50 protein-coding genes, 1 pseudogene and 2 riboswitches (1 of these 53 running past the window's edge) are annotated in these 56367 nt (G+C 71.1%); of the genes and pseudogenes, 15 read left to right on the top strand and 36 right to left on the bottom strand.

Going from position 1 to position 56367, the window contains the following annotated elements:
- Positions 1 to 109: 109 nt before the first annotated feature.
- Genes ligA through ACFYZB_RS35860 form a run of 4 tightly spaced genes read right to left on the bottom strand, consistent with a single transcriptional unit; the run spans position 110 to position 4602 of the window.
- Positions 110 to 2302 (bottom strand): NAD-dependent DNA ligase LigA, encoded by a 2193-nt coding sequence (gene ligA, locus ACFYZB_RS35845; RefSeq protein ID WP_388765637.1) that lies wholly within the window; start codon positions 2300 to 2302, stop codon positions 110 to 112.
- Positions 2303 to 2317: 15 nt separating this feature from the next.
- Positions 2318 to 3325, bottom strand: a complete 1008-nt coding sequence (locus ACFYZB_RS35850; RefSeq protein ID WP_388765639.1) for a methionine synthase — start codon at positions 3323 to 3325, stop codon at positions 2318 to 2320.
- 31 nt (positions 3326 to 3356) lie between these two features.
- Entirely contained in the window at positions 3357 to 4055 is a 699-nt protein-coding gene (locus ACFYZB_RS35855) for an SDR family oxidoreductase (RefSeq protein WP_388765641.1), read from the bottom strand.
- 7 nt (positions 4056 to 4062) lie between these two features.
- Positions 4063 to 4602: a TIGR00730 family Rossman fold protein gene (locus ACFYZB_RS35860; RefSeq protein WP_388765643.1), complete on the bottom strand. Its 540-nt coding sequence runs from the start codon at positions 4600 to 4602 to the stop codon at positions 4063 to 4065.
- A 76-nt stretch (positions 4603 to 4678) separates the two neighbouring features.
- Here ACFYZB_RS35860 and ACFYZB_RS35865 point away from each other — a divergent pair, with 76 nt between their 5' ends.
- Together ACFYZB_RS35865 and ACFYZB_RS35870 are read left to right on the top strand one after the other, a co-directional pair.
- Positions 4679 to 5002 (top strand): DUF427 domain-containing protein, encoded by a 324-nt coding sequence (locus ACFYZB_RS35865; RefSeq protein WP_388765645.1) that lies wholly within the window; start codon positions 4679 to 4681, stop codon positions 5000 to 5002.
- Positions 5003 to 5039: 37 nt separating this feature from the next.
- A complete protein-coding gene (locus ACFYZB_RS35870; RefSeq protein ID WP_388765648.1) occupies positions 5040 to 5822 on the top strand; it encodes an alpha/beta fold hydrolase in 783 nt (260 codons plus the stop codon).
- Between the two features lie 73 nt (positions 5823 to 5895).
- Here ACFYZB_RS35870 and mnmA read toward each other — a convergent pair whose 3' ends face one another.
- Entirely contained in the window at positions 5896 to 7020 is a 1125-nt protein-coding gene (gene mnmA / locus ACFYZB_RS35875; RefSeq protein WP_388765649.1) for a tRNA 2-thiouridine(34) synthase MnmA, read from the bottom strand.
- A 55-nt stretch (positions 7021 to 7075) separates the two neighbouring features.
- Between mnmA and ACFYZB_RS35880 the strand changes: the two are divergent.
- Positions 7076 to 7283, top strand: a pseudogene (locus ACFYZB_RS35880) (N-acetylmuramoyl-L-alanine amidase); the annotation flags it as partial.
- A gap of 112 nt (positions 7284 to 7395) precedes the next feature.
- A riboswitch (TPP riboswitch) is annotated at positions 7396 to 7610 on the top strand.
- A 9-nt stretch (positions 7611 to 7619) separates the two neighbouring features.
- Here ACFYZB_RS35880 and ACFYZB_RS35885 read toward each other — a convergent pair.
- The 3 genes from ACFYZB_RS35885 to ACFYZB_RS35895 form a co-directional block, all read right to left on the bottom strand.
- Complete coding sequence (locus tag ACFYZB_RS35885) at positions 7620 to 8789, bottom strand: cysteine desulfurase family protein (protein WP_388765651.1); 1170 nt, start codon at positions 8787 to 8789, stop codon at positions 7620 to 7622.
- Positions 8790 to 9027: 238 nt separating this feature from the next.
- A complete protein-coding gene (locus ACFYZB_RS35890) occupies positions 9028 to 9306 on the bottom strand; it encodes a DUF4190 domain-containing protein (protein WP_351212734.1) in 279 nt (92 codons plus the stop codon).
- Positions 9307 to 9338: 32 nt separating this feature from the next.
- A complete protein-coding gene (locus ACFYZB_RS35895) occupies positions 9339 to 9506 on the bottom strand; it encodes a hypothetical protein (RefSeq protein ID WP_351212732.1) in 168 nt (55 codons plus the stop codon).
- A 145-nt stretch (positions 9507 to 9651) separates the two neighbouring features.
- Here ACFYZB_RS35895 and ACFYZB_RS35900 point away from each other — a divergent pair, with 145 nt between their 5' ends.
- A complete protein-coding gene (locus tag ACFYZB_RS35900) occupies positions 9652 to 10278 on the top strand; it encodes a TetR family transcriptional regulator (protein ID WP_388765653.1) in 627 nt (208 codons plus the stop codon).
- Between the two features lie 107 nt (positions 10279 to 10385).
- On the opposite strand, the gene ACFYZB_RS35905 is transcribed toward ACFYZB_RS35900, so the two are convergent.
- Positions 10386 to 11354: a helix-turn-helix transcriptional regulator gene (locus ACFYZB_RS35905; protein ID WP_388765655.1), complete on the bottom strand. Its 969-nt coding sequence runs from the start codon at positions 11352 to 11354 to the stop codon at positions 10386 to 10388.
- A gap of 152 nt (positions 11355 to 11506) precedes the next feature.
- Between ACFYZB_RS35905 and ACFYZB_RS35910 the strand changes: the two genes are divergently transcribed.
- Positions 11507 to 12106, top strand: a complete 600-nt coding sequence (locus ACFYZB_RS35910) for a TIGR03086 family metal-binding protein (RefSeq protein WP_388765658.1) — start codon at positions 11507 to 11509, stop codon at positions 12104 to 12106.
- Between the two features lie 223 nt (positions 12107 to 12329).
- Here the strand turns inward: ACFYZB_RS35910 and ACFYZB_RS35915 are convergent, their stop codons facing one another.
- The gene (locus ACFYZB_RS35915) at positions 12330 to 13193 is read right to left on the bottom strand and encodes a thioesterase family protein (protein ID WP_351212722.1); all 864 of its coding nucleotides are present in this window, start codon (positions 13191 to 13193) and stop codon (positions 12330 to 12332) included.
- A gap of 187 nt (positions 13194 to 13380) precedes the next feature.
- Here ACFYZB_RS35915 and ACFYZB_RS35920 point away from each other — a divergent pair, with 187 nt between their 5' ends.
- Positions 13381 to 14634: an alpha/beta hydrolase-fold protein gene (locus ACFYZB_RS35920; protein WP_351212720.1), complete on the top strand. Its 1254-nt coding sequence runs from the start codon at positions 13381 to 13383 to the stop codon at positions 14632 to 14634.
- Here ACFYZB_RS35920 and ACFYZB_RS35925 read toward each other — a convergent pair.
- The 10 genes from ACFYZB_RS35925 to ACFYZB_RS35970 form a co-directional block, all read right to left on the bottom strand.
- The gene (locus ACFYZB_RS35925) at positions 14543 to 15202 is read right to left on the bottom strand and encodes a trimeric intracellular cation channel family protein (protein ID WP_351212718.1); all 660 of its coding nucleotides are present in this window, start codon (positions 15200 to 15202) and stop codon (positions 14543 to 14545) included. The genes ACFYZB_RS35920 and ACFYZB_RS35925 overlap by 92 nt on opposite strands.
- A gap of 47 nt (positions 15203 to 15249) precedes the next feature.
- A complete protein-coding gene (locus ACFYZB_RS35930; RefSeq protein ID WP_388765662.1) occupies positions 15250 to 16641 on the bottom strand; it encodes a M1 family metallopeptidase in 1392 nt (463 codons plus the stop codon).
- 100 nt (positions 16642 to 16741) lie between these two features.
- The gene (locus ACFYZB_RS35935; protein WP_388765749.1) at positions 16742 to 18100 is read right to left on the bottom strand and encodes an ABC transporter ATP-binding protein; all 1359 of its coding nucleotides are present in this window, start codon (positions 18098 to 18100) and stop codon (positions 16742 to 16744) included.
- 11 nt (positions 18101 to 18111) lie between these two features.
- Positions 18112 to 19194 (bottom strand): ABC transporter ATP-binding protein, encoded by a 1083-nt coding sequence (locus ACFYZB_RS35940; RefSeq protein ID WP_351212714.1) that lies wholly within the window; start codon positions 19192 to 19194, stop codon positions 18112 to 18114.
- Positions 19191 to 20201, bottom strand: coding sequence for an ABC transporter permease (locus ACFYZB_RS35945; protein WP_351212712.1), 1011 nt, complete (start codon positions 20199 to 20201; stop codon positions 19191 to 19193). The genes ACFYZB_RS35940 and ACFYZB_RS35945 overlap by 4 nt, the downstream gene beginning before the upstream one ends.
- A gap of 90 nt (positions 20202 to 20291) precedes the next feature.
- Positions 20292 to 22034, bottom strand: coding sequence for an ABC transporter substrate-binding protein (locus tag ACFYZB_RS35950; protein ID WP_388765665.1), 1743 nt, complete (start codon positions 22032 to 22034; stop codon positions 20292 to 20294).
- 26 nt (positions 22035 to 22060) lie between these two features.
- Complete coding sequence (locus ACFYZB_RS35955) at positions 22061 to 23059, bottom strand: ABC transporter permease (RefSeq protein WP_351212710.1); 999 nt, start codon at positions 23057 to 23059, stop codon at positions 22061 to 22063.
- A 372-nt stretch (positions 23060 to 23431) separates the two neighbouring features.
- Entirely contained in the window at positions 23432 to 24223 is a 792-nt protein-coding gene (locus tag ACFYZB_RS35960; RefSeq protein WP_388765667.1) for an enhanced serine sensitivity protein SseB C-terminal domain-containing protein, read from the bottom strand.
- Positions 24224 to 24386: 163 nt separating this feature from the next.
- Complete coding sequence (locus tag ACFYZB_RS35965) at positions 24387 to 25178, bottom strand: enhanced serine sensitivity protein SseB (RefSeq protein ID WP_388765670.1); 792 nt, start codon at positions 25176 to 25178, stop codon at positions 24387 to 24389.
- A gap of 66 nt (positions 25179 to 25244) precedes the next feature.
- Positions 25245 to 25889, bottom strand: a complete 645-nt coding sequence (locus ACFYZB_RS35970; protein WP_388765673.1) for an AAA family ATPase — start codon at positions 25887 to 25889, stop codon at positions 25245 to 25247.
- A 179-nt stretch (positions 25890 to 26068) separates the two neighbouring features.
- A riboswitch (glycine riboswitch) is annotated at positions 26069 to 26166 on the top strand.
- Positions 26167 to 26318: 152 nt separating this feature from the next.
- On the opposite strand from ACFYZB_RS35970, the gene gcvT reads away from it, so the two are divergent.
- The 4 genes from gcvT to ACFYZB_RS35990 all read left to right on the top strand — a co-directional run bounded on the left by gcvT (position 26319) and on the right by ACFYZB_RS35990 (position 30676).
- A complete protein-coding gene (gcvT, locus tag ACFYZB_RS35975; RefSeq protein WP_388765675.1) occupies positions 26319 to 27446 on the top strand; it encodes a glycine cleavage system aminomethyltransferase GcvT in 1128 nt (375 codons plus the stop codon).
- A 108-nt stretch (positions 27447 to 27554) separates the two neighbouring features.
- A complete protein-coding gene (gene gcvH / locus ACFYZB_RS35980) occupies positions 27555 to 27932 on the top strand; it encodes a glycine cleavage system protein GcvH (RefSeq protein ID WP_351212700.1) in 378 nt (125 codons plus the stop codon).
- A gap of 14 nt (positions 27933 to 27946) precedes the next feature.
- Positions 27947 to 29215 (top strand): serine hydroxymethyltransferase, encoded by a 1269-nt coding sequence (gene glyA, locus ACFYZB_RS35985; protein WP_388765679.1) that lies wholly within the window; start codon positions 27947 to 27949, stop codon positions 29213 to 29215.
- Between the two features lie 93 nt (positions 29216 to 29308).
- Positions 29309 to 30676, top strand: coding sequence for an L-serine ammonia-lyase (locus ACFYZB_RS35990; protein WP_388765680.1), 1368 nt, complete (start codon positions 29309 to 29311; stop codon positions 30674 to 30676).
- 136 nt (positions 30677 to 30812) lie between these two features.
- On the opposite strand, the gene ACFYZB_RS35995 is transcribed toward ACFYZB_RS35990, so the two are convergent.
- The 3 genes from ACFYZB_RS35995 to ACFYZB_RS36005 form a co-directional block, all read right to left on the bottom strand.
- Positions 30813 to 33302 (bottom strand): N-acetylmuramoyl-L-alanine amidase, encoded by a 2490-nt coding sequence (locus tag ACFYZB_RS35995; RefSeq protein WP_388765682.1) that lies wholly within the window; start codon positions 33300 to 33302, stop codon positions 30813 to 30815.
- A gap of 296 nt (positions 33303 to 33598) precedes the next feature.
- Entirely contained in the window at positions 33599 to 35188 is a 1590-nt protein-coding gene (locus ACFYZB_RS36000) for a S8 family serine peptidase (protein ID WP_388765683.1), read from the bottom strand.
- A 300-nt stretch (positions 35189 to 35488) separates the two neighbouring features.
- Entirely contained in the window at positions 35489 to 35974 is a 486-nt protein-coding gene (locus ACFYZB_RS36005; protein WP_388765685.1) for a hypothetical protein, read from the bottom strand.
- Between the two features lie 565 nt (positions 35975 to 36539).
- Between ACFYZB_RS36005 and ACFYZB_RS36010 the strand changes: the two genes are divergently transcribed.
- Positions 36540 to 37577 (top strand): phosphatidylinositol-specific phospholipase C domain-containing protein, encoded by a 1038-nt coding sequence (locus ACFYZB_RS36010; protein WP_388765687.1) that lies wholly within the window; start codon positions 36540 to 36542, stop codon positions 37575 to 37577.
- Between the two features lie 95 nt (positions 37578 to 37672).
- The gene (locus ACFYZB_RS36015) at positions 37673 to 38227 is read left to right on the top strand and encodes a glycoside hydrolase family 25 protein (RefSeq protein WP_388765689.1); all 555 of its coding nucleotides are present in this window, start codon (positions 37673 to 37675) and stop codon (positions 38225 to 38227) included.
- 13 nt (positions 38228 to 38240) lie between these two features.
- On the opposite strand, the gene ACFYZB_RS36020 is transcribed toward ACFYZB_RS36015, so the two are convergent.
- The 9 genes from ACFYZB_RS36020 to ACFYZB_RS36060 all read right to left on the bottom strand — a co-directional run bounded on the left by ACFYZB_RS36020 (position 38241) and on the right by ACFYZB_RS36060 (position 46710).
- A complete protein-coding gene (locus ACFYZB_RS36020; RefSeq protein ID WP_388765691.1) occupies positions 38241 to 38903 on the bottom strand; it encodes an NADPH-dependent F420 reductase in 663 nt (220 codons plus the stop codon).
- Between the two features lie 205 nt (positions 38904 to 39108).
- A complete protein-coding gene (locus ACFYZB_RS36025; protein WP_351212835.1) occupies positions 39109 to 39321 on the bottom strand; it encodes an EF-hand domain-containing protein in 213 nt (70 codons plus the stop codon).
- A 59-nt stretch (positions 39322 to 39380) separates the two neighbouring features.
- Entirely contained in the window at positions 39381 to 40292 is a 912-nt protein-coding gene (locus ACFYZB_RS36030) for a MerR family transcriptional regulator (RefSeq protein ID WP_388765693.1), read from the bottom strand.
- Positions 40293 to 40342: 50 nt separating this feature from the next.
- Positions 40343 to 41530: a hypothetical protein gene (locus ACFYZB_RS36035; RefSeq protein WP_388765696.1), complete on the bottom strand. Its 1188-nt coding sequence runs from the start codon at positions 41528 to 41530 to the stop codon at positions 40343 to 40345.
- The gene (locus ACFYZB_RS36040; RefSeq protein ID WP_388765697.1) at positions 41530 to 42336 is read right to left on the bottom strand and encodes a polysaccharide deacetylase family protein; all 807 of its coding nucleotides are present in this window, start codon (positions 42334 to 42336) and stop codon (positions 41530 to 41532) included. The genes ACFYZB_RS36035 and ACFYZB_RS36040 overlap by 1 nt, the downstream gene beginning before the upstream one ends.
- An 85-nt stretch (positions 42337 to 42421) precedes the next feature.
- Positions 42422 to 42925 (bottom strand): ATP-binding protein, encoded by a 504-nt coding sequence (locus ACFYZB_RS36045; RefSeq protein ID WP_351212677.1) that lies wholly within the window; start codon positions 42923 to 42925, stop codon positions 42422 to 42424.
- A gap of 298 nt (positions 42926 to 43223) precedes the next feature.
- Entirely contained in the window at positions 43224 to 43991 is a 768-nt protein-coding gene (locus ACFYZB_RS36050; RefSeq protein WP_388765699.1) for an enoyl-CoA hydratase/isomerase family protein, read from the bottom strand.
- A 111-nt stretch (positions 43992 to 44102) separates the two neighbouring features.
- Complete coding sequence (locus ACFYZB_RS36055; protein WP_388765701.1) at positions 44103 to 45329, bottom strand: Ig-like domain-containing protein; 1227 nt, start codon at positions 45327 to 45329, stop codon at positions 44103 to 44105.
- A 157-nt stretch (positions 45330 to 45486) separates the two neighbouring features.
- The gene (locus ACFYZB_RS36060) at positions 45487 to 46710 is read right to left on the bottom strand and encodes an Ig-like domain-containing protein (RefSeq protein WP_388765702.1); all 1224 of its coding nucleotides are present in this window, start codon (positions 46708 to 46710) and stop codon (positions 45487 to 45489) included.
- A 290-nt stretch (positions 46711 to 47000) separates the two neighbouring features.
- Here ACFYZB_RS36060 and glgX point away from each other — a divergent pair, with 290 nt between their 5' ends.
- A complete protein-coding gene (glgX, locus tag ACFYZB_RS36065) occupies positions 47001 to 49262 on the top strand; it encodes a glycogen debranching protein GlgX (RefSeq protein WP_388765704.1) in 2262 nt (753 codons plus the stop codon).
- 9 nt (positions 49263 to 49271) lie between these two features.
- Here glgX and ACFYZB_RS36070 read toward each other — a convergent pair whose 3' ends face one another.
- The 4 genes from ACFYZB_RS36070 to ACFYZB_RS36085 are packed head-to-tail and all read right to left on the bottom strand — an operon-like array spanning position 49272 to position 52833.
- Positions 49272 to 49916, bottom strand: coding sequence for a response regulator (locus ACFYZB_RS36070; protein WP_388765707.1), 645 nt, complete (start codon positions 49914 to 49916; stop codon positions 49272 to 49274).
- On the bottom strand, positions 49906 to 51156 hold the full coding sequence (locus ACFYZB_RS36075; protein ID WP_388765709.1) for a sensor histidine kinase: 1251 nt from the start codon (positions 51154 to 51156) through the stop codon (positions 49906 to 49908). Before ACFYZB_RS36075 ends, ACFYZB_RS36070 begins: the two co-directional genes overlap by 11 nt.
- Positions 51157 to 51181: 25 nt before the next feature.
- On the bottom strand, positions 51182 to 51916 hold the full coding sequence (locus ACFYZB_RS36080; RefSeq protein WP_351212663.1) for an ABC transporter permease: 735 nt from the start codon (positions 51914 to 51916) through the stop codon (positions 51182 to 51184).
- Positions 51913 to 52833: an ATP-binding cassette domain-containing protein gene (locus ACFYZB_RS36085; protein ID WP_388765712.1), complete on the bottom strand. Its 921-nt coding sequence runs from the start codon at positions 52831 to 52833 to the stop codon at positions 51913 to 51915. The genes ACFYZB_RS36080 and ACFYZB_RS36085 overlap by 4 nt, the downstream gene beginning before the upstream one ends.
- Positions 52834 to 53040: 207 nt before the next feature.
- Between ACFYZB_RS36085 and ACFYZB_RS36090 the strand changes: the two genes are divergently transcribed.
- Together ACFYZB_RS36090 and ACFYZB_RS36095 are read left to right on the top strand one after the other, a co-directional pair.
- Complete coding sequence (locus tag ACFYZB_RS36090; protein WP_388765714.1) at positions 53041 to 54843, top strand: ABC transporter ATP-binding protein; 1803 nt, start codon at positions 53041 to 53043, stop codon at positions 54841 to 54843.
- Positions 54840 to 56367: the 5' portion of an ABC transporter ATP-binding protein gene (locus ACFYZB_RS36095; protein ID WP_388765716.1), read on the top strand. 344 nt of this gene lie beyond the right edge of the window; 1528 of the gene's 1872 nt are visible here — the first part of the coding sequence; the start codon lies at positions 54840 to 54842; its stop codon lies beyond the right edge, outside the window. Before ACFYZB_RS36090 ends, ACFYZB_RS36095 begins: the two co-directional genes overlap by 4 nt.

Consider the following 56367-nt stretch of genomic DNA (forward strand, 5'->3'; position numbering starts at 1 on the left):
GTAGGCCGCGGAAGGCTTCCACGGGCACCGGTCGTCGACGGTTGCCCGAAAGCGCCCGGGCCACCCGTATGCAACTGATATGCGCCGATCGGGTGGCCTTCAACCGCTACTACTCGGTCGTAAGCGCGACTTCGGCCGCCGCCTCGGGTCCCTGTTCCAAGAGGACGCCGAAACCGTCCTCGTTCAGGACCGGAACCTTCAATTGCATGGCCTTGTCGTACTTCGATCCGGGGTTGTCACCCACGACGACGAACGAGGTCTTCTTCGAGACCGATCCGGTCACCTTCGCGCCCCGGCTCTGCAGGGCCTCCTTCGCGCCGTCGCGGGTGTGGTTCTCCAGGGTGCCGGTGACGACGACCGTGAGCCCCTCCAACGGGCGCGGGCCCTCGTCCTCGCCGGTCGAGGCGTCCTCCAGCGGAACTCCGGCGGCCTTCCACTTGCGGACGATCTCGCGGTGCCAGTCCTCGGCGAACCACTCCTTGAGGGCGGCGGCGATGATCGGGCCGACGCCGTCGGTGGTCGCGAGCTCTTCCTCGGTGGCCTGTTCGATGCGGTCGACGGAACGGAACTCGCGGGCGAGGGCCTGCGCGGCGACCGGTCCGACGTGCCGGATGGACAGGCCGTTCAGGAAGCGCGCGAGCGGGCGGGACTTGGCCGCCTCGATGTTCTCCAGCAGCGCGAGGGTGTTCTTCTTCGGCTCGCCCTTCTGGTTGGCGAACACCGTGACGACCTTCTCCTCGCCCGTCTTCGGGTCCCGCTTGGGCAGACCGCTGTCGGGGTCGAGGACGTAGGCCTTGATGGGCAGCAGCTTCTCCACCGTCAGGTCGAACAGGTCGCCCTCGTCCACCAGCGGCGGGTCGGCCGGTTCCAGCGGGCGGGTGAGCGCGGCGGCGGCCACCGCGCCGAAGTGCTCGATGTCCAGGCACTCACGGCCGGCGAGGTACGACACGCGCTCGCGCAACTGGGCCGGGCAGGTGCGGGCGTTGGGGCAGCGGAGGTCGATGTCGCCCTCCTTCATGGGCCTGAGCGCCGTGCCGCACTCGGGGCACTCGCTCGGCATCACGAACTCCCGCTCGCTGCCGTCCCGCAGGTCGACCACCGGGCCGAGGATCTCCGGGATGACGTCACCGGCCTTGCGCAGCACGACCGTGTCGCCGATGAGGACGCCCTTGGCCTTGACGACCTCCTGGTTGTGCAGGGTGGCGAACTCGACCTCGCTGCCGGCGACCGTGACCGGCTCGACCTGGGCGTACGGCGTGACCCGGCCGGTGCGGCCGACGCCCACTTTGATGTCGACGAGTTTGGTGTTGACCTCTTCCGGCGCGTACTTGTAGGCGATCGCCCAGCGGGGCGCACGCGCGGTGGAGCCGAGGCGGCCCTGGAGGCGGATCTCGTCGAGCTTGACGACGACACCGTCGATCTCGTGCTCCACGGAGTGGCGGTTCTCGCCGTAGTGGGCGATGAACTCGCGTACGCCGTCGAGGCCGTCGACCACGCGGTTGTGCGGGGAGGTGGGCAGGCCCCAGGTCTTGAGCAGGTCGTAGGCCTGGGAGAGGCGGGTCATGCCCGTGAAGCCCTCCAGGGCGCCGATGCCGTGGACGACCATGTGCAGCGGGCGGGTGGCGGTGACCCGCGGGTCCTTCTGGCGCAGCGAACCGGCGGCGGCGTTGCGGGGGTTGGCGAACGGCTTGTCACCGGCGGCGACCAGGCGTTCGTTCAGCTCGAGGAACTTCTCCATCGGGAAGTAGACCTCGCCGCGGATCTCCACGAGGTCGGGCACCTCGTCGCCGCCGAGGCGGTCCGGGATCTCGGCGATCGTACGCACGTTGGGCGTGATGTCCTCACCGGTGCGGCCGTCGCCGCGGGTGGCCGCGCGCGTGAGCCGGCCGTTCTCGTAGGTGAGGTTGACCGCGAGGCCGTCCACCTTCAGCTCGCACAGGAAGTGGTAGTCCTGGTCCCCCAGTTCGCGCGCGATGCGCTCGGCCCAGGCGGCCAGCTCGTCGTCGTTGAAGGTGTTGTCGAGGGACAGCATCCGCTGGCGGTGCTCGACCGCGGTGAACTCCGTCGCGTACGACCCCGCGACCTTCTGGGTGGGCGAGTCCGGGGTGCGCAGCTCCGGATACTGCCCCTCCAGGCCCTCCAGAGTCTTCAGGAGCTTGTCGAACTCCGCGTCGCTGATGACGGGAGCGTCCTTCACGTAGTACCGGAAGCGGTGCTCCTCGATCTGCTCAGCGAGCTGCGCGTGCTTGTCACGTGCCTCGGCGGGCACTGCCGTCTCCGCCTGCTGCTTGTCGCCGGCCACCGTGTTGTCCTCCCGTTACTCTGGGTTGTCCGCGAGGGATCTCGCCGCCCGGACGCAGTGGGCGAGGACCTGGCGTGCGTAAGCGGGGGAAGCGCCCGCCAGACCGCACGCCGGGGTGACCGTGACCGCCTCCGCGAGCAGCCCCGGACGCAGCCCCAGCCTGCGCCACAGCGTCCTGACACCCATGACGCTACCGGCAGGGTCTGACAACGGGCCGTCCGTGCCCGGCACGACACCGGTGAACAGCCGCGTGCCGCCCTCGACGGCCTCGCCGATCGCGTCGTCGTCACGTTCGGTGAGCAGCGAGAAGTCGAAGGAGACACCGGCCGCGCCGGCCCGCCGCAGCAGGGCGAACGGCACGTCGGGGGCGCAGGAGTGGACGATCACGGGACCGTCGCCGTGCGCCCCGATGACATCCCGCAGGGTGGCCTCCACGAGCTGCCGGTCCATGGCCCGGTGCGTGCGGTAGCCGCTGGCGGTGCGGACCTGTCCGCGCAGGACGGCGGTGAGGGAGGGCTCGTCGAGCTGGAGCACGAGCCGGGCGCCGGGGACGCGCCGCCGGACCTCGGCGAGGTGCAGGCGCAGGCCCTCGGCTAGGGAGGCGGCGAGGTCACGGCAGGCGCCCGGGTCGGAGAGGGCGGCCTCGCCGTTCTTCAGCTCGAGCGCGGCGGCGAGCGTCCACGGCCCGACCGCCTGCACCTTCAGATCACCCTCGTAGCCCTGGGTGAACTCCTCCAGGGCGTCCAGGTCCTCCCCCAGCCAGGACCGCGCCCGCTTGGTGTCCCGGCCCGGCCGGTCCCCGATGCGCCAGCCGCTGGGCTCCACGCGCGCGTACAGCTCGACGAGCATCCCGGCGGTACGGCCGACCATGTCGGCGCCGGGACCGCGCGCGGGCAGTTCGGGCAGGAAGGGGAAGTCCTCGAAGCTGCCGGTGACGGTCTTGGCGGCCTCGCGGGCGTCGTCACCGGGCATGGACCCGACGCCGGTGGCCCCGGCGAACCTGAACTGGCTGTTTTCGCTCACCAGGGAAGCCTACGGAACCCCCCGGCCGGGGTCAGCGCCCCGGGCGCACCGTCAGGTCGTTGACCTCCGCGTCGAGGGGCAGGTCGAGGGCCATCAGGATCGTCGTGGCGACCGACTCGGGGTCGATCCACTGCGAGGCGTCGTACTCCTTGCCCTCCTGCTGGTGGACCTTGGCCTGCATGGGGCTGGCCGTGCGGCCGGGGTAGACCGAGGTGACCCGGACGCCGTTCGCGTGCTCCTCGTGGCGCAGGGAGTCGGCGAGGGCCTTCAGGCCGTGCTTGGAGGCGGCGTACGCGGACCAGCCCGCGTGGGCGTTGAGGCCGGCGCCGGAGTTGACGAAGATCACATGGCCGCGGGCCGCACGCAGCTGGGGCAGGAAGTGCCGGGTCAGCTCGGCGGGGGCGATCAGGTTGACGTTCAGCTGGTGGCGCCAGGACTTGGGGGTCAGGTCGCCGACCTCGCCCAGGTCGACGACACCGGCGACGTGCAGGAGGGAGTCCACCCGGTCCGGGAGCGTCTGGTGGGAGAACGCCCAGGACAGCTTGTCCGGGTCCGCGAGGTCGCCGACCAGGGTGCGGGCGCCGGGGAACTCGGCCGCCAGTTCCTTCGCGCGGCCCGCGTCGCGCGCGTGCAGCCACAGTTCCTCCCCGCGCGCGTGCAGACGGCGGGCGACGGCCGCGCCGATGCCGGAACCGGCCCCGGTGATCACATGAGTAGCCATGCCCGCCATGCTCGCATCAGTGGACGCCGAGCTGCTCCTCCAGGTAGGCCAGCGCCCCTACCGGCTCCTCGGCGAAGAACACCAGCTCGGACAGCGGACGGGGCAGGAAGCCCTCGTCCTCCATGCGGCGGAACTGCTGCTTGAGGCCGTCGTAGAAGCCCGCGGTGTTCAGCAGGACGACCGGCTTGTCGGTGCGGCCGTGCTTCTTCAGCTCCAGGATCTCGGTGGCCTCGTCCAGCGTGCCGGTGCCGCCCACCATGATCACCACGGCGTCGGCCTTCTCGAGCAGCAGCTTCTTGCGTTCGGCGAGGTCGGCGGCGATGACCATCTCGTCGGCACCCGGGCGCGCCTTGTTGGCGAGGAACTCCACGGACACGCCCAGCAGCCTGCCGCCCGCCTCGTGCACCCCGTCCGCGACGACCTTCATCAGACCGACGTCGGAACCGCCCCAGACGAGCGTGTGGCCGCCCTTGCCGAGGAGTTCGGCGAACTCGCGCGCGGGGCGCGTGTACCGCTCGTCGAGGTCGGCGGCGGACAGGAAGACGCAGATGTTCATGGCCCCTACCGTACGGCCCCGCCACAGGGGCGTGACCGGGCGGGAAGAAGTACGGGACCGCCGGTGCTGTCCCTGTATGGCCGAAGGACACACGATCACCATCGACAAGAGCGAGCGGCACGTGCGCGTGGTGCACGGCGACCAGGTGCTCGCGGAGACCGACCGGGGGCTGGTGCTGCGCGAGACGGGCTGTCCGGAGCGGTACTACATCCCCGCCGAGGACGTACGCCTCGATCTGCTGACCCCCTCCGAGACGCACACCGTGTGCCCCTTCAAGGGCACCGCGTCCTACTGGTCGCTGCCGGACGCGCCGGACCTGGTGTGGGCGTACCCGGACCCGAAGCCGGGGGTGGCGGAGATCAAGGATCACTTCTGCTTCTACGACGTCGACGTGTCGTGAGCGATGAGTCCGTGCCGGTACGGCAGTCTGCACCGACATGGACAAGAAGACGACTTCGCGGGACGGCACCCCCCTCGCGTACCAAGTGACCGGTCAGGGGCCGACGGTGATCCTGGTGAGCGGCGCGATGTCCACCGGCGGCACCGTGGCGCCCCTGGCGCAGCGCATCGCGGACCGCTGCACGGCCGTCGTCTACGACCGCCGGGGCCGCGGCGAGAGCGGTGACACGAAGCCGTACGCGGTCGAGCGCGAGGTCGAGGACCTGGCCGCGCTGATCGACGCCGTGGGGGGCGAGGCGGCGCTGTTCGGGGTCTCCTCGGGCGGCGCGCTGGTGCTCGAGGCGGTGGCGAGCGGGCTGCCGGCCGGCCGGGCCGCCGTGTACGAGGTGCCGTACGCGGACTACCTGCCGGGCGGTGCCGAGCGGGAGGCCACGTACAAGGAGCAGCTCGGCAAGGCGCTCGCGGAGGGCCGGCGCGGGGACGCGGTGGAGCTGTTCCTGCGGCTGACGGGCCTGGCCGAGGAGGTGATCCGGGGCGCCCGCCAGTCGCCGATGTGGGCCGGCATGGAGGCCGTCGCGCCGAGTCTGGCGTACGACGACACGGTCATGGGTGACGGTCTGCTCCCCCGGGACCGGCTCGCCGCGATCTCCGTGCCGGTGCTGGCGGTCGCGGGCGGCGCGAGCCCGGAGTGGATGCGTGAGGCGAGCCGGGAGATCTCCAGGGCGGTGCCGGACAGCGCGTACCGCGAGCTGGCGGGCCAGACCCACATGGTCGAGCCGGATGTCCTGGGGCCGGTGCTCGCGGAGTTCGTGGCCGGCTAGGCGCGCCCACACCCGCGGCGGCCGCCGCACGCCAGGCACGAAACCCCGTCGGCCGCCGCACGCGTGGGCGTGCCTACACCGCGGCGGCTGTCGCGCGCGTGGTCGAGGCGATCGTCGCCGAGCCGACCACGCGCGTGCCGTCGTACAGGACGATCGCCTGGCCGGGGGCGACGCCGCGGACCGGTTCGGTGAAGCGCACGCGCAGCTCGCCGTCGACCGGCTCCGCGGTGACCTCGGTCTCGCCGCCGTGGGCGCGCAGCTGGGCGGTGTAGGTACCGGGGCCGGTGGGGGCGGTGCCGCACCAGCGGGGCTTGATCGCGGTGAGGGCGGTGACGTCCAGGGCGGCGGCCGGGCCGACGGTGACCGTGTTGGTGACCGGGGAGATGTCGAGGACGTAGCGGGGCTTGCCGTCGGGGGCCGGGGTGCCGATCCTGAGGCCCTTGCGCTGGCCGATGGTGAAGCCGTACGCGCCCTCGTGCGTGCCCAGCCTGGTGCCGGACTCGTCGACGATGTCGCCCTCCGCCTTGCCGAGCCGCCTGGCCAGGAAGCCCTGGGTGTCGCCGTCGGCGATGAAGCAGATGTCGTGCGAGTCGGGCTTCTTGGCGACCGCGAGACCCCGGCGCTCGGCCTCGGCGCGGATCTCCTCCTTGGTGGTGACGGTGTCGCCGAGCGGGAACATCGCGTGGGCGAGCTGCCTGTCGTCCAGCACACCGAGGACGTACGACTGGTCCTTCGCCATGTCGGAGGCGCGGTGCAGTTCGCGGGAGCCGTCCTCGTTCACGATCACCTTGGCGTAGTGACCGGTGCAGACCGCGTCGAAGCCCAGTGCCAGCGCCTTGTCCAGCAGCGCGGCGAACTTGATCTTCTCGTTGCAGCGCAGGCACGGGTTGGGGGTGCGTCCTGCCTCGTACTCGGCGATGAAGTCCTCGACGACGTCCTCGCGGAAGCGGTCGGCGAGGTCCCAGACGTAGAAGGGGATGCCGATGACGTCGGCCGCGCGGCGGGCGTCACGCGAGTCCTCGATGGTGCAACAGCCCCGCGCGCCGGTCCGGAACGACTGCGGGTTCGCGGAGAGCGCGAGGTGGACGCCGGTGACGTCGTGGCCGGCTTCCGCGGCGCGCGCGGCGGCGACGGCGGAGTCGACTCCACCGGACATGGCGGCGAGGACGCGGAGGGGGCGCTGCGGGATCTCAGTCATAGCCCTTCCAGGGTACGGGGCCGCGGGAACCGGGGGCGCCGGACATCCGTTCACGATCACATGGGGGCGGCACAGGGGACGGCTGCGAGCGACGGGGAACCGGCGGCTGGGGCGGCGGGCCCTGCTCGTCGGCGGCGCGCCGGCCCGTGAGGAGCTGACGCACCTGTGGTGGCTGCTACCGGGTCGTCATCCATGTCACGCAGGGCGACTGCGCGAGCGCGGTGAAGGTCTTCCAGGGCCCGGCGCACGGCGCGGCGGCCCACTGCACACACCGATCCGGGGCCGCACCGGGACTGGGAGCGATATCTGGAAAAAAATCAAGGTCCAGGCCCTTTTTTGTCCGGTAAGAGCCGTTCTATCCTGGTTTCAGGCCTACGAGACGAGTGAGGGAGCCCAAGCGGAGTAGCCGACTTCAGCGAGAGATACCTGTTCTCCTTGGAAGAGAGGAACACCGTTTCCGCTGGTGCCGACATCGACGCTCGGGCTGAGAGGCCTGAAGGACTCAGTTGCAAGGACTGGACTGAACCGGAAGGCGACCCCCATAACCTGATCCGGACAATGCCGGCGAAGGGAACCCGCCTCGTAGGTCGCCTCTTGTCTCAGCTGAGACCCGCCGCCCGGGCGCGCTCCACCGCCGGGCCGATCGCCTTGGCGACCGCTTCGACGTCCGCCTCCGTGGAGGTGTGACCGAGGGAGAAGCGCAGGGTGCCGCGGGCCAGGTCCGGGTCGGTGCCGGTGGCGAGCAGGACGTGGCTGGGCTGGGCGACACCCGCGGTGCAGGCGGAACCGGTCGAGCACTCGATGCCCTGGGCGTCCAGCAGAAGCAGCAGGGAGTCGCCCTCGCAGCCGGGGAAGGTGAAGTGCGCGTTGGCCGGCAGACGGCCCTCGGGCGCCGGGTCACCGCCGAGGATCGCATCCGGGACGGCGCTCTTGACGGCCGCGATCAACTGATCACGCAGGGCGCCGATCTCCCGGGCGAACCACTCCCGCCGCTCGGTGGCGAGCCGGCCGGCGACGGCGAAGGACGCGATGGCGGGGATGTCGAGCGTGCCGGAGCGGACGTGCCGCTCCTGGCCGCCGCCGTGCAGGACGGGCACGGGGGTCTGGTCACGGCCCAGCAGCAGCGCGCCGATGCCGTACGGGCCGCCGATCTTGTGACCCGAGACGGTCATCGCGGCGAGGCCGGAGGCGGCGAAGTCGACCGGGACCTGACCGACGGCCTGGACCGCGTCGGCATGCATCGGGATGCCGAACTCGGCGGCCGCCTCGGCGAGTTCGCGGACCGGCAGGATGGTGCCGATCTCGTTGTTGGCCCACATCACGGTGACCAGGGCGACGTCGTCGGGGTTGCGGGCGAGGGCCTCGCGCAGGGCGTCGGGGTGGACACGGCCGTAGGAGTCGACGGGGAGGTACTCCACCGTCGCGCCCTCGCGCTCGCCGAGCCAGTGGACGGCGTCCAGCACGGCATGGTGCTCCACGGGGCTGGCCAGGACGCGGGTGCGGGCCGGGTCGGCGGCACGGCGGGACCAGTACAGGCCCTTCACCGCGAGGTTGTCGGCCTCGGTGCCGCCCGAGGTGAAGACGACCTCGCTGGGGCGGGCGCCGAGCGCTTCGGCGAGGGTTTCGCGGGATTCCTCGACCGTGCGGCGGGCCTGCCGCCCGGATGCGTGGAGGGAGGAGGCGTTGCCCGTGATGCTCAACCGGGCGGTCAGGGCCTCTGCCGCCTCCGGGAGCATCGGGGTTGTCGCGGCGTGGTCGAGGTAAGCCATGGTGCCCTGATTCTACGGCCCCTTTGCGGCTCGCCTCGGCCGCGAGGCTGCTGTGGGCCGGGGGCGCCTTGCCTCGGCTGCACCCGGGGTGGCAGTTCTGCTGCCCGCGGCGGGAACGGCGGTGGCGGGTCGGCCGTCCCAGGACGGTGGTGGCGGTGACGCTCCCTCGGATCTCGGCCCGGCCGGCGCCCCGTCGTCCTCGGGGCTGTGCGGGCCGGTCAGGTGGCGGTTCGTCGGGTCACAGGCTCCACGACAGCGTGTGGGAGACCTGCATCGCGATCGCCAGGACGGCCAGGTCGGCCACTCCCAGGGTCAGACCCAGCAGGGCCCGGCCGCGGCGGGTGGTGCCGCGCCAGAAGGAGACGGCGGCCAGGACGATGGCGATCGGGCCGAGGAAGATGTTGAGGACGAGCAGGCCGAGAAGGCCGAGGATGAACGACGCCACGGCCATGCCGTCGGCGTCGCGCGCGGCCGGGCGGGTGTCGTCGGCGCTCGTGACCGGTGCGGTGAGTTGCATGGTGCTCAGCTCCTGGAAGTCGTGGCGGACGGTCAGTTGGCCTGCGTACGGCGTCGGCGGCCGACGCGCTCGCGGATCGCGAAGACGGCGAGCCAGACGGCGATGACGGCGGCGACGGCGGCGGTGACGGTCAGCGGCGCGTGGGCGACGGTGCCCAGCACGACACCGAGCAGCATGAGTGCGGCGACGAGGAACAGCATGGGATGAGATCCCCCCTCCGAGATACCTCGTATCGGGCCGGTGTGAAGTTTCGGTGAACAGTTGTAGTAACAGTTGTTCACTGACTTCTATGTTAGCGCGCCTCCCGGCTTCCCAATTCCAGAGAACAGTTGTTAACTGGATGACATGAGTCACACCCTCGGCATCCGGCAGGCGCAGAAGCAGAAGACCCGGCAGGCGTTCCTCGACGCGGCGCTCGCGCTGCTGGAGGAGCAGAGCCTGAGCAGCCTGGGCCTGCGCGAGGTCACCCGGGCCGTCGGCGTCGCCCCGACCGCGTTCTACCGGCACTTCCGCTCGACCGCCGACCTCGGTGTGGCGCTGGTCGACGAGGCGCTGGGCAGCCTGCACCCGATGGTGCGGACGACGGTGTCCACGACGGGCGACAGCGCGGAACGCATCTCGCGTGCCATCGAGTTGATCGCCCGGCACGTGGACGCGTACCCCGCGCACGTCCGCTTCATCGCCCGCGAACGGCACGGCGGCGTGCAGCCGGTGCGCGAGGCCATCCGCGACCAGCTCGCCCGGTTCGCCGAGGAGGTGAAGTCCGAGCTGGCCAAGGATCCCGAGGCCGCCGGCTGGAGCGACGACGACCTGCTGATGCTCGCGCACCTCTACGTCGACCAGATGCTCGTCACCGCATCCCTGTTCCTGGAGGCCCTGGACGCCCCCGCCGAGGAGCGGGAGCGCGTCACCCGGCTCGCCATCCGGCAGATGCGGCTCATCAGCATCGGCCGCAGCCACTGGCTGGACTGAGCCGCCCGCGCACGCGGAAGGGGCGGCCCGCCCGGCGCGCGCCGCCCCGTCGTCGTACGACCCTCGTTCCGTCCGTCAGCCCTACTCCTTCGGCTGTCAATCCCGGCTCAGGCGCCCTGCTGGTACAGGGCCGCGACAGAACGGGCCCCGGCCAGCAGCTCCGCGCGGGCCTCGGGCGGGTCCAGCAGCTCCACCTGGTCGGAGAACGCGAGGAGTTGGCGGACGGCGCGCAGCGCCGGGTAGGTCAGCCGGGCGGTGACCCAGTCGCTCTCGCCGTCGTCGTCGGGGAGTTCGGTGAGCTGCGCCGCCATCATGCGCTGGAACATGTCGAGCCGTTCGCGCCGTACCCGGACCGTGACATCGACCCCGTCCCCCGGTCGTTCCTCCACCTGACGGCGCAACGCCTCCCAGGCGTCGGCGAGTTCGACCCCGGCGCGGCGCCGTACCGGCTCGTCCAGCGCGCGGGCCGAGCGGATCCGGTCGGCGCGGAACAGCCGCGGCGCCCCGCGCCGGTCGGCGACCAGGTACCAGACCCCGGCCTTGGCGACCAGGCCGTACGGGTCCACGGTGTACGTCCGTGGCTCCCGCTCCCCGCTGTGCCGGTAGCGCAGCTTCAGGCGCCGGTCGGCGAAGACCGCGTCCTGGAGCACCTCGAGGTCGACGGCCTGCTGGGGGCCGCTCTTCCAGCGGGTGGCGTCCACCAGGATGCGGCGGCTGGTCACCTCGGCGGCGGGCCGGTACGGCACCGGCAGCGCGGCCATCACCTTGCGCAGGGCCGAGCCGAGGGCCGCGTCGAGGCCGAGCGCGGCGTGGGCGCCCTGGGCGGCCAGGATGAACAGGGCGCGGGACTCGTCGGCGGTCAGTCCGGTGACGTCGGTGCGGAAGCCGGCGAGGAGTTCGATGCCGCCGTGCCGGCCGCGCTCGGCGTACACGGGCACGCCGGAGGCCGACAGCGCCTCGATGTCCCGGTAGATGGTGCGGACCGACACCTCCAGACGGTCGGCGAGTTCGTGCGCGGGGACGCGGCCCCGGGTCTGCAGGAGCAGCAGGATCGACAGCAGGCGGTCGGACTTCACGCGGCCAGGATCGCGCCCTCGGCGAGTTTCCCGCAAATGTTGACGGAAGGTGTCAGGTTATCCCGCGATCCTCGTCCTACCGACCGACGGAGACGTCCTCCCGGCCCACGGGGACGTCCCCCCGGGCCCCCGAAGACACAGAGAGGCACACCATGACCACCACCGGCTTCACCGACCCGCGCCCCGTCTACGCCCGCGCCACCGAGCAGGCGGCGGCCCTGATCAAGACCGTACGTCCCGAACACCTCACCGCCCCGACGCCCTGTTCCGAGTTCGACGTACGGGGCCTGCTGAGCCACATCGTCGGCGGCACCCGGCGGATCGCGGTGGTCGGCGAGGGCGGCGACGGGCTCGCGGTGCAGCCCGTGGCCGACGGGGTCGCCGACGAGGAGTGGGCGCAGGCCTACGACGAGGTGCGCGCCCGGGTCCTGAGGGCCTGGGCGAGCGACGAGCGGATGACGTCCCCGGTGCGGGTGCCGTGGGGCGAGGTGCCGGGCCATGCGGCGCTCTCGGGCTATGTCATGGAGATCGTGACCCACACCTGGGACCTCGCCGAGGCGCTCGGCCACCCGCTGGAACTCGACCCGGAACTCGCCGAGTTCGCCCTCGCCACCGCCCGCGCGGTCCTGCCGGACTCCCGGCCGCGGGACGCCGAGACCCCCTTCGACATCCGCCGCGAGGCCCCCGAGGGCGCCGACGTCTACGCCGAACTGGCGGCCTGGCTGGGCCGCTCCCCCCTCGACCGAGCCTGAGCGCGGGGTCGCGCCGTTGGACTTGTGGCCGCGTTCCGGTTGCGGGTGCGGCGCGGCCGGCCGCGCCGCGGTCCGCGACGGTTCGGCCGGGCTCGGGGTGGGTGAGGTGTCGCGCGGGCAGCGGGGCCGGGCTCGGCCGGATGAGGTGATCGGCGGGCAGCCGGGCGGGGCTCGGGTGGGTGAGCAGCGGCCTCGACCTCGACGACTCCGGCCCCTACCCGGGTCAGCCCAGCCTCACCCGTGCCAGTTGGCGGGACTGGGCGACCAGGTGGTCCTCCGTGTCCCAGACCTCGGCGTCCTCCTCCAGGAAGCCGCCGGCGAGGTTGCGGGTGGTGATGGACACCCGGAGCGGGCCGGGGGCCGGGCGGCGGCGGACGTGGACGGTGAGTTCGACGGTCGGCACCCAGCCCTTGAGGCCGAGTTCGAAGGCCGTGGGCGGCAGGGCGTCCACCGTCAGCAACAGCGACAGCGGGTCGGGGTCGCGGCCGTCGGCCAGGCCGAACCAGGCCCGCATCTCCCCCTTGCCCGAGGGAGCGCCGAGGGCCCACCCGAGGGTCGACGGGTCCAGCTTGAGCATCAGGCGGTCGGCGATGGCGGAGCTGCCCTCGACCGGGGCAGGGGCGTCGGCCGGGCCGAAGCACTGGTCCAGGGGCGGGATGGCGGGCGGGGTGGCCGTCGTACGGACGTCGTCGGGGAGGGTGGTGAGGTCGCCGTAGGAGGCGAGGACGCGGATGCGTTCGACCTCGTTGCCCTCGTCGTCGTACTGGTAGAGGGAGGCCTGGCCGGTGGAGAGGGTGCGGCCGGTGCGGACGGTGTCCGTGCGGATGACCGCCGGCCCGGGGTGGGAGGCGGTGAGGTAGTGCGCGGAGATGGTGAAGGGGTCGGGGTGCGGAAGCGTGTCCGCGAGCGCCCGGCCCAGCACGGCCAGCAGATAGCCACCGTTGACGGCGTTGATGATGGTCCAGCCGGCCGAGAGGTCGATGTCGTGGACACCGGGCTCGCGCCGGACGACCGCGGTGTCGCGGTCGAACTCGCTGTCGCCGATCACGGCCCGCGACGGGGAGGGGGCGGAAGCTGCTTCTGGCATGACTGAACGGTACAACAGGAAACTACTAAGCGGTAGCTTTGGTGATGTGTCCAGCTCATGAACGGCACCCGTCCCGGCGACGGGCGGGAGCCGTCCTGTCCCCCTCCCGGGTGAGGTTCCGGCAATTCTTCGGTAAGTGTCCGGACACGTCCACAACCCCGGAGCCGGGATTCCCCTCTATGGGGACATGAGCCTCACCGGGACTCCGTTCCTCTACACGACCGTCGTGCTGGCCGTGGTTGCACTGATACTGCCGCTCGTACTGTGGTCGCGAGTGCGCGGGCCCAGGCCCCTGCGTGCCGCGGCCCGGGTGCTGATGCTGCTGTTCGCCCAGGTCACCGCCATCACGCTCGTCTTCGTGCTGGTCAACAACGCCAACAACCTGTACGACAACTGGGCCGACCTGCTCGGCACGGGCAACCACGTCCAGCAGGCCGCGAACCTCGGAGCCGACGGCACCGGCGGCATCGCGTACAAGAAGCTGCCCAAGGTGCAACAGAAGTTCACCCAGGCCGACGGCCCCGGCATGCACGCGGCCGGCGGCGTCAAGGTCACCCAGCTCAGGGGCCGGGTGTCGGGCGTCAACGCCGAGGTCTACGTCTGGCTGCCGCCGCAGTACAACGAGCCGGCCTACAGGAACAAGAAGTTCCCGGTCGTCGAGCTGCTGTCGGGCTACCCGGGCTCGGCGAAGGCGTGGTTCGGCTCCATGAAGGTGCACGAGCAGTTGGAGCCGCTCATGAAGAGCGGCCAGGTCGCCCCGTTCATCCTGGTGTCCCCGCGGACGAACCTGATCGCCAAGATCGACACCGGGTGTGCCAACATCCCCGGCACCGTGAACGCGGACAGCTGGCTGAGCATCGACGTACCGAAGATGATCACGGACAACTTCCGCGCCGAGTCCGCGCCCGACGGCTGGGCCGCGGCGGGCTACTCGGCCGGCGCCCACTGTGCGGCCAAGCTCGCCGTGGCGCACCCCGACCGCTACCGGGCCGCCATCAGCCTGTCCGGCTACAACGACCCGATCGGCGAGCGCAACTCGCTGGCCGCCGGGAGCATCGAACTGCGGCGGGCCAACAACCCGTACTACATCCTCAAGAAGTACCGCACTCCGCCGAGGATCGCGCTGTACATCTCGGGCGAGGACGGCGACGGCTACCAGGCCGGTGTGGCGCTGGAGCAGATCGCAAAGCCGCCGACGTACGTGCGCGTGGTGTTCCTGCCGCGCAGCATGGGCGGGCACTCGATGGCGCTGTGGCGGCCACAGGTACCGACGGTGTTCGAGTGGCTGACCATGGAGATGGGGCACGGCGGCACCGCCGGACACACCCGCACGCACACGGCCAGCCCGCTCAGTCCTCGGTCACCGTCGACCGGCGGTTCCACGCGCGCGGAGCTCGCCAGTGGAACCGCATCGCGAGCAGGCGCAGCACAAAAGCGGTGACGGCCGCGAGCCCACTGGTGAGGGGGGTCAGGGCGTCATAGCGAAGGCACAGCACCACCATGGTGGAACCCACGATCGCTGGGACCGCGTACAGATCGCGGTCCCAGCGCAGCAGTGAGGGCACCTCGTTGGCGAGGACGTCCCGCAGCACACCGCCGCCGACGGCGGTGGCGAGCCCGAGCGTCGCCGACGCGGTCAGGTTGAGGCCGTAGCTGTACGCCTTCGTCGTACCGCTGACGCAGAACAGGCCGAGGCCCGCCGCGTCGAAGACCAGCACCGCCGACTGGATGCGTTCCACGTGCGGGTGCAGGAAGAAGACGACGAGCGCGGCGAGCAGCGGGGTCAGGAAGTATCCGAGATCGGTGAAGGCGGCCGGGGGTACGGCTCCGATGACCAGGTCGCGGAACAGCCCTCCGCCCAGCGCGGTCGCCTCGGCGAGGACGGCGATGCCGAAGACGTCGAAGTTCTTCCGGACGGCCAGCAGCGCGCCGGAGATCGCGAACACGAAGATGCCGACGACATCGAGCGTGTGCTGGACGGAGGGACTGAAGATCTGCTGGAGCTGCACCCCTACATTGTCGCCTGCTGAAGCACCTGAACCTTACAAAGCCAGGCTCACAGGGCCGGTTTCCCTGTTGTGAAAAGCCAGGTGTCGAACAGGTCGTCCAGCTGCTGCCCACTGACCCGCTCGGCGAGGCGGATGAAGTCGGCGGTGTCCGCGTTGCCGTACCGGTGGAGCCTGGTCCAGGCGGGCAGCAGCCTGAAGAAGGCCGGGTCGCCGATCCGCTCCCTGAGCATCTGGAGCGTCATCGCACCGCGCTGGTAGACGGCGGAGGCGAACATGGTGTCGCGCTGCGGGTCCGCGACCTTGATCTGCCAGAAGGCGTTGTCGGCGGGACGGCCGTTGTAGGCGGCCAGGAAGGAGTCGTGCGCCGACCTGGTCCCCTGGTGCTCCGCCCACAGCCACTGGGCGTAGGTGGCGAAGCCCTCGTTGAGCCAGATGTCCTTCCACTGCCTGACGCTTACCGAGTCACCGAACCACTGGTGGGCCAGCTCGTGCACGATGGTCGTCTCGTTGCGCACGGCCGAGTAGGCGGGCTTGCTCTGCACCTCCAGCGAGAACCCGGCCTCGGGCATGTCGTCCACGATCGCGCCGGTCTCCTCGAACGGGTACGGCCCGAAGATCTGCGACCAGTAGTCGGTGGCCGCGGCGGTGACGGCGTACACGTCGACGCTGTTGCTGTTCTTCAGCACCGGGTCGATGGCGACGTAGATCGGAATGCCGCCGGGAGTGCGCCCGGTGCGCACGTCGAACTTCCCGATGGTGGCGGTCGCGAGGTAGGTCGCCATCGGCCTCGACTCGCGCCAGTGGGTGTACGTCGAGCCGCCCTTGTCGTACGTCGACACCAGCCGGCCGTTGGATACGCCGGTCAGGCCCTCGGGTGCCTTGATCCGGATGTCGTAGGTGGCCTTGTCGGCGGGGTGGTCGCTGGAGGGGAACCAGGTGGAGGCGGCGTTGGGCTCGCAGGCGACGAAGACGCCGTCGGCCGTCTTCATCCAGCCGTACTTGGAACCGAACACGATGGGCCCGCCGAGGGGCTGGGGCACGCCGCCGTAGGTGACGGTGACCCGGAAGGTGCGGCCCCGGGCGAGGACGTGGCGCGGAGTGATGACGAGTTCGTCCCCGGTGCGGGTGAACTGGGCGCGTCTGCCGTCGACTTCGACGCGGCTGACGTCCAGCTGCTGCAGGTCCAGGTCTAAGGAGGAGAGGCTCTGGGTGGCGCGCGCGGTGAGGGTCGTACGGCCGTCCAGGCGGCCGGTACGGGGGGTGTAGGCGACGTCGAGGTCGTAGTGGAGGGCGTCGAAGCCGCCGTTGCCGAGCTGCGGGAAGTAGGGGTCGCCGATTCCGGGGGCCCCGGGGGTGGGGGCGGGCGCGGCGGCGATGACGAGGAAGGAGACCGCCGCGGTCGCGACAGTCCCCAGACGTGCCGAACGGGAGAGTGCCATCAGTCGTCCCTTTCGAGCGTGTACCGATCAGTGGTCGGACACGGACGACTGTGCGCTCTCCCGCTCGGGCATGTACATGACTTTGCCCAGTTGTCATGTGCTACTTGTCGGTTGACTCCTGGGTCTCGGTCTCGGAGGGCTCCGACGCACCGGAGGCCTCGGACTCCTCGCCGCTCTCCTCGGTGGCTTCCTGCGCGGCCTCCTCGGCGGACTCCACAGCGGGCTCCTCGGCGACCGGCTCGGCCGTCTCCTCGGCGGACTCCTCGGCCGTCTCCGCAGCGGACTCCCCGGTGCTTCCCTCGGAGAGTTCCGCCGCCACCGCCGCCGACGTCTCGGCCGACTCCGCGAGGACCTCGTCGGAGACCAGCTCGGCCGCCTCCTTGGCCGCGGAGAGCAGCACCGTGTCCTGCGGGGCCTGGTCCGCGAAGTTCTCCGGGTGGTGGCAGGCGACCCGCTGACCGGGCCTCAGCTCCAGCAACTGCGGCTCGGTGGACCGGCAGATCTCCGTGGCCTTCCAGCACCGGGTGTGGAAGCGGCAGCCGCTCGGCGGCGCGATCGGCGAGGGCACATCGCCCTTGAGCAGGATGCGCTCGCTCTTCGTGTGCTTCCGCTTCGGGTCCGGGATCGGGACGGCCGACATCAGCGCCTTGGTGTACGGGTGCATCGGCGCCTTGTACAGCGAGTCCCGGTCGGCGAGCTCCACGACCTTGCCGAGGTACATCACCGCGATCCGGTCCGAGACGTGCCGGACGACCGACAGGTCGTGCGCGATGATCACGTACGTCAGGCCGAGCTCCTCCTGGAGGTCGTCCAGCAGGTTCACGACCTGCGCCTGGATCGACACGTCCAGCGCGGACACCGGCTCGTCGGCGACCACGAGCTTCGGCTTCAGGGCCAGCGCGCGGGCGATGCCGATGCGCTGGCGCTGACCGCCGGAGAACTCGTGCGGATAGCGGTTGTAGTGCTCGGGGTTGAGGCCGACCACCGACAGCAGCCGCTGCACTTCCTTCTTGATGCCGCCCTCGGGCTCGACGCCCTGCAGCTTGAAGGGCGCGCCGACGATCGTGCCGATGGTGTGGCGCGGGTTCAGCGACGAGTACGGGTCCTGGAAGATCATCTGCACATCGCGGCGCATCGGGCGCATCCCGCCGACGCCGAGGTGCGTGATGTCCTTGCCCTCGAACTCGACCGTGCCCGCGGTCGGTTCGAGCAGCCGGGTGATCAGCCGGCCCATGGTGGACTTGCCGCAGCCCGACTCGCCCACCACGCCCAGGGTCTCGCCCTTGCGCACCTCGAAGTCGATGCCGTCGACGGCGCGCACCGCCCCGACCTGCCGCTGCAGCAGGCCCTTGCGGATCGGGAAGTGCTTCTGGAGTCCGGTGACCTTCAGCAGGATCTCGCCGTCGGAGACGGCGGCGTCCTCGGCGGTGGCACCGTCACTCTGCGCGGGGATGCTCACTTTTTCGTCGCTCACAGCTTCGGCGCAATCTCTTCGGTCCAGATACGCTCCCGCTGCTCCTGCGTCATGTGGCAGGCCGCCCAGTGTCCGCTGCCGACCTCGGTCAGCTCGGGACGGACCGTGCGGGTGACGTTGTCCTTCGGGATGTCCGCGTACGGGCAGCGCGGGTTGAAGGCGCAGCCGGACGGGACGTTGATGAGGGAGGGCGGGGAGCCCTTGACCGGGATGAGCCGGTCGGTGTCCTCCCGGTCCAGCCGCGGCATCGAGCCGAGCAGGCCCCAGGTGTAGGGGTGGCGCGGCGTCTCGAACACCTCGTCGGCCGGGCCGCGCTCCACGCACCGGCCGCCGTACATGACCAGCAGGTCGTCGGCCATCTCGGCGACCACACCGAGGTCGTGCGTGATCATGATGACCGCGGAGCCGAACTCCTTCTGCAGGTCCCGGATCAGGTCCAGGATCTGCGCCTGCACGGTGACGTCCAGGGCGGTGGTCGGCTCGTCGGCGATGAGCAGCTCGGGGTTGTTCACCAGAGCCATCGCGATCATCGCGCGCTGGCGCATACCGCCGGAGAACTCGTGCGGGTAGCCGTCGACGCGCTTGGCGGGCTCCGGGATGCCCACGCGGTCCAGCATCTCGATCGCCCGCTGCTTGGCGACCTTCTTGCTGACCTTGTGGTGGACCCGGTAGGCCTCGACGATCTGCGTCCCGACCGTGTAGTAGGGGTGCATGGCGGACAGCGGGTCCTGGAAGATCATGGCCATCTTGCGGCCACGCATCCGCCGGACCTCGTCCGGGTCGGCACCGATCAGTTCCTGGCCGTCCAGCCAGACCTCGCCGGAGACCCGGGCGTTGGCCGAACGGTGCAGGCCCATCACGCCCAGCGAGGTGACGGACTTGCCGGAACCGGACTCACCGACGATGCCCAGGGTCTTGCCCCGCTTCACATCGAAGCTGACGCCGTCCACGGACTTGACCAGACCGTCGTCGGTGTTGAAGTGGATGCGCAGATCGCGTACGGAGAGGAACGCGTCGTCGGCGTCGGAGGGGGCGGAGCCGGCCGGTTCGCCGAGCGCCGCCTTTTCGAGCTTGCTCACGAGTACCTCACGCGGGGGTCGATGGCTGCGTACACCAGGTCGACGACGAGGTTGCAGAAGACGATGAAGAACGCGGCGACCAGGGTCACGCCCATCACGATGGGCAGGTCGTTGTCCTTGATGGCCTGGATGGAGTACGCGCCGACACCCTGCAGGGAGAACACGGTCTCGGTGAGCACCGCGGTACCGATGAGCGTGCCGAAGTCCATGCCGAAGATCGTCACGATCGGGGTGAGCGTGGACCGCAGGCCGTGCTTGGTGACGACCACGGACTCCTTGAGGCCCTTGGCGCGCGCCGTCCGGATGTAGTCCTCGCTCATCGTCTCCAGCATGCCCGCCCGGGTGAGCCGGGCGTAGGTGGCGGAGAAGAGGAACGCGAGGCTGACCCAGGGCAGCAGCAGGTGCCAGGCCCAGTCGGCCGGGTTCTGGGTGAACGGCACGTAGTCCGTGCTGTCCCAGATGGGCCACTGGTAGACGAACAGCGCGTTGATCACCTGGCCGGTGAAGAAGATCGGGAGGGAGACGCCGGCGAGCGCGATGAACATCGCGACGCGGTCCACCGGCTTGCCCTTGCGGAGCGCCGAGATGACACCGGTCGTCACACCGAAGATCAGCCAGATCACCGCCGCACCGACGGCCAGCGAGAAGGAGACCGGGATGCGCTGCTGGAGCTGGGGCCACACTTCGACGTGACTCTTGAAGGAGTACCCGAAGCAGGGGGCGCTGCAGTGCGTCGCGTCGGGGCCGAACTTGTAGTCGGCGCCCACGAACAGGCCCTTGATGTAGTCCCAGTACTGGATGTAGATGGGCTGGTCGAGACCCAGGTTGTGCTTGATCGCGGCGATGGACTCGGGGTTGGCGTCCTTGCCGACGTACTGGGTGGCCAGCTGGGTGGCTGTCTGGCCGCCGAGGCGGGGAACCAGGAAGAAGATGGCGAAGGTGACTGCGCTGACCACCAGCAGCAGTACCAATGCGCCGAAGACGCGTCGGATGATGTACGCAGCCACAGCTGTGCGGCTCCGGGTGGCCGGGGCGGGGTGTGTCCGCCCCGGCCACCCGGTGCCTTCACCTGCCTTTCAGGGGTATCCGGCCTGCTGTTACTTCGAGGAGCTCAGCAGCAGGTAGTCGTACATGCCGAGGTACGCCTGCGTGACCGTGACGTTGGTCGCGGACGTGGGCCTGATCAGCAGGTTCTTGCGGTAGACGAGCGGGACGACGGAGGCGTTGTCCTGCACCATCTTGTCGATGTCGCCCCACGCCTTGGTGCGCGCGGCGGCATCGGTGTTGGAGATGGCGGCCTTGAGCGCCGCGTTGATCTTCGGGTCGTCCAGCTCGCTCAGGTTGTTGCCGCCCGAGGGCTTGATGGCGCTGCCGTCGACGATCTGGTCCAGGAAGCCGTAGCCGGTCGGCCAGTCGGCACCCCACGCCGTCATCATCATGCCGAGCTTGTGCTCGTGGACGTAGCTCGGGACACCGGCGAAGTTGGAGAAGTACTTACCGGCGGGGAACTGCTTGATGTCGGCGTTGATACCGACGGCCTTCAGCGAGTTCTGGATGGCCGTGGCGGCCGCGACCTCGGCGGGACGGTCGGAACGGGCTGTCAGCGTGGTGGAGAAGCCGTTCGGCTTGCCGCACAGCTTCAGCTCGGCCTTGGCCTTGGCCACGTCGCCCTTGCTGCCCGGGGTCGGGTACTCGTCGAACTTGGTGTAGCCGTTGACGCTCGGCGGCAGCAGCGTGCTGGCGACGTCACCCTTCGGCGCACCACCCATGGCGTCGAGCGCCGACTGCTTGTCGACCGCCCACTGGACGGCCTTGCGGCAGTGGATGTTGTCGAACGGCGCGACGTGCTGGTTCAGCGCCATGTACGAGGTGGCGCCGGCGTAGGAGTTGTCCGTCTGCTTGGCGTACTTGCCGGCCAGGATGCGCGGCTGGGTCTGCGGCTGCACACCGGCGCCCGCGATGTCGGCCGTGATCTTGTCAGCCAGCAGGTCGTTGTCGATCGAGACCGGGTTGACCTTGAACTTGATGTTGATCTTGTCCGGCAGCGCCTTGCGGATCGGGTCCGTCTTCGGGTCCCAGTTCGGGTTGCGGACGAGACTGGCGCTGGCGCCCTCCTCGTACGACGAGAACTTGTAGGGACCGGAGGACACGATGTGCTGGACGTACTTCGCACCGTCGTCCTTCGCCTGCGGCACGGGGGCCGTCTGGGAGAAGGTCGCCAGGTAGTCGAAGTCGGCGAACGGCTGGTTCAGGTGGAAGACGATCGTGGTGTCGTCCGGGGTGCCGATGGACGCCAGGCCGTTCTTGTCCTTGTACGGGCCCTTGTACTTGTCGCCGCCCTGCAGGTACGCCTTGAAGTACGTCGGTCCGTTGGACAGGGCCTCGGGCGCGAAGTTGGAGCGCTCGATGGCGTACTTGACGTCCTTGGACGTGATCGGGGACCCGTCGTCGAACTTCAGGCCCGGACGCAGGTGGTAGGTCCAGGTCTTGGCGTCCTTGCTCGGCGTGCCGAGGGACGTCGCGAGGTCCGGGACGACCGTGAGGCCGTCCTTGCCCGCGGCCGGCTTGAACGTGACGAGCGTCCGCGCGTACAGGCGCGAGAAGTTCTGCACGAAGCCGTAGTAGGTGTTGCCCGGGTCCAGGGAGTCCGGCACGTCGGAGTCCTCCAGCGTGACCGTACCCCCCTTCTTGGTGGACGCGTTGACGATGGAGTTCAGTGCCGCGTCCTTGCTACCGCTGCCGCCGCCACTGCTGCTCTTGCCCCCACCGCCACAGGCGGCCGCGCTCAGGGAGAGCACCGTGACCGTGGCCGCGGCGGTGATAACCCTTCTGGTCTTCACGTGAGGTAAGCCCCTCTATCGATGGATCACTTGCTGCGAGGGTCGAGCGCGTCACGCAGCCCGTCACCCAGCAGGTTGAAGGCCAGGACGGTGATGAAGATCGCCAGTCCGGGCACGAACATGTACTGCGGATCTGCGGTGTAGAGATCCACGGCGTTGCTGAGCATGCCGCCCCATGAAGCCTGCGGCGGAGCGATACCGACTCCGAGGAAGCTCAGCGCAGCCTCGAAGAGGATGTTCGTCGGGATGATCAGCGTCGAGTAGACGAGGATCGGCGCGACGAGGTTGGGGAGCAGTTCCCGGAACAGGATGTACGGGCCACGGGCTCCCAGACTGGTGGCGGCCTCGACGAACTCCCGCCTGCGCAGGGTCATCGTCTGGGCGCGCACGATACGGCCGATGTAGGGCCAGCTGAAGAAGCCGATCACGAAGATCAGCACGGAGATCCGCAGCGGCAGGCCGTTGAGCCCGAAGAACCCGTCCTGCACCGAGGCCGAGATCGCGATGGCGAACAGCAGCAGCGGGAAGGCCAGGAAGGTGTCCATGAGCTTGCTGATGAGGCTGTCGACCCAGCCGCCGTAGTAGCCGGCGATGACACCCAGCACGGTGCCGATGACCACCGAGAGGAGGGTGGCGCCGCCGGCGACCAGGAGGGAGACCCAGGAGCCGTCGATGATGCGGGCGAGCATGTCGCGGCCGTACTGCGGGTCCACACCCAGGGGATGGGCCCAGCTCATGCCGCCCCAGCCGCCCTTGGGCGCCAGGAGCGCCGGGTCGATGAGGTCCTGGTGGAACTTGTCCGGGTCGAGCCCGAAGATCCACTCGATCGGCTTGGCGAGCACCGCCATCAGCACGAGCAGGATGACGACGATCCCGCCCGCCACGGCCACCTTGTCCCGCTTGAACCGGGTCCAGGCGATCTGGCTGAGTGAACGCCCTTCGATCTGGCTCTTCTTGGCCCCGGCGAGCACGGACTCGGGAGGCGCTCCGGCCTCCGCGCCGGTGGTCTCGATCGGTGCGGTCACAGTTGACCTGACCCCTCTCGCCGGTGGTGACCGGCCTTTGTCCGCCGCTGTGGGCGGCTTGGTTCACTTACCCTGCGCCGGCCGCACCTTGGTGACGGCCCAGAGATCCAGCTGGTCCTGTGACTGGTTCGAGCACAGGATCGATGGCCTCGCGTCTTGAGAGGCGAGTCTTCAACGCGCTCTCGATCAGGCGCCAGGCCTGATGGAGAAAGTATGCGTAAACGTGATGCCACCTAGGGGATTCCGTTATCCGAACAGAAAAGATCGCCTGTCGGACGTGGATCATGAGGGGCGCCCCGCCCCGAACCGGGCCGGTGAACAGGGGAGTTGAGGACCCGGGCACCCATCGTGACCGGCGTCACATCGATCGGCTCAGTAGGGCCGTGGGCTGGTGTATCCGTATCCTGGACCGGTCGCCGGCGCCGGTGCCGCGTGGGCCTCGCGGTCGTAGAACGGGCGCGCGTTGGCCCGCATCCACATCACGACCGGGTCGTAGTCGTCGGTCATCGCGACCGTCGAGACCGGCAGGCCCTCCGGTACGGCGCCGACGGACTGCTGCATCATCGCGCGCACCGAGTCGACCGCGGCCGGGGAGGTGTCGTACACGTCCAGGCCGATGGCGAGGTACGGCGCTCCGAGCGCCGGCTGCACCCAGGCGCGGCGCAGGGAGCGCAGGGCCGGGGTGCGGTGGGCGTTCTGCGTGAGAAGGGCGTAGAACTGCGGGATCTCGATCCCGGGCTCGGCCAGCCGGAGGGGGCCCGCGGGCTGGCGGTCCAGGCCCGTGGCGATACGGCGCAGGTCCAGCCAGGGGATGCCGAGGCCGCCGCCGGGCGCGTGCGGGTTGAGCCAGAGGCCGTAGTGGTCGGGATAGAGGGTGCGGGCCACGTCGAGCCCGTCGACGACCTCGTACGACCGGTTCCAGCCGCTGGCCGAGAGCTCCTGGGCGGAGGTGACGCAGGGGGCGTACTGGAAGCCGTCGACCTCCATGTTCCCGTACTGGGCGTCAGGGGAGCCGGCCTGGCCGTGCCACAGGAGCATCCAGATCTGACCGGAGGAGGGGGTGGCGAGGGCGCGGAGCAGGGCCTCGTAGGCGTCGTAGCGGCCGGGGGTGACCTGGCGCAGCGTGTGTTCCACGCCGACGCTGCCGCTGTGGCTCGCGCTCACCTGTCGTGCCCTTCTCTTTTCTGTGCCCCGTGTTTGGGGACAGCTTAAGCGCCCACGGGGTTGCCGCCTTGGGTACGTGCGCGGGTGCGGGTGCGTCGTGGCTCGTGGCGCCCCTGCGGCGGAGCCGCATATCGGACACGGCCCCGCGCCCCTCAGGGGCGCCTCAGTGGCCGTACTGATAGAAGGGGCGGACGTTCGCCTTCATCCATTCGGACACCGGGTCGTCCGTGACGTCCATGAGGACCAGGTTGACCGGCCACGCGACCGGGACGCCGGCGAGGGCTCTGCCCAGGGCCTGGAGGGGCAGGGTGCGCAGGTCGCCCTCCCACCGGGAGAGCTCGACGCCCACGAACATGACCGGCTCGTCCGTCTCGATGGCGGCCAGGCAGCGGCGGGCGGTGAGGACCACGCCGGTCTCGGCGAACTCCGCGGAGGCGGCGGAGAGGAAGTCGACCGGGTCGTCCTGCCAGTCGGGCTCGAAGAGGCGGACCCGGGCGCCGGTGTTCGGGCCGTCCAGCGGGGTGCGGCCGGCCCGGCACAGCTCGGCCACCGCAGCGGGCGGGAGCGGGATGCCGACCAGCGCGTCGGGGTTCACCGCGATGCCGACCTGCGGGGGCAGGCCGCGGGCGAACTCCACGGCGGGGGCGATGGTGTACGACATGTGGGAGCCCGTCGCCTGGCGCAGCTGCTCCTCGGAGCTGAACACCGGGACGTAGACCTGGCCCTCGATCTCCAGCGTGGGCAGGTCGAGCGGGCCGCTGTCCGGGCCGCCGCCGTTGGGCAGCGGGATCCAGAGCAGGCTCCGGCCCAGCACGTCGATGATCCGGCCGGCCGCGGCGGGTATGCCGAGGGAGGCCGAGAGCACCTCCTCCAGCTCGTTGCCGGGCCAGCCGCCGTGGGGCTGGGGGTGCGCCTGTGCCGGGAAGTCCGCGGGAACGTCCGCCGGGAAGTCCATCTGCCTACCGCCTGCTGGGAATCACTGCTGTGACCATGAAGGCTAGCGGGTGACTGCGACAGGGCCTCACCTCGTGAAGGTGATCCGCTGCAGGGCGTCCGCCGCCGGCCGGTCCAGCAGCACGGCGGCGCCGCAGCCCGCGGGCAGCTCGCCGCGCTCGACCGCGGCGAGCAGGCGGGCGGCCGTACGGCGGTGGCGGCGGAAGGCGTGGGCGGACACGCCCCGGCCGCGCTCGCGCTGGCCCGCTCGGGCGGCCTCGGGGGTGACGTCGAGCAGGATCAGATGAAGGGTGCCGCCACGGCGGCGGGCCTCGCGGGCGAGCCAGGCGCGCACCCAGGGCTGGGTGCCGCAGTCGTGCACGACGACACCCTCGCCGGTGCGCAGGGCGCGGCGCAGGCCGGCGTAGTGGGCGAGGCGGACCAGGGGGCGGTAGAGGGCGTAGGGGAGGAAGCCCGGCAGGCGGGCCGCGAAGCGGTCGCGGGTGTCCTGGGAGTCGATGCGGGGGCCGGTGACCGCGCGGTGCATCAGGGTGGACTTGCCGCTGCCGGGCAGGCCGGTGATCACCACCAGGTCGCGGGGGCCGAAGGCCAGGGCGCGGGGGCCGCGGCCGGCGCGGTCGCGCAGGTCGCGGACGGCCTGGGCGGGGGCGGGGCGCTGCCCGGGCACCGCGATGCCGGTGGTGACGGTGGCGTACACCGGGGTCCTGTTCACCGTGATCGTCCTCCCCCTCGGGCTTGGCAATATCCATGCCCGCCGAATGCAAAGGGAAGGTAATGCACGATGCCCGGCGGTTTCGTACGCGTCCTGCCACAGCCCGGTTGCAGATGCGGCCCCTGACGGGCGGGGGTGCGGCGTGCAATGATGTGGCCGCCAACTGCATACCGGCCGCTTGAATCCGCGCGGGAGAGTTCCCAGCAGCCTTCGCTGGGACGCCGAAGGAGCAAGTCCCTCCCTTGAATCTCTCAGGCCCCGTTACCGCGCGGGCGAGGCACATCTGAAAAGCGGGCCGCTGTGTCAGTGGCTCCACCCAAGGTGCAAGCCGTGATCGCCCCCGTGGCGGTCCCGGCGAACCTCTCAGGTTCCGATGACAGATGGGGAGGAACGTTCCTCGCCTGTCATTCCCTGGGAGACGACCGACCGATGAGCAGTACCGAACCCACTGAGCTGCGCCACACCGCACTGGATGCGCTGCATCGCTCGCTCGGTGCGACGATGACCGACTTCGCCGGCTGGGACATGCCGCTGCGCTACGGCTCCGAGCGCGACGAGCACCTCGCCGTGCGGACGAAGGCGGGTCTCTTCGACCTCTCCCACATGGGCGAGATCACCGTCACCGGCGCCGGGGCGGCCGCCTTCCTGAACTTCGCGCTGGTCGGCAACATCGCCTCCGTCGGCGTGGGCCGCGCCCGCTACACCATGATCTGCCAGGCCGACGGCGGCATCCTGGACGACCTGATCGTCTACCGGCTCGCCGAGACCGAGTACATGGTCGTCGCCAACGCCTCCAACGCCCAGGTGGTGCTGGACGCCCTCGCCGAGCGTTCCGCCGGCTTCGACGCCGAGGTCCGCGACGACCGGGACGCGTACGCGCTGATCGCCGTCCAGGGCCCCGAGTCCCCCGGCATCCTGAAGTCCCTCACCGACGCCGACCTCGACGGCCTGAAGTACTACGCCGGACTGCCCGGCACGGTCGCCGGCGTCCCGGCCCTGATCGCCCGCACCGGGTACACCGGCGAGGACGGCTTCGAGCTGTTCGTGAAGCCCGGGCACGCGGTCGAGCTGTGGCAGGCGCTGACCAAGGCCGGCGAGGGCGTCGGCCTGGTCCCGTGCGGCCTGTCCTGCCGGGACACCCTGCGCCTGGAGGCGGGCATGCCGCTGTACGGGCACGAGCTGACCACCTCCCTCACCCCCTTCGACGCCGGGCTCGGCCGGGTGGTGAAGTTCGAGAAGGAGGGCGACTTCGTCGGGCGCGAGGCGCTCGAGCAGGCCGCCGCCAAGGCTCAGGAGAACCCCCCGCGCGTCCTCGTCGGCCTGGTCGCCGAGGGCCGCCGGGTGCCGCGCGCCGGGTACGCCGTCGTCGCCGGCGGCGAGGTGATCGGCGAGGTGACCTCCGGCGCCCCCTCCCCCACCCTGGGCAAGCCGATCGCCATGGCCTACGTCGACGCGGCGCACGCGGCGCCGGGCACCGAGGGCGTCGGCGTGGACATCCGGGGCAGCCACGAGCCGTACGAGGTCGTGGCGCTGCCGTTCTACAAGCGCCAGAAGTAGACACTGGGCGCGGTCACCGTGTGACCCCGCGCACGTTTCCGCCGCTCACCAGCGGTCTCAGCAGTCCCCCTTCATCAGCACTCCCGCGCGTACAGGAGAATTCAGGCCATGAGCAACCCCCAGCAGCTGCGCTACAGCAAGGAGCACGAGTGGCTGTCGGCCGCCGAGGACGGCGTCTCGACGGTCGGTATCACCGAGTTCGCGGCCAACGCGCTCGGCGATGTCGTCTACGCCCAGCTCCCCGAGGTCGGCTCCACGGTGACCGCGGGCGAGACCTGCGGCGAGCTGGAGTCGACCAAGTCGGTCTCCGACCTGTACTCGCCGGTCACCGGTGAGGTCACCGAGATCAACGAGGACGTCGTCAACGACCCCTCGCTGGTGAACTCCGAGCCCTTCGAGGGCGGCTGGCTGTTCAAGGTGCGCGTCGCGGAGGAGCCGGCCGACCTGCTCTCCGCCGACGAGTACACCGCCCAGAACGCCGGCTGAGGAGTCGTAGCCGTATGACCGTCCTGAACACGTCCCTGCACGAGCTGGACCCGGAGATCGCCGCCGCGGTCGACGCCGAGCTGAACCGGCAGCAGTCCACGCTCGAGATGATCGCCTCCGAGAACTTCGCGCCGCTCGCGGTGATGGAGGCGCAGGGCTCCGTCCTCACCAACAAGTACGCCGAGGGCTACCCGGGCCGCCGCTACTACGGCGGCTGCGAGCACGTCGACGTCGCCGAGCAGATCGCCATCGACCGGGTCAAGGAGCTGTTCGGCGCCGAGTACGCCAACGTCCAGCCCCACTCCGGCGCCTCCGCCAACCAGGCGGCGCTGTTCGCCCTCGCCCAGCCCGGGGACACCATCCTCGGCCTGGACCTCGCGCACGGCGGCCACCTGACCCACGGCATGCGCCTGAACTTCTCCGGCAAGCAGTTCAACGTGGTCGCCTACCACGTGGACGCCGAGACCGGCCTGGTCGACATGGCCGAGGTCGAGCGGCTGGCCAAGGAGCACCGCCCGAAGGTGATCATCGCGGGCTGGTCGGCGTACCCGCGCGAGCTGGACTTCGCCGCCTTCCGCCGGATCGCCGACGAGGTCGAGGCGTATCTGTGGGTCGACATGGCGCACTTCGCGGGCCTGGTCGCGGCCGGTCTGCACGCGAACCCCGTGCCGTACGCCGACGTGGTCACCTCCACCACGCACAAGACGCTGGGCGGTCCGCGCGGCGGCATCATCCTCGCGCGCGGCAAGGACTTCGCGAAGAAGCTGAACTCCGCCGTCTTCCCGGGCTTCCAGGGCGGTCCCCTGGAGCACGTGATCGCGGCCAAGGCCGTCTCCTTCAAGGTCGCCGCCTCGGAGGAGTTCAAGGAGCGCCAGCGTCGTACCGTGGAGGGTGCGCGCATCCTCGCCGAGCGCCTGACGGCGGCGGACGCGCGTGAGGCCGGCGTGAACGTCCTGTCCGGCGGCACGGACGTGCACCTGATCCTCGTCGACCTGCGCGAGTCGGAGCTGGACGGGCAGCAGGCCGAGGACCGCCTTCACGAGGTCGGTATCACGGTCAACCGCAACGCGGTCCCGAACGACCCCCGCCCGCCGATGGTCACCTCGGGCCTGCGCATCGGTACGCCCGCCCTCGCCACCCGCGGCTTCACGGCCGAGGACTTCGCCGAGGTCGCGGACGTGATCGCCGAGGCGCTGAAGCCGTCCTACGACGCCGAGGCCCTGAAGGCGCGCGTGAAGGCGCTCGCCGACAGGCACCCGCTGTACCCGGGTCTGAACAAGTAGGCCCGGACAAGCAAGTCCCCGGTGGGGCACTCGGACAGGGTGCCCCACCATCCCCCCAGCTCTTTTGCGTTCCTGCTGTCTTGAGGAGTGACCGTGGCCATCTCGGTCTTCGACCTGTTCTCGATCGGCATCGGCCCGTCCAGCTCCCACACGGTCGGCCCGATGCGCGCGGCGCGGATGTTCGCCCGCCGCCTGCGCAACGAGGGCCTGCTGGCCTCCGTCGCCTCGGTGCGCTGCGAGCTCTACGGCTCGCTCGGCGCGACCGGGCACGGCCACGGCACCCCCAAGGCCGTCCTGCTCGGCCTGGAGGGCGCCTCGCCGCGCACGGTGGACGTGGAGACGGCGGACGAGCAGGTGGAGCGGATCAGGACGGCGAACCGCATCTCGCTCCTCGGCGAGCACGAGATCCCGTTCTCCTTCGACGACGACCTGATCCTGCACCGCCGCAAGACGCTGCCGTACCACGCCAACGGCATGACGATATGGGCGTACGACGCGGCGGGCGCGGAACTGCTCTCCAAGACCTACTACTCGGTCGGCGGCGGCTTCGTCGTGGACGAGGAGGCGGTCGGCGCGGACCGGATCAAGCTGGACGACACGGTCCTGAAGTACCCCTTCCGCACGGGCGACGAGCTGCTCCGCCTCACGGGGGAGACGGGCCTGTCGATCTCCTCGCTGATGCTGGAGAACGAGCGGGCCTGGCGCACGGAGGACGAGATCCGCGCGGGCCTGCTGGAGATCTGGCGGGTGATGCGCGAGTGCGTCCGGCGCGGCATGTCCCGCGAGGGCATCCTGCCCGGCGGCCTGAAGGTGCGCCGCCGCGCGGCCGTCTCCGCCCGCCAGCTGCGCGCCGAGGGCGACCCGCTGGCGCACGCGATGGAATGGATCACGCTCTACGCGATGGCGGTGAACGAGGAGAACGCGGCCGGCGGTCGCGTGGTGACCGCCCCCACGAACGGCGCGGCGGGCATCATTCCGGCCGTCCTGCACTACTACATCAACTTCGTCCCCGGCGCCGACGAGGACGGCGTGGTCCGCTTCCTGCTGGCCGCCGGCGCGATCGGCATGCTCTTCAAGGAGAACGCCTCCATCTCCGGCGCCGAGGTCGGCTGCCAGGGCGAGGTCGGCTCCGCCTGCTCCATGGCCGCGGGCGCGCTGGCCGAGGTCCTCGGCGGCTCCCCCGAGCAGGTGGAGAACGCGGCCGAGATCGGCATGGAGCACAACCTCGGCCTCACCTGCGACCCGGTCGGCGGCCTGGTCCAGATCCCGTGCATCGAACGCAACGGCATGGCCGCGGTCAAGGCGGTCACCGCGGCGAAGATGGCCATGCGCGGCGACGGCTCCCACAAGGTGTCCCTGGACAAGGTCATCAAGACCATGAAGGACACGGGCGCGGACATGTCCGTGAAGTACAAGGAGACGGCCCGGGGCGGGCTCGCGGTGAACATCATCGAGTGCTAGGGAAAAGGCCCTGACCAGCGGCGTTCTTATATTTCGGCGCTGTCGGGGCCTTTTCGGCCCACGCGGCGGGCGGACGCGCGTGCCCGCCGGTCCCGCCGGGGGTGCGACCCCCGGGCGGGACCGGCGGGACTGCTGGTCAGCCGATGGTCGCGATGCCGTCGGTGGTGATCGTGGGGCGCCCTGAGGTGCCGACCACGACGATCTTCAGGGTGTGCTTGGCGGAGCTGGACCAGGTCTTCGTCCAGATCGCCTGGCGGTAGAGGGTGGTGGAGGACTTCAGGTCCACCGTGCTGACCTTGGTGCCGTCGACGTAGATGTACGCCTGGCCCGAGGTGGAGGCCTGGGAGACGATCCAGGCCACCGAACGGCCGGTGAAGGTCCAGCTGATCGATGCCCCGGCGGAGGAGGAACTGTAGGAGTAGCCGCCGAGGTAGCTGGCGCCGCTCTTGTGGGTCCAGGTCCCGGTGCGGGTGGTGGAGGTCTCCTGGATGATCGACGGCGTCCGGGAGACGGAGGCGCCGAAGCCGTTGCCGGCCACGTCGTACGCCGTCAGCGCGAACAGGTCCGAGGCACCGGGCTTGGCGGTGGTGTTCCAGGAGCTCGTGGTCGGGCCGAAGGTGGCCGAGGACGGGGCCGTCGCCATGACCTTGGCCAGCGCCGCGTTGTCGGCTGCCGTCCAGGTCACCGTGACCGGGACCGCGGTGGAGCTCACCGTGCCGGTGCGCGTCTTCACGGCCGGAGCGGTCGGGAAGGTGGGCGCGGTGGTGTCGCCGACCAGGGTGGCCGAGCCGGACAGGGTGGTCGAGCCGCGGACGTGGGTGGCGCGGACCTGGACCGAGTGGCTGCCGGCCGTGACCGAGATCGCCGCGGAGCGGGCGGTGCCGGAGGTGTGCGCCACGGCCTTGCCGTCGACCAGCACGTCGAAGCCGGAGATCACGGCGGACGGTGTGGAGGTCGTCCAGCTCACCGTGGCCGCGCCCTTGGTGTAGTAGTTCGTGCCGGACTTGGCCGCTCCGCCGGACATTCCGGTGACGGTGACGGCGCCGACCGGGCCGGCCGCGTAGGAGCGGATCGTGCTCAGGGCGTTGTAGAGCTGGTTGCCGGGGCAGTCGGTGGCGAAGCCGTTGCGGTGCCCGGAGATCACGTTGAAGCTGTAGCTGTTGCCCAGCTTGAAGTTGTAGCTGTCGGAGGCGCCCTCGGGCAGGGAGTCGGTGCCGGTACCGGGGTTCACCCCGGTCATGCCGAACTTCCAGGCCGCGATGCGGGCGATGGAGGCCAGCATCGCCTGGCTCGGCGTGGCCCCGGGGAAGGTGCTGGCGGTGGAGTCGCCGCCGCTGAGGTCGGTGTACGTGCCGATGGCGGCCACGCCCATGCTGTTGGTGTTGAAGCCGTACGTCTGGGCGCCCACGACCGGCAGCGCCATCCCGCCGAAGCGGCCCTCGAAGATGGTGCCGCACTTGTCGACCAGGAAGTTGTAACCGAGGTCGCGCCAGCCCTGGTTGAGGTGCTCGGCGTAGATGCCCCGCACGATCGCCGGGGAGTCGGAGCAGGAGTAGTTGTTCGTGGTGTCCGTGTGGTGGACGAACATCACCTTCACCGCCGAGCCGTACGACGGGTAACCGGACTCCCGGGCGCACTCGTCCGCGCCCCAGCCGGCCCGGGTGACCACGGTCGGCGGCGCCACCGTCGAGGTGGTCGCGGCCGGCATCGGGTCCGGCGGGACCGGCGACGCGGACGCGGAGGGACTGGCCGAGGAGGCCGGGCAGGAGGGGTACGCCTGGTCCATGGTCGGCAGCTGACTCGGCCAGGCCGTCGGCGAGGCGCTCGGCGAGGTGGAGTCCGGGGCGGACCCGGAGGGCGATGTACCGGAGGTCGGCGCGGTGGAGGCGGAGTCCGTGGCCGTGGGGGTGGCCGGGTCCGTCGCCGTCGCCGTGTCGGTCGGGGTGGCGGTGTCGGTGGCCGTCGCCGTGTCGGTCGCGGTGGCCGGGTCCGTCGGCGTGGCCGTGTCGGTGGCCGTGGTGGTGTCGGTGGCGGTCGCGTCCATGGCGTAGCCGGCCGGGGCCATGCCGGAGGCCGTCGTGCCGCCTGCGCCGCTGCCGGCCCTGCCCGGGTCGATCAGGTCCACCCGCAGCCCGGCGGGCAGCGCGGCCGTGCGGTGCGCGCCGGCCGCACGGACCTGGATGCCGTTCGACGGCCCCGCCCACATCGGCGACATCCCGCCCCGCACCCCGGGACGGTTCAGCTCGGCGGGGTCGGGGATGTCGTCGGGCTGCTGCACCTTCAGCCAGGCCGTCCAGTGGCCGTCCGCGGCCGAGCGGGTGCGTACCTCCACCGTGCCGTGCAGCGGGGCATGGGCGCCGTTCCAGGTGACGCCGACCATGCTGAACGGGGCCGTGGACCGGGCCCCCAGCGTCTTGAGCGACGCGCTCGTCCCCGTCAGGGGCAGCGAGTGCACATGCGTCTTGACCGGTCCCGCCGCCGACGCCCCGGAACCGCCGCCCTGCCCGGCCGCCGCCACGGCTGCCACCGCCAGGCCGCCGCCCGCGACGACCGCTCCCAGCGCCACCCAGGCGCGCTTCTTCACTCCGGACGAGCGCGCTCGCCGGCCGCTGTATGCAGTTCTCATGCCCCACCCTGAGGAAACGTGGCATCGCGTGCCACACGTCGAACGTACGGGAGCCGCATGACCGGGCCCGGCCGGACCACGGCCGCCGAACCGTCACGCGGTCCCCGACAGATTCAGCGCACCACGCGTCACATTCGTTTCCCCGCGGTTCTCCCTTGCCCCCGGATCAGGAGGAGGCTCGCTCCCTGATCAGGGGCCTCGCTCCCAGATCGGGGGGAAGGCGCGGCACAGGCACACGGATCGGCACCCGCCCTCAGGGTGGGTGCCGATCCGTGTGCCTGTCGGAAGAGGGGGACCTACTGGGCCATGGAGGCGGCGTACGGCGACAGGGCCGGGGCGAGCTGCATTCCGGGGGCCAGTCCGAGGGCGACGAGGGCGTCCGGCAGGCCACGGCCGACCCGGGCCGCCTCCAGTGTGCCCGGGGCGGCCAGGGGACGGCAGCTGGTGGCGATGATCTCGAACAGGTGCTGCACTCTGCCCGGTCCGCGCGGCAGCAGCTGGCCGTGGAAGTCCTCGTGGTGAGCGAGGACGAGTGCGGCCAGCCCGGCGATGTGGGCCGAGGCCGTGACGGTGCCGTCGAGGGCCGTGTATCCGCCCCCCGGCGCGCACGACAGGACCGCCACACCGGGGGCGGCCGCGTCGACCCCGGGCCCGTGGCAGCTGAACGGCGCGGCGAACAGCCCCTCCGGACTCAACTGAGGCCCCACGTGGGTGGCTTGGGAGGTGTCCTGCGGGAACGAGCCGAAGACCCCGAGGGCGCCGACGGCGAACACGGTGGGCAGCGAGGCCGGGAAGGCGACCGGCCCGCCGGTGTCGCCCGCCGGGGCCACACAGGCGATGCCCGCGGCACCGGCGTCGGCGAGCTTGCGCGAGACCAGCGCCGAGGGGTACGGGGTCGCCACGGCGATATGGGCGATGTCGACCTCGCGCTCGATGCAGTGGTCCAGGGCGGCGATCAGGTCGCTGAAGTGTCCGTCGGGCATGACCTGGCAGACCTCGATCTCGGCGTCGACGGCGATGCCGACCATGCCCTTGCCGGTGTCCGCCCCGGCGATGACGCCCGCCGCGTGGGTGCCGCTGCCGAGCGTGTCGTGGGCCCAGCCCTCGTCCGTGCCGCGGACGACGTCGACTCCTGAGCGCACTCGTTGCCTCAGATCGGGGTGTTCGGCGCTGACGCCCGATCCGATGGCCGCGATCCTGACGCCGAAGGCGCGGAAGGTGGGGGGCAGCCGGTCCACCCGCATCGCCTGCTGGCCCCAGCCGTAACTCTGGCGCTGGTCCAGTTCCGGGTACACCTTGGCGAGTGGGGTGAGGGTGACGAGGTTCTCCTGGGTCGCCGACAGGTCGGGGCGATGGATCCAGCGGTCCGCGTATCCGCCCGCGGGCCGCACGTACAGGGACTGGACGGACTGTTCCGTCTCCGTCGCCAGCCTGATGACGGCGGTCCCGTCGGTGCCTGTGATGCCCTGGGCCGGCCAGGTCGCCCCGATCAGGAACACCCCTGCGCCGGCCAGCGGTTCGCCGTCCGGGCCGCAGACGCGCAGCGCGATCTCGACGGGTTCCTCCAGGGGCGTGACCAGCCCCGGGTCACGCAGCGGCAGCATCCCTGCCATGGGCGCGGACACGGGTCCGGTCCCGGTGAGCGGCAGATCCGGTTCGATGTGCACGTGCAGCGACCGCATCGCCGGCACCTGGGCCTCGGCCGCCTCGACGACCAGGACCTCCGGGCACGAGGGGTACAGCCCGGCGTCCTTCAGCTTCTCCGACGGCCGGAGCCGGCGGATCACCGTGACCTCGGGCATGCGCTCCAGTTGCTCGCACACCGCGTCCATGCCCAGTTCGGCCACCCCCGACGGCAGGAGATGCTGGGGCAGCGGCGTGACCATGTACCGGGATCGGCGCGACTGCACCGTGATCGGCGACGGCCCGCCCGCCCTGCGCGGTTGTGCTTCCTTGCCCTCGGGTCCCGGCCCACCGGCCCCCGAGCCCTCCGAGCCGCTCTCACGGTTGTTTCGGGGCTTGTTCCCGGGCCTTTCCTTGACCATTACGTCCACCTTCACCACGGCTGTGTCGTCCTCTTGCTCCTGATCCGGTGCCGGGCGGCTCGCGCTTCCACGGTGGTGGGGGGGGGGGGGGGGGCCCCCCCCCCCCCCCCCCCCCCCCCCCCCACCGCGCGCCGCCTCGCGTCAGCCGATGCCGAAGGGCTGACCCATCGGGCCGAAGCCGAAGCCGGGCTGCTGGTACTGCGGGAACTGCTGGCCGAACGACTGCTGGCCGTACCCGCCGCCCCACGGCTGCTGGCCCTGGATGCCCTGCTGGCCCTGCTGGCCCTGCTGGCTCTGCTGGCTCTGCTGGAGCAGCGTCACGATCGCCGTCGGCAGCGCCTGCTGCACGGACTGCTCCACCGCGCTGCGGACGCCCTGCTGGAGCGTGTGGTGCAGCGCGAGAGCGAGGTAGGGGTGCGCCTGGTGGGCCATGCCCTGCTGCTGCAGCTGCTGCTGGACCTGCTGGATCTGCTGCAGCGTCTGCTGCATGCGCTGCGCGATCTGCTGGCTCGCCTGCTGACACGCCTGCTGGATCGTCTGCTGGACGAGCTGCGCGAGCTGGCCCTGCTGGGCGCCGATCTGCTGGCCGAGCTGCTGCTGGGGCTGGATACCGGTCATCACCGACATGGATGCTCCGTTCGATGCCATGGGAACGCCGACATAAGGAATGATGTTGGCGTTATCGGAATAAAACCGACGTGTCGAAGCTAAATTGACGAGTCCCTGACCGCAATCGGAGAGCCACTCCCGGGGAGGAACCCCTCGATCGGATCCGGCCGCGGTGAGCTGCTCCGGCCAGGGCTCGTCGGCCGTCTCGACGTCACCGGCACCAGGTGCAGCCAGGCGGGGGTGCCGACGTCCCGTTCGGCCAGGTGGCGGCACTTCCCGGCCCGAGGGCCCGCCGATGAGGCGGGCGCGGGCCACGACGGCCGTCCATGTCCGTGCGGTCACGCCGGTCCGGTCCGGGATCGGCGCCCCGCGGGCCGGACTCGCCCCCGAGGACATGGCGTCGCCGGTCGGGGGCGGGGACCTCTTCGTCGGAGCCTCGCACGGCGTGACCGCCCGGCGCCGGACCCGATGACGGATCACACGACGGCCGGAAAGTGGCTGGTGTTCCTCCGGGGACTACCGCACAGTAACCGCCTGCTCCTACGCTGCCGCCAACTCGGTGACAGTGAAGGGGAGTTGAGGCATGGGCACAGTGAGACGGCTGGCGGCGTTCGCGGGGGCGGCGGCTCTGCTGGCGGTGGGTCCGGGCAACGCCCACGCGGCCGCGCCGAAGTTCTCCGAGACGACGGCGATCGGGACGCACAACGCGTACGACAAGTCCAAGTACACGTACTTCGCCCAGGCGTTGGACTCGGGTGCCTCGCTGCTGGAGATCGACATCTACGCGGACAGCTTGAGCAGGCGCTGGCGGGTGAGCCACAGCAACCCGTTCGGCGACGACAACAACTGCGAGGCCGCGAAGACCCCGAGCGAGCTGTACAGCAAGAACCGCAACCAGGACTTCGGCAGCTGCCTGGACAACATCGCGGCCTGGAACCAGCTCCACCCCGACCACCCGCCGATCGTCTTCAAGATAGAGATGAAGGTCGGCTTCAACAACAACGTCGGGCTCGGTCCCGACGAGTTCGACACCCTGATCGACCAGAAGCTCGGCAACAGCGTCTACAAGCCGTCCGACCTGCTGGGCGGCTCCTACGGCACGCTGGACGCGGCCGCCAGGGCCAACGCCTGGCCGTCCCGCGACTCCCTCAGGGGCAAGTTCGTCTTCGAGGTGATCCCCGGCACCGTGGAGATGAACAACCCCTTCGACCACTACTGGACGGACCAGGAGTACGGCGACCACCTGCGCGACCTGTACGCGGCCGGGAACATCGCACGGGCCGAGGCCTTCCCGGCGGTGCTGGGCGCGGCGAACGGCGACCCGCGCGCGACGCGCTGGACCTCCGACACCTCGATCCGCCCCTGGTTCGTGTTCTTCGACGGTGACGCGGCGACGTACGTCAACAACGGCTACGACACGTCGTTCTACGCCACGAACCACTACATCTCGATCATGACCGACGCCGCCGGCATCTCCCCCGCCATCTCCTCCACCGACCCCACGGACGCCGAAGTCGCCGCCCGGCTGGCCCTGCTGGCCAAGGACCACGCGAGCATCATCACCTCCGACTGGTCGGCGAAGTCGGCCGCGGTGCTCGGCTCGGTGACCGGCCGCGGCTGACGTTCATCCGTGCGGGACGGATCGGGCGTGCCTTCGTGGGGCATCACTCAACCAGCAACTCCTTTCCCCCACCGGCACTTCGAGGAGTCCCCCACATGCTCCGCGGCATCGACATCAGCGCGTACCAGTCGTCCTCGTACGACACGAGCGGCCTCTCCTTCGCCTTCATCAAGGCGACGGAGGGCCATTCGTACGTCAACCCCCGCTCCGGCGCCCAGGCGAAGACGGCCCGTGACGCCGGTCTGGTCGTGGGCTTCTACCACTTCCTGTGGCCCGGCGACCTCACCGCCCAGGCGGAGTACTTCGTGACGAAGGCTCCGTCGGTGGCGGGCGACATCCTCGCCGTCGACTGGGAGACCACCGGCGACGGCACCCGCGCGAGCAACGCGGAGAAGGACGCCTTCATCCGGAAGGTGAAGCAGCTAAGGCCGCACCACCGGGTCGTGCTCTACACGAACAGGGACTTCTGGCTGACCGTCGACACGACCTCCTACGCGGGCGACGGCCTCTGGATCGCCGACTACGTCACCGCGGGCAAGCCCCGCATCAAGGCGAAGTGGCTCTTCCACCAGTACACCAGCGAGCCCCACGACAAGGACGTGGCCAACTTCGCGAGCAAGGCGGCGCTGAAGGAGTGGGCCACGCCCTGACACCGGGGAGACGTCAGCCCCGGAACTCCGCCGGGCGTTCCGGGGAGGCTGCCGTGAGGGCCTTCTTCACTCCTTCCACGTCTGCGCGGAGGCCGTAGACGGGGGTGGCGGGCTGCTGGCGCCAGGAGTCGTCGAGGCCGCCCGCGTCGACCGTGTCGAAGCCGAGTTCGTCGATCAGGGCGCGGACCTTCGCCTTGGCCGCTTCGTCGTCGCCGGCGACCGGGAGGGCGATGCGCTCGGAGTCGCCCGCCGGGCGGGGGCGGTCCAGGATGTCCTGGGCGTAGGTGCCGTTGAAGGCCTTGATCACCGGGTGGCCCAGGTGCCGCTCGGTCCAGCGGCTCTCGGTCAGCCCCTCGTCCTCGATGGCCGCGATCCGGCCGTCGCGCTCGCGCGGGTAGTAGTTGCCGGTGTCGATCACGGCCACGCCCTCGGCGGCGCCGTCCAGCAGGCCGGAGGGCAGGTCCGGAACGGCCTTGAGGGGGACGGTGACGACCACGACCTCGGCGCCCTGGGCGGCCTCCTCGGCCCGCACGGCCCTCGCTCCGGTCTCCTCGGCCAGTTCCCCGAGCGTCTCCGGGCCGCGGGAGTTGGCCACGGAGACGTCGTGGCCGAGGGCGGTGAGCCGCCGGGTGAGGTTGCCGCCGATGTTGCCCGCGCCGATGATGCCGATCTTCATGACAGGCCTTCCGGATAGTGACCCATGTGATGCATGCACGTGCATCTTCCGTCGCCCGGCGTCAACCCCGGCGAGTCCGCTGCTATTCCGGTGGTACGGCGATCGGGTGACGGCGGGGCGGGCGGGCGCCGCGTGCGGAGCCGCCTCCCCGAGAGGCGAGAGCTCCGCACGGGCGATGCTTCCTTCCCCACCGGGAAGGAAGCGGTCACTTGTTCAGGTAGGCCCAGAACTCGTCGAAGGACAGGACCTTGTCGCCGTTGAGGTCCCGCTGCCTGATGATGGCCTCGGCGACCGTCTCCGTGACGTTCCAGTCACCCTCCTGAGCCAGGGCGGTCTTGAACTCGGCGGCGGTGATGAACCCGTCACCGTCCGCGTCGATCCGCTGGAACTGCTTGCGTGCTTCCTCGATGTCCGCCACCGATCCGCCCCTTTTGGTCGTGTTTCTCATGCCGTGCCGGCGTGCTGTCGCTGGTCAGATTAACGGCCCGGCCAGGCCTTCAGCGCCTCGACCACCCAGCCGAACTCCTCCTGGAACCTCGGGGGCTCCTGCTCTCCCTTGATCACAGCGGCCAACTCCCGGTAGCGGACGACCTCGTTGCCGAGGTCGATACGGCGGAGCACTGCCGCGCGGTCGGTGTCCGCGCCGAGCAGTTCGGTCAGGACGGCGTCCGCCTCGGGGGACTGCGGCCCCACCCCGCGTTCCCGCGCGGCGCCGACCAGTTCGACCAGCCGTGCGAAGAACATCGCCGAGGCGCCGGCCGGGGTGCCGGGGGTGCGGTCGGCGGCGTTGTACTCGATCATCCGGCGCATCGCGGCCCGGAAGCCCGGGTTCTGCAGCAGTTCGGCCAGCTCCACCCAGGCGTCCACCTGCTCCGGGGTGGGGTCGTCCGGCAGGGCCACGCCGAGGCTCCGGGTCCGCTCCCGGATCCAGGGGTCGGCCGTGTCCAGCCCGTGGAAGATCTCCTCCACGAAGTCGTCCACGATCCGCTGCCGCTCGGCGGCGGACAGCCTCGCCAGTTTGTTCATCAGGGTCATCTCCTCGGCGGTCGAACCTCGTCGGGCGACCGACGACAGCACCGCGCGGGTCACCTTCAGCGACCGGATCTGCGCGTCCAGGGCCGCCACGTGCGTGGCCGCGACCTCGGCGACCGTGCGCTCCCCCGCCAGCACCCTGCGCACGTCGTCCAGGCCGAGCCCGAGCTCGCGCAGGGTGCGGATCAGCTCCAGGCGGGCCACGGCGGCGCCGTCGTAGAGCCGGTAGCCGCCGGCGGACCGGGTCACCGGGGTGAGGACGCCCTCGTCGGACCAGTAGCGGATGGTGCGCACGGTCAGCCCGGTGGCCCGGGCCAGCTCGCCGATGGTGAGGAGTCCGGTGCCGTCTTCGGTCATGTCGGCGAGTCTGGGCCTTCCAGTGGGTGGAGACTCAAGGCGACCGGGGTTCAGCGGAAGATGCCGGTGTGCCCGAGCGAGTAGCGGCCCGGCTGCGGGTAGACGGCGAGGCCGTGCGGGCCGCTGCCGACCCTGATGCGGGCCAGCTGCTTCCCGGTCCGGGTGTCGATGGCGTACACCTCGGAGTTGTAGCGGCCGGACAGCCACAGCACCTTGCCGTCCGCGGAGACGCCGCCCATGTCGGGGCTGCCACCGCCGGGCAGGTGCCACTTCTCGGTGAGCTTGTTCTCGGTGAAGTCGAAGAGGGAGATGGTGCCCTCGCCCCGGTTGGAGATGTACATCACGCGGGAGTCGCGGCTGATGTACAGGCCGTGGGCGCCCTTGCCGGTGTAGAGGAAGCGGGGCTTGGTGAACTTGTCGCCGTCGAGGATCCACAGGCCGTTGGCCACCATGTCGGCGATGTAGAACAGCTTGCCGTCCGGGGAGATCTTGACGTCCTGCGGCATCGCGCCCTCGTACGGCAGTCTCTCCTGCCGGATGACCTTCATCTTCGCGGTGTCGACCTTGAGGATCTCGCCGCTGAACTCGCAGGAGACGATGAAGTACCGTCCGTCCGGGGAGAAGTCGGCGTGGTTGACGCCGTAGCAGCTGACCGGCACGGACTTGACGACCTTCATGGTGTGCGCGTCCCGGAAGACCAGCCGGCGGTCCCGGGAGGCCATGACGACGGCGTACTTGCCGTCGGGGGTGAAGTACAGGTTGTAGGGGTCGTGCACGGGGACCGGTTTGCCGGCTTTTCCGGTCTTCGGGTCGATGGGGGTGAGGCTGTTGCCGAGGTCGTTGTTGACCCAGAGGGTCTTCAGGTCCCAGGAGGGCACGACGTGCTGGGGCTGACGGCCGACCGGGAACGTGTCGATGACCTTGTAGGTCTCGGGGTCGATGACGGTGACGGTGTCGGAGTTGGTGTTGGGCACGTAGACCCGGGACGGGAAGTCCCTGACGACCGGGGAGAGCTGGTTCGGGCGGTCGGCGGCGTAGAGGTCCTTGGGGTTCTGGACGGGCGGCATCCCGGGCAGCACGTTCACCAGCTCCCGGCGCACCCCGGGCTGCGCCGGCGCCTTGCTGCCGAGGGCCTCCTTCTTGGGGTGCTGGGATCCGGAACTGCACGCGGACAGCAGCGTCAGGGCGGTGAGGGCGGCACCGGCGGCCAGCAGCCGGGCGGCTTTCGTGGTTCGCATCAGCTCAGCAGCTCCGTGGTGGTGACCGCGCGCAGTCCACGGCGGCCGAGTTCGTGGAGGAGGTCGGGCAGGGCGGCGACCGTGTCCGGGTACCCGAAGTGCAGGCTCACCACCGACCCGCCCCGCGCTTCGGCGAGAACCTTGCGGGTGACGGCGGCGGCGCCAGGGCGGGTGTAGTCGAGCGAGTCGACGTCGTACGACAGCACGTGCGGGTAGCCGGCGGCGCGGGCGAGCCGGGCGACCAGCGGGGAGGCGGTCGGCGAGCGGGAGGGGCGGAACCAGGTGCCGATGGAACCGGTGAGCCGCTTCAGCCGGTCCGCGCAGTCGGTGATCTCCTTGCGGGCGTCCGCCTCGGCCAAGGTGTTGACAGAGATGTGCCGTTGGGTGTGGTTGCCGAGGTCGTGGCCGCCGTCGAGGATCCGGCGTGCGATGTCGGGGTGTTCGTCCAGCCAGGTGCCGACGGCGAGCACGGTGAGCCGGGCGCCTTGCTTTTCGGCGGTGCTGAGCAGGGAGTGGGCGATGCCGGGGTCGCCCTGGCCGTGGAAGGTGAGGGCGACCTGGGGGCGGGTGCGCGGGCCGTGGGTGATCTGGGCGGGCAGGCCGGGGTAGGCGCGGGGGGCGGGGGCCGACTTGGCGGCGGCCGTGGAGTGGCCGGAGGGAGTGGTGGACGGGGACACTGCGGAGGGGGATGCGTCGGGCGGGGCGGTCTGACCCGCACCGCAACCGGCGGCGAGCGCGCCGCCGGCGACGAGCCCGGCACCCGCGCGCAGCACCCCGCGTCGGTTGGTCGTGGTCACCCGCACCATTTAAGGGGCGTTAGGTAAGAAAACCACCGATTGGTCCGAAAGAAGGACGATTTCGGGTCGCCGTAAGGACGACGCCACGCCCTGGCTACCTGTCGGCCACCCGCATCTCGAACCAGGTCGTCTTGCCCCGCGGCAGCAGGTCCACGCCCCAGCGGTCGGAGAGCTTGTCGACGAGGAAGAGCCCCCGGCCGCTGACGTCCATCTCCTGGACCGGCATCAGACAGGGCAGGCCGCGCGAGGGGTCGCGGACCTCCACCCGGATCCAGCCGGGGCGGCGGCGCATCCGGAGGCCGAAGACCCGCGCGCCGGTGTGGCGTACGGCGTTGCCGACGAGTTCGGACACGAGTAAGACGGCGTCCTCGGTCAGCCGGGGGCCGAGCCGCCAGGTGCGCAGCACGACGACCTGGGCGAGCCGGCGGGCGGTTGCCGCGGACTCCGGGCGGGACGGCAGCGGTACCTCCGCCTCCGTCGGGTTGCCGAACAGTTCGAGCGCCTTGAGCGCCTGTTCGTCCTCGACCGCGGGCGACCAGCGTGCCGCGGCCGCACGGCTGTGTCCCCGCGGCTGTTCGATGCCCTCCAGCCCCGCCATGCCCCCATGATGGCGGCCCGGAGCCGTCTTGGGGGCCGTTCCGAAGGAATACGCCCCCTGCACGCCCCCTTTCTCCGCCGATCGAATGGCATATGCCGATGGCACGTAACCGATCGGTAGGGTCCGGTTGACCTGCGAAGACTGCTCACTTCCGGGCAATCGTCAGGCTCCCTCGACCGAGCAGGCTTAAGGTTGCCTTAAGGCTCCCATAAACCGCCCCATCGAGGGACCCGGACGAGACGTCGCGTCAATTGCAAGGGGCCCTGCGGGAGTTACGGGAAGATCACACCGCCGGCGCTCAGCGGAACTTGGCCTTGCCGGGGCCGTCCTCCACGAAGCTGCGCATGCCGGTCTCGCGGTCCTCGGTGGCGAACAGGCCCGCGAACCAGTTCCGTTCGACGGCGAGGCCGGTGTCGATGTCGGTCTCCAGTCCGGTGTCGACGGACTCCTTCGCCGCGCGCAGGGCGATCGCCGGACCCAGGGCGAGCTTCGCGGCCCAGGCGTGCGCCTGCTCGTACACCTCGGCGGCCGGGACGACCCGGTCCACCAGGCCGATCGCGAGGGCCTCGTCGGCCCTGACCTGACGGCCCGTGAAGATGAGGTCCTTGGCCTTGGACGGGCCGACCAGCCGCGGCAGCCGCTGGGTGCCGCCGGCGCCCGGGATCAGGCCGAGCAGGATCTCGGGCTGGCCGAGCTTGGCGTTCTCGGCGGCGATGCGGTAGTCGGCGCACAGGGCCAGTTCGCAGCCGCCGCCCAGGGCGTAGCCGGTGATGGCGGCGACGACGGGCTTGGGGATGCGGGCCACGGCCGTGAAGGAGTCCTGCAGGGCGCGGGCGCGCAGGACCATCGCGGTGTGGTCCATGTTCTGCATCTCCTTGATGTCCGCGCCCGCCGCGAACACCCGCTCGCCGCCGTAGATCACCACGGCGCGCACGTCGTCGCGGCGCGTGGCCTCCTCGGCGAGCTCCTTCAGCCGGTCCTGCGTGGCGACGTCCAGCGCGTTCATCGGCGGCCGGTCCAGGCGCAGGGTTCCGACGCCTTCGGCGACTTCGAGATTCACGGTCATGGAGGCAGGTTAACGGGGACTAACGGCAACGGACCCGGTGCACGGGGGGTCTGGGGGGTTTCCCCCGGAAAATGCAGCCTCACAGCACCGGGTCCGTACGTCCATGACCGTCTACTTCGTCCAGTCCGCCCACGACATGTTCCACCCGTTGAACCCGTTCGCCGGGTCCACCGTGCGGTCGTGGGCGTTCTTCACGATCACCACGTCGCCGATCATGGAGTGGTTGAACATCCAGGCGGCCGGGGTGGAGCCGTCGTAGCCGCCGCGCACGTCGCGCAGGCCGACGCAGCCGTGGCTGGCGTTGTAGTTGCCGAAGGCGTCGCCGCCCCAGTAGTTGCCGTGCAGGAAGGTGCCGGAGGTGGTCAGGCGCATGGCGTGCGGGACGTCCTTGATGTCGTACTCGCCGCCGTAGCCGACCGTCTCGCCGTTCATCCGGGTCACCGCGAGCTTCTCGCTGATGACCATCTGGCCGTTCCAGGTGTCGTAGCCGGGCTTGCCGGTGGTGACCGGGAGGGTCTTGATGACCTTGCCGTCCTGGGTGACCTTCATCGTGTGCTTCTCGGCGTCCACGACGGAGACCTGGTTGCGGCCGATGGTGAACCTGATGGTCTTGTGCTGCTTGCCGTAGACGCCGTCACGGCCCTCGACCCCGTCCAGATCGAGGTCGACGGTGACCTTGGTGCCTGCCTTCCAGTACTTCTCGGGGCGGAAGTCCAGGCGGTCGTTGCCGAACCAGTGGCCCTCGACGTCGACGGCCGGCTCGGTCCTGATCCTGATGGCCTTCTCGACGGCGTCGGAGTGGGTGATGCCCCGGGTGAAGTCGACGGAGAACGGCATTCCGACGCCGACGGTGGAGCCGTCCTCGGGGGTGAAGTACCCGAGGAAGGTGTTCTTCGGGGTGAGGGTCGTGAACGAGGAGTCCTCGGCGGCCTCGCGGCCCTCGGAGTCCCTGGCGACCGCGTGCACGGTGTACTTGGTGGCGGCGGCCAGATGAGTCGACGGCGTCCAGGACGCGCCGCCGCCGGCTATGGAGCCGGGGACCGTCCGGCCCTTGGCGTCCTTGACGGTGACCTCGGTCAGTTTGCCCTTGGCCACACTCACCTTGAGCGCGCCGCTGGTGTCGACGCCGGTGGCACCGGACTTCGGCGAGATGGCGACGGCGGCGGTGGACTGCTGCTTGCCCTGCTGGGTCTCCTTGCCCTTGCCTTCGCCGGAGCCCTTGCCCGCTCCCCCGCCGCACGCCGCGAGCGAGAGCACCAGGGCACCGGATATCAGCGCCAGCCCCCCACGACCTCGTCGCCCCGCCGCCGACGCCCCCCATACAGGCCGCACGTTCAAGTCGTTCTCCCCTCGCCGGGCCTGGCCCAGGCCCGCTCCCCACCACACTGGTGCGCGCATATTAACCGCCTGGTTTTGAGCGGGGTGTCAGGCGAATGTCACCGTTCCGTCGCAACTTCCGCCCGCACCGCCGCCCGAAAGCGGGCCCCTCACCTGGTTACTTCACCGCGCTGCCCGCTTTCCACTCCTGCCAGGTCATGTTCCACCCGCCGAGGCCGTTGTCCGGGGCGACGGTCTTCTCCCGGCTGCCCACGACCTCGATGACGTCACCGACGAGGCTGCGGTCGAAGAACCAGCCGGCCGGGGTGGCCGAACTGCCGCCCCGGACGTCCCTGAGACCCACGCAGCCGTGGCTGACGTTGACCCGCCCCGGCGCGCCCGGCGACCAGTAGTTGCCGTGCACGAAGGTGCCGGAGTCGGTGAGCTTCATGGCGTGCGGGACGTCGGGGATGTCGTACTCGCCGCCGAACCCGACCGTGCGGCTGTTCATGCGGGTGACCTCCAGCATGTCCATCACCACCATCTTGCCGTTGTAGGTGGGGTTCTCCGGGGCGCCCGCGGTGATCGGCACGGTGGCGAGCAGCCGGCCGTCCCGGCGCACCTGCATGGTGTGCCGGGCGGCGTCGACCAGCGAGACCTGGCTGCGGCCGACGGTGAAGGAGAAGGTCTTGTCCTGCAACCCGTAGACGCCGGGCGCTCCTTGGACGTCCCGCAGGTTCAGGTCGACGGTGACCTCGGTGCCGGGCTTCCAGTACTGCTCGGGGCGGAAGTCGAGCCGGCTGCCGCCGAACCAGTGCGGGCGGATCTCGACGGGAGGCCGCGCGCTGACCCGTACGGCGCGTTCGACGGCGGCCCGGTGGGTGATCGCCCGGCTGAAGGTGAGTGAGACGATCATGCCGGTGCCGACGACGGCACGGTTCTCGGGGGTGACGTAGCCGATGAACCGCTCGTCGGGGACGAGCGTGGTGAAGGTGGTGTGCCGGGCCGAGCGGCGGCCGGCCGCGTCCAGCGCCACCACGTCGACGGTGTACCGGGCGGCGAGCGCCAGCCGGTCACCGTCCGGCCGCCAGGTCCGGCCGTCGGCGCTGATGTGCCCGGGCACCGGGGAGTCCTGTGCGTCCTGCGACCTGACGACGGTCACCTTCCGCAGGCGCCCGTCGGGCACCCGGACCCGCAGCGGCTGCTCGGGGCGGACGGCCCTGCTGTCGTCGTCGGGGGTGACATGGATGACGTCCTCGGGCGCCGGGGGCTTGCCGGGCGCCCCGTCCAGCCCGAGCGGTCCGAAGCCCCCGGCGGAGCACCCTGCCAGCAGGGCCGCCCATGTCAGTACGGCGGCCAGCGCGGCTCCCGCGCGCCGCGCGCGTCCTTGTACGTGCCTCACGCGCGGCTCAACGACCGGGCCCGCTCCGGGGAAACGTGAGTGCGACGCACGCACTGGGCAGAACAGAGGGAAGGACGACACGCCGGGGAGCCGCCGCGCCCGCGCCGCAGGGGGCGCCTTCTTGGACCGGATCGGCTGAAAGGGACGACGGAGCACCGGTCCAGAGGGCGCCCCCGGCCGTCGGGGCGCAGCCGTACCGGGCGGCCGAGGGTGCTGCGGGGCAGCCTCGGCTGTTCGGCACGGCCGGTCGCACCGCCCCGGGGGCGAGCCACTGAAAGAGGGGCCGACAGGTGACGAGCGCAGCCGAGCAGCGGGCACCGGCCGGGGAGCCGGCCGCCGGGACCGGGCAGCAGCCGGCCGTGGTGAACGGCGCCCGGCGCGCCGCGGTGCCGGCTCCCGTGGTGTGGCCGGGCGCCCCGACACCGCTGGGGGCCCGGTTCCGGGTCGGCCCGGACGGGGTCGCGGGCACCAACTTCGCGCTGTGGGCGGGCGGCGCGGAAGCGGTCCGGCTGTGCCTGTTCGACGAGCGGGGCCGGGAGACCCAGGTCCGGCTGACCGAGCTGACGCACGAGATCTGGCACGGTTTCGTGCCGGGCGTGATGCCGGGGCAGCGCTACGGCTACCGGGTGGACGGCCGCTGGGACCCGTGGACCGGCGCCCGCTGGAACCCGGCGAAGCTGCTGCTGGACCCGTACGCGCGGGCGGTGGACGGCGCCGAGGGGAACGACTACTGCCGGCTGCCGCCGGAGGTGTACGGGCATGTCCGGGACTGGCCCGAGCAGCGCGTCGCCGACACCGTGCGCGACGACCGGGACTCGGCGCCGTACGTCCCGAAGGGGGTCGTCGTCGACGATGACGACGACTGGGAGGACGACCGCCGGCCGAAGACCCCGTGGGCCGACTCCGTCATCTACGAGCTGCACGTGCGCGGCTTCACCAAGCTGCACCCCGGCGTCCCGCAGGAGCTGCGCGGCACCTACGCCGGCCTCGCGCACCCGGCGGCGATCGAGCACCTGGTGCGGCTGGGCGTCACGGCCGTCGAACTGCTCCCCGTCCACCAGTTCGCGCACGAGGACCACCTGCTGCGCCGGGGCCTGCGCAACTACTGGGGCTACAACTCCATCGGCTACTTCGCCCCGCACGCCGCCTACGCGGCCTCCGGTACGACGGGCCAGCAGGTCGGCGAGTTCAAGCGGATGGTGCGCGCGCTCCACGCGGCCGGCATCGAGGTCGTCCTCGACGTGGTCTACAACCACACCGCGGAGGCGGGCGAACTGGGTCCGACCCTGTCCCTGAAGGGCATCGACAACCGCGGCTACTACCGGCTCCAGGACGACGCCCGGCGGTACGCCGACTACACCGGCTGCGGCAACACCCTGCACGTGGTCCAGCCGCAGGTCCTGCGGCTGATCACCGATTCGCTGCGCTACTGGGTGACGGAGATGGGCGTGGACGGCTTCCGCTTCGACCTCGCGGCGGCGCTGGCCCGCTCGATGCACGACGTCGACATGCTCTCCCCGTTCCTGGCGGTCATCGCCCAGGACCCGGTTCTCCGGCGCGTGAAGCTCATCGCCGAGCCGTGGGACATCGGCTCCGGCGGCTACCAGGTCGGCGCGTTCCCGCCGCTGTGGACCGAGTGGAACGACCGTTACCGGGGCGCCGTCCGGGACTTCTGGCGGCACGCCCTGCCGGACGTCCGCGAGATGGGCTACCGCCTGTCCGGCTCCAGCGACCTGTACGCCTGGGGCGGCCGGCGCCCGTACGCCTCGGTCAACTTCGTCACCGCGCACGACGGTTTCACCCTGCGCGACCTGGTGTCGTACGAGCGCAAGCACAACGAGGACAACGGCGAGGACAACCGCGACGGCACGGACGACAACCGCTCCTGGAACTGCGGGGTGGAGGGCGAGACGGAGGACGAGCGGGTGCGCGCCCTGCGCCGCCGTCAGCTCAGGAACCTGCTCACGACGCTCCTGCTGTCCACCGGCGTGCCCATGCTGGTGGCCGGCGACGAACTCGGCCGCACCCAGCGCGGCAACAACAACGCCTACTGCCAGGACAACGGGATCAGCTGGCTGGACTGGTCCCTGCTGGACGACCCCGCCTGGCGGCCCCTGTTCGACCTGACCTCCCGGCTGATCGCCCTGCGCCACCGGCATCCGGTGCTGCGCCGCCGCGCCTTCTTCTCCGGCCGCGCCCACTCGGCGGACGGACTGCGCGACCTGGCCTGGTTCACCGCGCGGGGCACGGAGATGACCGAGGGCGACTGGTACGCCCCCGCGGCCACGCTCGGCATGTACCTCTCCGGCCGGGACATCCCGGGCCGCGACGAGCGGGGCGCACCGGTCGTGGACGACAGCTTCCTCGCGGTGCTGCACGCGGGCGAGGACCCGACCGTCTTCGTCCTGCCTGCTGGGCCCTGGGCGGACCGGTACGAGGTGGTCGTGGACACCTCCCGCGAGGACCAGGCCGAGCCGCCGGGCACGGTCCGTCCGGCGGGGACCGAGATCACGGTGCCGGGGCGGGCGGTGCTGCTGCTGCGCGTGGTCTGAGCCGGTGACTCAGCCGAGGATCCCCCGGTCGTACCCCGCCGCCACCGCCGCCGCACGGTCGTTGACGCCGAGTTTGGCGTACAGGTGGGTGAGGTGGGTCTTCACGGTCGCCTCGCTGATGAACAGCTCGCGGGCGATCTCGCGGTTGGACGTGCCCCTGGCGACCAGGACCAGCACCTCGCGCTCGCGGGCGGACAGCGGCTCGGCGCCGGGCTGCCGGGGGGTGCGGACCGCGTGGACCAGACGGGAGGCGACGGCCGGGGACAGGACCGTACGGCCCCCGGCGGCGGCGCGGACGGCGGTGAACAGCTCGTCGCGCGGGGCGTCCTTGAGGAGGTAACCGGTCGCGCCCGCCTCGATCGCGGGCAGGGTGTCGGTGTCGGTGTCGTAGGTGGTGAGGACCAGGACCTTCGCGCGGGCGCCCCGGCGGGTCAGCTCGCGGATCGCGTCGACGCCCGAGCCGCCGGGCATCCGCAGGTCCATCAGGATCACGTCCGGGTCCAGGGCGGCGGCCCGGGCCACCGCCTCCACGCCGTCGGCGGCCTCCCCGAGCACCCGGAAGCCCGGCGCGGACTCGAACATGCCGCGCAGGCCGTCGCGGACCACCGGGTGGTCGTCGACGATCAGCAGGGAGATCACAGGCTCAGCGTTCATCGCGCACCAACGGTACGCGAGCCGACACCGCCGTACCGTGCCCCGGCTCGGACTCGACCGTGAGCGAGCCCGCGATGCGCTCGGCCCGGGCCCGCATCCCGTCCAGTCCGAACCCGCCGCTGTGTGTGCGCTCCGGTACGGCGGCAGGGTCGAAGCCGGTGCCGTCGTCGCGGACGTCCAGCGTGACCTCGTCGCCCATGAAGGACAGGGTCACCCCGACGCGGGTGGGGCGGGCGTGCCGGGCCGCGTTGGACAGGGCCTCCTGGGCGATGCGCAGCAGGGTCGCCGAGACCTCGTCGTGCAGTTGCTCGGTGGTGCCGGTGACCGTGAACTCCGCGCGTGCCCCGGTGCGTTCGCCCCATTCGGTGACCGTCTTCTTCAGGGCCTCGGGAAGGCCGTCGGCGGCCAGGGCGACGGGCGCCAGGTTGTGCACCGAGCGGCGGGCCTCGCCCAGGCTGTGCCGGGCCAGCGCGGAGGCGCGTTCCAGGTGGGTGCGGGCGGTGGTCAGGTCGGGGGCGCCCGCGACGACCTGGAGCTGGGCGATGATCCCGGTCAGGCCCTGGGCGATGGTGTCGTGGATCTCGGCGGCGAGCCGGCGGCGCTCGTCGGCGACGCCCGCCTCCCGTGCCTGGAGGAGGAGTTGGGCGTGCAGCGCGGCGTTCTCGTCCAGGGCCTGCTGCAACGCGGTGTTGGTGCGCTCCAGTTCGGCGATGGTGTCGGCCTGGACGACGGCGCGTTCCTGCTCCTGCACGGCGTACCGGGTGAACACGGTGACCATGCCCATGTTGACGGCCAGGACCAGGAAGAAGCCGAGCCACAGGATCGGCCCGTGCGGCGGCCAGCCGCCGATCTCGCTGCCGGCCATGGTGACGGCGGTCAGGAAGAGACCGGGCATCACCAGCCGGCGGGGCAGCTCCCGGGCCGCGGTGTAGTAGCCGGTCACGGCGTAGAAGGCGAAGAACGGGTTGGCCCAGGTCAGCACGAAGCCGATGGCCCAGCGCAGCAGGTAGAGGCAGACACCGGCGCGGCTCGGGCCCGGCCGTTTCCGCTTCACCCTCCCCCAGCACAGCTGCAGCACGACAGCCGCGGGCACGAGTACGACGGAGACGGCCTTCCCGAGCCGGTCCATCCCGGTCAGGGGGGCGGAGATGGCCGCCGCGACGACACCGACCGTCAGCAGCGCCCAGGGCCCCCACGTGTCGAAGGAGGCCCGGGCCGGCAGTTGGGCGTCAGTCGTCATGTCACCAGTGTCCGGCACGACCCGCTCACTCCCAGCGGAACCAGCGGGCGGCACCGGCCGTGAGCAGTACCGTCCACAGGGCGAGCACACCGAGGTGCGTCCAGCCGGGCCAGTGTCCGGCCGCCGCCTCGCCCAGGGCGCGGGCCGCCGCGCCGAACGGGGTCAGCTGCACCACGCGGGCCAGCGTGTGCGGCATCTCCTGGACGGGCAGCCACACGCCCGCGCAGAACATCATCGGGAAGAACACCGCCGAGCCGATCGCGCTCGCGATCTTCGTGGTGCGGGACAGCGCCGAGACGACGGAGCCGAGGGCGAGGGCCGCCCCGGTAGCGAGCAGCAGCGCCAGCAGATACCCGGCCGGCTGCTCGGGCAGCGTCACGTCGAAGGCGAGCCGGCCGACGACGAGCGCGAGCAGCGCCGAGGCCAGCGCCACCGAGCCCTGCACGACCATCTGCGCGGACAGCAGGGCGGAGGGCCGTACGGGGGTGAGCCGCATCCGGCGCAGGATGCCCCGCTCGCGGTGGCCGGTGAGGGCCTGGGGCAGCGCCTGCACCCCGGACATGATCAGGGCGATCAGTACGGCGATGGGCACGTAGGCGTCCACCGGCCGCAACCCGCCCAGGGACTTGTCGGCCTCCCGGAACGACGGGATCGAGCCGAGGATGACCAGGAGCAGCGTCGGGAACAGGAAGATCCAGAAAACGGCGCCGGGTTCGCGGCGGAACAGGCGGAACTCGGTGCGCAGGACGGCGGTGTTCATGCCGCGGCCTCCTTGGTCGGTCCTTCGGTCAGGTCCAGGAACGCGTCGTCGAGGGTGGCGTCGAGGACGCGCAGCTGGTGGGCGGTGATGCGGTGCCGGGCGAGCAGGGTGATGACCGCGTTCACGGTCTCGTCGGTGCCGGAGAGCGTGATCCGGCCGTCCTTGCGCTCGATGGAGGCGATGGCCGGGAGGCCGGTGAGGTCGTGGTCGTCCAGCGGGGCCGAGGGGGTGAAGCTGATGACGGTGGCGCCCGCCGACCGGCGGATGAGCCCGGCCGGGCTGTCCAGGGCGGCCACCCGCCCCTTGTCGATCACCGCGATCCGGTCGCACAGCCGCTGCGCCTCCTCCATGAAGTGGGTGACGAGGAGCACGGTGACGCCGCTCGCGCGGACGTCCTCGATCAGCTGCCAGGTGTCACGGCGGGCGCGCGGGTCGAGGCCGGTGGTCAGCTCGTCCAGCACGACGACCCGCGGATTGCCCACGAGGGCCAGCGCGATGAACAGCCGCTGCCGCTGTCCGCCGGACAGCTTGGCGAACCGGGTGCCGAGCTTCGGTGCGAGACCGAGGCGTTCGGCGAGCGGCCGCCAGTCGGCCGCGGCCGGGTGGAAGGAGGCGTACAGCTCCAGCGCCTCGCGCACGGTCAGCTTGGGCTGCAGCTCGCTCTGCTGGAGCTGGGCGCCGAGGATCCTGGCGACCTCGTCGTGGTCGGCGACCGGATCGAGGCCGGTGACCCGGACCCGGCCGCCGTCGGGCACGCGCAGTCCCTCGACGCACTCCACGGTGGTGGTCTTGCCGGCGCCGTTCGGGCCGAGGATCCCGAAGATCTCGCCCTCCTCGACGGCGAAGGAGACCCCGTCGACGACGGCCCGGCCGCCGTACGACTTGCGCAGATCGGTGACTTCGATGACGGATGGCATGTCCCGAGAATCCCGGGTGGGCGGGGCCCGGCACATCGGCCGCCCCGCTCGATGCGGCATCGTCCGATCGGTTGATGCCGGCCTGCGACCCCCGTGCACAACCCTCGTCCGAGTGGTCGAACGTGCAGGTCGTAGGACCAACGGCGGACTCGGGTCCGGCCAAAACTCGGTGGGCGTTGTCAGTGCCGGTCCGTACGCTCGCGAGTGATGCCCACGACACGTGCAACCACCGAGACCGACCGTTCCGCCGTCCGCACGCTGCTGCGCCTGTGGCCGTACGTCCGCCCCGTGCGGGCGCGGCTGTTCACGGCCGCGTTCGTCGCGGTCGTCGCCTCCTGCACCGGTCTGGTGATCCCGCTCGTCCTGAAGTGGATCGTGGACGGGCCGGTCGCCGACCGGGACCCGGCCGGAGTCTGGTTCGGCGCGCTGTGTCTGCTCCTCCTCGGGATCGCCGAGGCGGTCCTGTTCGGCATACGGCGCTGGCTGGTGGCCCGTCCGCTGTCGCACGTCGAGGCGGAGATGCGGGCGGGTCTCTACGGCCGTCTGCAGCGGCTGCCCGTCGCCTTCCACGACCGCTGGGCCTCCGGCCAGCTGCTCTCCCGGGGCACGACGGACCTGATGCTGCTGCGTCAGTTCCTCGCCTTCCCGCTGACGTTCCTGCTGGTCAACGGGGTCACGATTCTCGTCGGTGTGGTGATCATGCTGATGCAGGACTGGGTGCTGGGCCTGGTCATCCTCGGTCCCGCCGTCCCCGTGATGTGGACCTGCGCGGTCTTCGAGCGGCGCTACGCCCTGGTGGCGCGGCGCGCGCAGGACCAGGTCGGTGACCTGACGACGGTGGTCGAGGAGAGCGTGCTCGGCATCCGCATCATCAAGGGCTTCGGCCGCCACCGCAGCCAGGCACGGGCGTTCCGCGAGCTGGCGGTCACCCTGCGCGGCACGGAACTGCGCAAGGCGCGGCTGCTCGCCATGATCTGGGGTGTCATCGTGACGCTTCCGGAACTGGCGATCGGGGCGGCGCTGGTGCTGGGCGCGGTCCGGGTGGCCGACGGGGGGCTGTCGGCGGGCACGCTGGTCGCCTTTCTGAGTACGGCACTTGCGCTGCGCTGGCCCGTGGACTCGATCGGCTTCCTGCTGGCGATGAGCCAGGAGGCGGCGACGGCCACGGAACGGTACTTCGAGGTGATGGACGGGGCGCCGGAGGCCGAGACAGCGCCCCGAGAACGTGAGCGGGCGACGACGACCGACACCGGACTCCGCTTCGAGAACGTCCAGTTCCGCTACCCCGACGCGCCCGAGGACTCCCCGCCCCTCCTCACCCACATCGACCTGCACGTCCGCCCCGGCGAGTCCATGGCCCTGGTCGGCGCCACCGGCAGCGGCAAGACCACCCTCACCGCACTCGTCCCCCGCCTGCACGAGGTCACCTCGGGCCGCATCACCCTCGACGGCGTCGACATCGCCGCCATGCCCCGCGAGGAGCTGCGCGCGAAGGTGGCTGTGGCCTTCGAGGAACCCACGCTGTTCTCCACGAGCGTCGGCGACAACGTCCTTATGGGCGCCCCGGACGGCGCCGGGAGACCGGACCTCGACCGGGCGCTCGCCGTCGCGCAGGCCGACTTCGCGCACGCCCTGCCGCAGGGCACGGACACCCGCGTCGGCGAGCAGGGCCTCAGCCTCTCCGGCGGCCAGCGCCAGCGCCTCGCACTGGCCCGCGCGGTGGTCGGCAGACCGGAGTTCCTGGTGCTGGACGACCCGCTGTCCGCCCTGGACGTGCACACGGAGGCCGCCGTGGAGGCCGCGCTGCGGCAGGTCCTCGCCGACACCACCGCGCTGATCGTGGCCCACCGACCGTCGACCGTCCTGCTCGCCGACCGGGTCGCGCTGCTCTCGGGCGGCCGGATCGCCGCCGTAGGCACCCATCAGGAACTGCTGCGCACCAACGCCGAGTACGCGCATCTGATGTCCGGAGCATCCGGGCACTCCGGGGATACGGAGGACTCCCGTTGACCACCACGACCGCCTCCACTGCCACCGCCGAGGACGACGAACTCCCCGGCCCGCACCCCGAGAGCGACGGCGGTGACGGCGACGTCTTCGACCGGGACGTCCTGCCCGCCCCGCCCGGCGCCACGGCCGCCCTGCTGCGCTCCCTGCTCGCGCCCCTGAAGGGCAGGGCCGCACTGACCACCCTCCTCCTGCTGCTCCAGCAGGCGGCGGTGCAGGTGGGCCCGCTGCTGGTGGCGTACGCCATCGACACCGCCGTGCCGGCCTTCCGGCACCACCGGCACGGTCCGCTGTTCGCGGTCGGCGCCGGCTATCTGCTGTGCGCCCTCGCCTCCGGCGTGCTGCAGTTCGCGTTCATCGAGGCCTCCGCGCGGGTCAGCCAGGACGTGCTGCTGGATCTGCGGGGCCGGATCTTCCGGCACGCGCAGGCGCTGAGCATCGACTTCCACGAGCGGTACACGTCCGGGCGGCTGATCTCCCGCTCCACCACCGACGTGGAGTCGCTGCGCGAACTCCTCAATGACGGGCTCCAGGAGCTGGTGACCGTCGTGCTGTCCTTCGTCTACATCTCGGCGATGCTGCTGTGGCTGGACCTCGGTCTGGGCGCGGTCGCGGTGGTCTCGTTCGTGCCGCTGTACCTGCTCGTCCGGCTCTACCAGCGGCGGGCGGGACGGGTGTACCGGGCGCGGTCGACGGCGATCGCGGCGGTGATCGTGAAGTTCGTGGAGACGATGAACGGCATCCGCCCGGTGCGCGCCTTCCGCCGGGAGGCGGCCAACGACGCCGAGTTCGCCGTGCTCAACCGGCGGCACGAGCGGACGAACGGGGACGCGCTGCTGGAGATGGCCCGCTATGTGGTCGGCTCCCGGCTGGTGGCGAACACGGCGGTCGCGGGGATCGTGCTGTGGGGCGCCTACCGGGTGGCGTCCGGCTCGCTGGAGCTGGGTGTGCTGGCGGCGGCGGTGCTGTATCTGCGCCGGCTGTACGACCCGATCGACCGGCTGGGGATGTTCCTCAACTCCTACCAGTCGGCCGCCGCCTCCCTGGAGAAGGTCGCCGGGCTGCTGGCGCAGACCCCGTCCGTGCCGGAGCCGGCTGACCCACGCGAACTCCCGCCGCTGGAGGGCGGATTCCCGGGGCGCGAGGTCGTCTTCGACGGGGTCCGGTTCGGCTACCGCACCGGCGGCGAGGTGCTGCCCCGCTTCGATCTGACCCTGCCGGCCGGGCAGACGGTCGCCGTGGTCGGCTCGACGGGCGCCGGGAAGTCCACGCTCGCCAAGCTGCTCGCCCGCTTCTACGACCCCTCCGACGGCCGCGTGCTGCTGGACGGCGTGGACCTGCGTGAGCTGCCCGTGCCGGAACTGCGGCGCGGGGTGGTCATGGTGACCCAGGAGGCGTTCCTGTTCTCCGGCACGGTCGCCGACAACATCGCCATCGGCCGGCCCGACGCCACCCGCGGGGAGATCGAGCGGGCGGCGAAGGCGATCGGCGCGCACGAGTTCATCAGCGCCCTGCCCGACGGCTACG

It is taken from the genome of Streptomyces sp. NPDC001852, assembly GCF_042891825.1.
In the GTDB taxonomy this organism is placed as follows: domain Bacteria; phylum Actinomycetota; class Actinomycetes; order Streptomycetales; family Streptomycetaceae; genus Streptomyces.

What these genes read in the sequence shown, in the direction of transcription:
- ACFYZB_RS35855 (WP_388765641.1), bottom strand. Translation starts at nt 4,055, where the DNA reads ATGGCGGGCATGGCTACTCATGTGATCACCGGGGCCGGTTCCGGCATC.
- ACFYZB_RS35860 (WP_388765643.1), bottom strand. Translation starts at nt 4,602, where the DNA reads ATGAACATCTGCGTCTTCCTGTCCGCCGCCGACCTCGACGAGCGGTAC.
- ACFYZB_RS35865 (WP_388765645.1), top strand. Translation starts at nt 4,679, where the DNA reads ATGGCCGAAGGACACACGATCACCATCGACAAGAGCGAGCGGCACGTG.
- ACFYZB_RS35870 (WP_388765648.1), top strand. Translation starts at nt 5,040, where the DNA reads ATGGACAAGAAGACGACTTCGCGGGACGGCACCCCCCTCGCGTACCAA.
- mnmA (WP_388765649.1), bottom strand. Translation starts at nt 7,020, where the DNA reads ATGACTGAGATCCCGCAGCGCCCCCTCCGCGTCCTCGCCGCCATGTCC.
- ACFYZB_RS35885 (WP_388765651.1), bottom strand. Translation starts at nt 8,789, where the DNA reads ATGGCTTACCTCGACCACGCCGCGACAACCCCGATGCTCCCGGAGGCG.
- ACFYZB_RS35890 (WP_351212734.1), bottom strand. Translation starts at nt 9,306, where the DNA reads ATGCAACTCACCGCACCGGTCACGAGCGCCGACGACACCCGCCCGGCC.
- ACFYZB_RS35895 (WP_351212732.1), bottom strand. Translation starts at nt 9,506, where the DNA reads ATGCTGTTCCTCGTCGCCGCACTCATGCTGCTCGGTGTCGTGCTGGGC.
- ACFYZB_RS35900 (WP_388765653.1), top strand. Translation starts at nt 9,652, where the DNA reads ATGAGTCACACCCTCGGCATCCGGCAGGCGCAGAAGCAGAAGACCCGG.
- ACFYZB_RS35910 (WP_388765658.1), top strand. Translation starts at nt 11,507, where the DNA reads ATGACCACCACCGGCTTCACCGACCCGCGCCCCGTCTACGCCCGCGCC.
- ACFYZB_RS35915 (WP_351212722.1), bottom strand. Translation starts at nt 13,193, where the DNA reads ATGCCAGAAGCAGCTTCCGCCCCCTCCCCGTCGCGGGCCGTGATCGGC.
- ACFYZB_RS35920 (WP_351212720.1), top strand. Translation starts at nt 13,381, where the DNA reads ATGAGCCTCACCGGGACTCCGTTCCTCTACACGACCGTCGTGCTGGCC.
- ACFYZB_RS35930 (WP_388765662.1), bottom strand. Translation starts at nt 16,641, where the DNA reads ATGGCACTCTCCCGTTCGGCACGTCTGGGGACTGTCGCGACCGCGGCG.
- ACFYZB_RS35965 (WP_388765670.1), bottom strand. Translation starts at nt 25,178, where the DNA reads ATGGACTTCCCGGCGGACGTTCCCGCGGACTTCCCGGCACAGGCGCAC.
- gcvT (WP_388765675.1), top strand. Translation starts at nt 26,319, where the DNA reads ATGAGCAGTACCGAACCCACTGAGCTGCGCCACACCGCACTGGATGCG.
- gcvH (WP_351212700.1), top strand. Translation starts at nt 27,555, where the DNA reads ATGAGCAACCCCCAGCAGCTGCGCTACAGCAAGGAGCACGAGTGGCTG.
- glyA (WP_388765679.1), top strand. Translation starts at nt 27,947, where the DNA reads ATGACCGTCCTGAACACGTCCCTGCACGAGCTGGACCCGGAGATCGCC.
- ACFYZB_RS35995 (WP_388765682.1), bottom strand. Translation starts at nt 33,302, where the DNA reads ATGAGAACTGCATACAGCGGCCGGCGAGCGCGCTCGTCCGGAGTGAAG.
- ACFYZB_RS36000 (WP_388765683.1), bottom strand. Translation starts at nt 35,188, where the DNA reads ATGGTCACGCCGCTGCCCCAGCATCTCCTGCCGTCGGGGGTGGCCGAA.
- ACFYZB_RS36005 (WP_388765685.1), bottom strand. Translation starts at nt 35,974, where the DNA reads ATGTCGGTGATGACCGGTATCCAGCCCCAGCAGCAGCTCGGCCAGCAG.
- ACFYZB_RS36010 (WP_388765687.1), top strand. Translation starts at nt 36,540, where the DNA reads ATGGGCACAGTGAGACGGCTGGCGGCGTTCGCGGGGGCGGCGGCTCTG.
- ACFYZB_RS36015 (WP_388765689.1), top strand. Translation starts at nt 37,673, where the DNA reads ATGCTCCGCGGCATCGACATCAGCGCGTACCAGTCGTCCTCGTACGAC.
- ACFYZB_RS36020 (WP_388765691.1), bottom strand. Translation starts at nt 38,903, where the DNA reads ATGAAGATCGGCATCATCGGCGCGGGCAACATCGGCGGCAACCTCACC.
- ACFYZB_RS36030 (WP_388765693.1), bottom strand. Translation starts at nt 40,292, where the DNA reads ATGACCGAAGACGGCACCGGACTCCTCACCATCGGCGAGCTGGCCCGG.
- ACFYZB_RS36035 (WP_388765696.1), bottom strand. Translation starts at nt 41,530, where the DNA reads ATGCGAACCACGAAAGCCGCCCGGCTGCTGGCCGCCGGTGCCGCCCTC.
- ACFYZB_RS36040 (WP_388765697.1), bottom strand. Translation starts at nt 42,336, where the DNA reads ATGGTGCGGGTGACCACGACCAACCGACGCGGGGTGCTGCGCGCGGGT.
- ACFYZB_RS36045 (WP_351212677.1), bottom strand. Translation starts at nt 42,925, where the DNA reads ATGGCGGGGCTGGAGGGCATCGAACAGCCGCGGGGACACAGCCGTGCG.
- ACFYZB_RS36050 (WP_388765699.1), bottom strand. Translation starts at nt 43,991, where the DNA reads ATGACCGTGAATCTCGAAGTCGCCGAAGGCGTCGGAACCCTGCGCCTG.
- ACFYZB_RS36070 (WP_388765707.1), bottom strand. Translation starts at nt 49,916, where the DNA reads ATGAACGCTGAGCCTGTGATCTCCCTGCTGATCGTCGACGACCACCCG.
- ACFYZB_RS36075 (WP_388765709.1), bottom strand. Translation starts at nt 51,156, where the DNA reads ATGACGACTGACGCCCAACTGCCGGCCCGGGCCTCCTTCGACACGTGG.
- ACFYZB_RS36080 (WP_351212663.1), bottom strand. Translation starts at nt 51,916, where the DNA reads ATGAACACCGCCGTCCTGCGCACCGAGTTCCGCCTGTTCCGCCGCGAA.
- ACFYZB_RS36085 (WP_388765712.1), bottom strand. Translation starts at nt 52,833, where the DNA reads ATGCCATCCGTCATCGAAGTCACCGATCTGCGCAAGTCGTACGGCGGC.
- ACFYZB_RS36090 (WP_388765714.1), top strand. Translation starts at nt 53,041, where the DNA reads ATGCCCACGACACGTGCAACCACCGAGACCGACCGTTCCGCCGTCCGC.